The sequence below is a fragment of the Prosthecobacter sp. genome (genome assembly GCF_020439865.1).
Lineage (GTDB): Bacteria > Verrucomicrobiota > Verrucomicrobiia > Verrucomicrobiales > Verrucomicrobiaceae > Prosthecobacter.
Genome location: NZ_JAGRPF010000060.1, coordinates 1 through 40,833 on the forward strand (window position 1 = coordinate 1; position 40,833 = coordinate 40,833).

The 40,833-nt window shown below is 60.5% G+C and carries 40 protein-coding genes and 1 pseudogene; 30 read left to right on the forward strand and 11 right to left on the reverse strand.

Annotation, left to right across the window (positions count from 1 at the left end):
- Together KDL09_RS05860 and KDL09_RS05865 are read right to left on the reverse strand one after the other, a co-directional pair.
- A pseudogene (locus KDL09_RS05860) lies at positions 1–506 on the reverse strand (4-hydroxy-3-methylbut-2-enyl diphosphate reductase); the annotation flags it as partial.
- 20 nt (positions 507–526) lie between these two features.
- Positions 527–1,150, reverse strand: coding sequence for a L,D-transpeptidase (locus KDL09_RS05865; protein WP_294382632.1), 624 nt, complete (start codon positions 1,148–1,150; stop codon positions 527–529).
- A gap of 113 nt (positions 1,151–1,263) precedes the next feature.
- On the opposite strand from KDL09_RS05865, the gene KDL09_RS05870 reads away from it, so the two are divergent.
- The 13 genes from KDL09_RS05870 to KDL09_RS05930 all read left to right on the forward strand — a co-directional run bounded on the left by KDL09_RS05870 (position 1,264) and on the right by KDL09_RS05930 (position 15,491).
- Complete coding sequence (locus tag KDL09_RS05870) at positions 1,264–2,961, forward strand: GspE/PulE family protein (protein WP_294382635.1); 1,698 nt, start codon at positions 1,264–1,266, stop codon at positions 2,959–2,961.
- 37 nt (positions 2,962–2,998) lie between these two features.
- Positions 2,999–4,228, forward strand: a complete 1,230-nt coding sequence (locus KDL09_RS05875) for a type II secretion system F family protein (RefSeq protein WP_294382637.1) — start codon at positions 2,999–3,001, stop codon at positions 4,226–4,228.
- Positions 4,229–4,293: 65 nt separating this feature from the next.
- Entirely contained in the window at positions 4,294–4,746 is a 453-nt protein-coding gene (gene gspG / locus KDL09_RS05880; protein ID WP_294382640.1) for a type II secretion system major pseudopilin GspG, read from the forward strand.
- A gap of 3 nt (positions 4,747–4,749) precedes the next feature.
- The gene (locus tag KDL09_RS05885) at positions 4,750–5,463 is read left to right on the forward strand and encodes a prepilin-type N-terminal cleavage/methylation domain-containing protein (RefSeq protein WP_294382643.1); all 714 of its coding nucleotides are present in this window, start codon (positions 4,750–4,752) and stop codon (positions 5,461–5,463) included.
- Complete coding sequence (locus KDL09_RS05890; protein WP_294382646.1) at positions 5,460–5,861, forward strand: hypothetical protein; 402 nt, start codon at positions 5,460–5,462, stop codon at positions 5,859–5,861. Before KDL09_RS05885 ends, KDL09_RS05890 begins: the two co-directional genes overlap by 4 nt.
- Positions 5,836–6,816 carry a type II secretion system protein gene (locus KDL09_RS05895; RefSeq protein WP_294382648.1) on the forward strand — a complete coding sequence of 327 codons (981 nt, stop codon included), beginning with the start codon at positions 5,836–5,838 and terminating at the stop codon, positions 6,814–6,816. Before KDL09_RS05890 ends, KDL09_RS05895 begins: the two co-directional genes overlap by 26 nt.
- A gap of 89 nt (positions 6,817–6,905) precedes the next feature.
- Entirely contained in the window at positions 6,906–7,763 is an 858-nt protein-coding gene (locus KDL09_RS05900; protein WP_294382651.1) for a type II secretion system protein GspK, read from the forward strand.
- Positions 7,764–7,874: 111 nt separating this feature from the next.
- Positions 7,875–9,092 (forward strand): hypothetical protein, encoded by a 1,218-nt coding sequence (locus KDL09_RS05905; RefSeq protein WP_294382653.1) that lies wholly within the window; start codon positions 7,875–7,877, stop codon positions 9,090–9,092.
- A gap of 18 nt (positions 9,093–9,110) precedes the next feature.
- Positions 9,111–9,674: a GspMb/PilO family protein gene (locus KDL09_RS05910; protein WP_294382657.1), complete on the forward strand. Its 564-nt coding sequence runs from the start codon at positions 9,111–9,113 to the stop codon at positions 9,672–9,674.
- A gap of 2 nt (positions 9,675–9,676) precedes the next feature.
- Positions 9,677–10,450: a hypothetical protein gene (locus tag KDL09_RS05915; protein ID WP_294382660.1), complete on the forward strand. Its 774-nt coding sequence runs from the start codon at positions 9,677–9,679 to the stop codon at positions 10,448–10,450.
- A 47-nt stretch (positions 10,451–10,497) separates the two neighbouring features.
- Entirely contained in the window at positions 10,498–13,128 is a 2,631-nt protein-coding gene (locus KDL09_RS05920) for a secretin N-terminal domain-containing protein (protein ID WP_294382663.1), read from the forward strand.
- Positions 13,129–13,218: 90 nt separating this feature from the next.
- The gene (locus KDL09_RS05925; protein ID WP_294382664.1) at positions 13,219–14,286 is read left to right on the forward strand and encodes an enolase C-terminal domain-like protein; all 1,068 of its coding nucleotides are present in this window, start codon (positions 13,219–13,221) and stop codon (positions 14,284–14,286) included.
- Positions 14,283–15,491, forward strand: a complete 1,209-nt coding sequence (locus KDL09_RS05930; RefSeq protein WP_294382669.1) for a M20/M25/M40 family metallo-hydrolase — start codon at positions 14,283–14,285, stop codon at positions 15,489–15,491. The genes KDL09_RS05925 and KDL09_RS05930 overlap by 4 nt, the downstream gene beginning before the upstream one ends.
- 31 nt (positions 15,492–15,522) lie before the next feature.
- Here the strand turns inward: KDL09_RS05930 and KDL09_RS05935 are convergent, their stop codons facing one another.
- Positions 15,523–16,506 carry an SMP-30/gluconolactonase/LRE family protein gene (locus KDL09_RS05935; protein WP_294382671.1) on the reverse strand — a complete coding sequence of 328 codons (984 nt, stop codon included), beginning with the start codon at positions 16,504–16,506 and terminating at the stop codon, positions 15,523–15,525.
- Between the two features lie 152 nt (positions 16,507–16,658).
- On the opposite strand from KDL09_RS05935, the gene KDL09_RS05940 reads away from it, so the two are divergent.
- The gene (locus KDL09_RS05940) at positions 16,659–17,150 is read left to right on the forward strand and encodes an FKBP-type peptidyl-prolyl cis-trans isomerase (RefSeq protein ID WP_294382674.1); all 492 of its coding nucleotides are present in this window, start codon (positions 16,659–16,661) and stop codon (positions 17,148–17,150) included.
- Positions 17,151–17,153: 3 nt separating this feature from the next.
- On the opposite strand, the gene KDL09_RS05945 is transcribed toward KDL09_RS05940, so the two are convergent.
- The 5 genes from KDL09_RS05945 to KDL09_RS05965 all read right to left on the reverse strand — a co-directional run bounded on the left by KDL09_RS05945 (position 17,154) and on the right by KDL09_RS05965 (position 24,476).
- Entirely contained in the window at positions 17,154–18,458 is a 1,305-nt protein-coding gene (locus KDL09_RS05945; RefSeq protein ID WP_294382677.1) for a PQQ-binding-like beta-propeller repeat protein, read from the reverse strand.
- A gap of 91 nt (positions 18,459–18,549) precedes the next feature.
- Positions 18,550–20,229 carry a ribulokinase gene (locus KDL09_RS05950; protein WP_294382680.1) on the reverse strand — a complete coding sequence of 560 codons (1,680 nt, stop codon included), beginning with the start codon at positions 20,227–20,229 and terminating at the stop codon, positions 18,550–18,552.
- Positions 20,230–20,374: 145 nt separating this feature from the next.
- A complete protein-coding gene (locus KDL09_RS05955) occupies positions 20,375–21,943 on the reverse strand; it encodes an excinuclease ABC subunit UvrC (RefSeq protein WP_294382682.1) in 1,569 nt (522 codons plus the stop codon).
- A 50-nt stretch (positions 21,944–21,993) separates the two neighbouring features.
- On the reverse strand, positions 21,994–23,946 hold the full coding sequence (locus KDL09_RS05960; protein WP_294382685.1) for an adenylate/guanylate cyclase domain-containing protein: 1,953 nt from the start codon (positions 23,944–23,946) through the stop codon (positions 21,994–21,996).
- A 56-nt stretch (positions 23,947–24,002) separates the two neighbouring features.
- Positions 24,003–24,476 (reverse strand): hypothetical protein, encoded by a 474-nt coding sequence (locus tag KDL09_RS05965; RefSeq protein WP_294382689.1) that lies wholly within the window; start codon positions 24,474–24,476, stop codon positions 24,003–24,005.
- Between the two features lie 127 nt (positions 24,477–24,603).
- Between KDL09_RS05965 and KDL09_RS05970 the strand changes: the two genes are divergently transcribed.
- From KDL09_RS05970 to KDL09_RS05995, 6 genes are all read left to right on the forward strand, one after another.
- Positions 24,604–25,218: a superoxide dismutase gene (locus KDL09_RS05970; protein WP_294382690.1), complete on the forward strand. Its 615-nt coding sequence runs from the start codon at positions 24,604–24,606 to the stop codon at positions 25,216–25,218.
- 78 nt (positions 25,219–25,296) lie between these two features.
- Positions 25,297–25,614: a hypothetical protein gene (locus KDL09_RS05975; protein WP_294382692.1), complete on the forward strand. Its 318-nt coding sequence runs from the start codon at positions 25,297–25,299 to the stop codon at positions 25,612–25,614.
- A gap of 140 nt (positions 25,615–25,754) precedes the next feature.
- Positions 25,755–26,660: a thiamine-phosphate kinase gene (locus tag KDL09_RS05980; protein ID WP_294382694.1), complete on the forward strand. Its 906-nt coding sequence runs from the start codon at positions 25,755–25,757 to the stop codon at positions 26,658–26,660.
- Positions 26,657–27,076, forward strand: coding sequence for a tRNA (adenosine(37)-N6)-threonylcarbamoyltransferase complex ATPase subunit type 1 TsaE (gene tsaE / locus KDL09_RS05985; RefSeq protein ID WP_294382695.1), 420 nt, complete (start codon positions 26,657–26,659; stop codon positions 27,074–27,076). Before KDL09_RS05980 ends, tsaE begins: the two co-directional genes overlap by 4 nt.
- Positions 27,073–27,720, forward strand: a complete 648-nt coding sequence (gene tsaB, locus KDL09_RS05990; RefSeq protein WP_294382697.1) for a tRNA (adenosine(37)-N6)-threonylcarbamoyltransferase complex dimerization subunit type 1 TsaB — start codon at positions 27,073–27,075, stop codon at positions 27,718–27,720. Before tsaE ends, tsaB begins: the two co-directional genes overlap by 4 nt.
- 4 nt (positions 27,721–27,724) lie before the next feature.
- Positions 27,725–28,573: an SMP-30/gluconolactonase/LRE family protein gene (locus KDL09_RS05995; RefSeq protein WP_294382700.1), complete on the forward strand. Its 849-nt coding sequence runs from the start codon at positions 27,725–27,727 to the stop codon at positions 28,571–28,573.
- On the opposite strand, the gene KDL09_RS06000 is transcribed toward KDL09_RS05995, so the two are convergent.
- Positions 28,574–29,581: a phosphodiester glycosidase family protein gene (locus tag KDL09_RS06000; protein ID WP_294382702.1), complete on the reverse strand. Its 1,008-nt coding sequence runs from the start codon at positions 29,579–29,581 to the stop codon at positions 28,574–28,576.
- A gap of 100 nt (positions 29,582–29,681) precedes the next feature.
- Between KDL09_RS06000 and KDL09_RS06005 the strand changes: the two genes are divergently transcribed.
- The 7 genes from KDL09_RS06005 to KDL09_RS06035 all read left to right on the forward strand — a co-directional run bounded on the left by KDL09_RS06005 (position 29,682) and on the right by KDL09_RS06035 (position 36,562).
- Positions 29,682–30,974, forward strand: coding sequence for an acetylxylan esterase (locus KDL09_RS06005; protein WP_294382704.1), 1,293 nt, complete (start codon positions 29,682–29,684; stop codon positions 30,972–30,974).
- 488 nt (positions 30,975–31,462) lie between these two features.
- Positions 31,463–31,624 (forward strand): hypothetical protein, encoded by a 162-nt coding sequence (locus tag KDL09_RS06010; protein WP_294382706.1) that lies wholly within the window; start codon positions 31,463–31,465, stop codon positions 31,622–31,624.
- Between the two features lie 51 nt (positions 31,625–31,675).
- Positions 31,676–31,921 (forward strand): hypothetical protein, encoded by a 246-nt coding sequence (locus KDL09_RS06015; protein ID WP_294382708.1) that lies wholly within the window; start codon positions 31,676–31,678, stop codon positions 31,919–31,921.
- A gap of 145 nt (positions 31,922–32,066) precedes the next feature.
- Positions 32,067–32,309 (forward strand): hypothetical protein, encoded by a 243-nt coding sequence (locus KDL09_RS06020; RefSeq protein ID WP_294382709.1) that lies wholly within the window; start codon positions 32,067–32,069, stop codon positions 32,307–32,309.
- 227 nt (positions 32,310–32,536) lie between these two features.
- Positions 32,537–33,280 (forward strand): hypothetical protein, encoded by a 744-nt coding sequence (locus KDL09_RS06025; protein WP_294382711.1) that lies wholly within the window; start codon positions 32,537–32,539, stop codon positions 33,278–33,280.
- Between the two features lie 10 nt (positions 33,281–33,290).
- On the forward strand, positions 33,291–35,147 hold the full coding sequence (locus KDL09_RS06030) for a serine/threonine-protein kinase (RefSeq protein WP_294382714.1): 1,857 nt from the start codon (positions 33,291–33,293) through the stop codon (positions 35,145–35,147).
- A 389-nt stretch (positions 35,148–35,536) separates the two neighbouring features.
- Entirely contained in the window at positions 35,537–36,562 is a 1,026-nt protein-coding gene (locus KDL09_RS06035) for an HNH endonuclease (protein ID WP_294382716.1), read from the forward strand.
- A 327-nt stretch (positions 36,563–36,889) separates the two neighbouring features.
- Here KDL09_RS06035 and KDL09_RS06040 read toward each other — a convergent pair whose 3' ends face one another.
- Positions 36,890–37,561, reverse strand: a complete 672-nt coding sequence (locus KDL09_RS06040) for a vWA domain-containing protein (RefSeq protein ID WP_294382719.1) — start codon at positions 37,559–37,561, stop codon at positions 36,890–36,892.
- Positions 37,562–37,692: 131 nt separating this feature from the next.
- Here KDL09_RS06040 and KDL09_RS06045 point away from each other — a divergent pair, with 131 nt between their 5' ends.
- Positions 37,693–38,658: a WYL domain-containing protein gene (locus KDL09_RS06045; protein ID WP_294382721.1), complete on the forward strand. Its 966-nt coding sequence runs from the start codon at positions 37,693–37,695 to the stop codon at positions 38,656–38,658.
- 9 nt (positions 38,659–38,667) lie between these two features.
- On the opposite strand, the gene KDL09_RS06050 is transcribed toward KDL09_RS06045, so the two are convergent.
- Positions 38,668–39,585, reverse strand: coding sequence for a LysR family transcriptional regulator (locus KDL09_RS06050; protein ID WP_294382723.1), 918 nt, complete (start codon positions 39,583–39,585; stop codon positions 38,668–38,670).
- Positions 39,586–39,656: 71 nt separating this feature from the next.
- Here KDL09_RS06050 and KDL09_RS06055 point away from each other — a divergent pair, with 71 nt between their 5' ends.
- Together KDL09_RS06055 and KDL09_RS06060 are read left to right on the forward strand one after the other, a co-directional pair.
- Positions 39,657–40,586 carry a metallophosphoesterase gene (locus tag KDL09_RS06055; protein ID WP_294382725.1) on the forward strand — a complete coding sequence of 310 codons (930 nt, stop codon included), beginning with the start codon at positions 39,657–39,659 and terminating at the stop codon, positions 40,584–40,586.
- 3 nt (positions 40,587–40,589) lie between these two features.
- A partial coding sequence (locus tag KDL09_RS06060; RefSeq protein WP_294382727.1) for a hypothetical protein occupies positions 40,590–40,833 on the forward strand: 244 nt, incomplete at its 3' end.

Consider the following 40,833-nt stretch of genomic DNA (forward strand, 5'->3'; position numbering starts at 1 on the left):
CCGGTTTTGGCATACTGCCGAACGCGCTTCCACACGCTCATGACGTCCCCGCATGTTGTATCGACCACCATGCAGCCACGTTCTCCGATGAGCTTCATCAAGCGTGTCTCGGCACCGAAAGCCGGCACAATGACCACATCCTCATTCGTCATCGTGGCGACCATGGCCTCGTGATCCACGTTCGGAATGCTGACCACGCCCATCTCCGTGAGCTGACGGTTCACCTCCTGATTGTGGATGATCTCTCCCAACAGGAACACACGGCGGTCCGCAAACACTTTGCGAGCCGCGTAGGCGAGATCGATCGCGCGCTCCACGCCATAGCAGAAGCCAAAATCGCGGGCGAGCCGGATCGTGGTCCCGCCGATGGTGATCACGCTGCCTTTGGCGCGGATCTGCTCAACGATGTGGCTCCGATAATGCGTCTCCACCTCAGCCTGCACACGCTCCATGACCTCCGGTGTGCGAACGTTCACACGACGGGCGGCTTGAGCGGGAGCAGACATGAGTGCGGAGATAAAACGGCTCAGTAGTACATTTTGCCCTTGGCGGCGTCTTCGAAGACCTTGTTGCTCAGCATGTAGGAGTCTGGCGGGTCGGCGAGGCTGCTGTCATCAAGCACGGGAAGAGTCTTGCCAATCGTGGCGTCTTCAGGCTGGGACTCGGCGATGTTGAGCGGAGTTCCGGTGCGGACCATGCTGAAGATTTTCTGAGCCGACTTGATCGGCAGACGAACACAGCCGTGGGTACACGGATAGGGCTTCACCCAGCCCCAGTGCATGCCATAAGCGGACTGGAACTCCATCCAGAAGGTCATCGGATAACCGGCTCCCGGGGAGCTGACGCGGCGGCGGTTCGCCACCTTGCTGTAGATGGTGAAGTTGCCCTTGGGGGTCGGGGTGCTCGCAGTACCGACGGAACATGGCGTGGCAAGCAACACTTCGTTTCCTTCCATCACATAGACGCGCTGGGCACCGGTGCTCATTTTCACCCGCACATTCGCCGGATTCTTCACCGCCTTGGCGGGCGGATCGAAATGGACCGAGTAGTTGCCTTTCTTGACGGCGGCGCAGTTGCTCATGGCGAGAGCGAGACCGGCGAAGGCGAGGGCCTTGAGGGATTGGCGGAGGATGTGAGGGGTGGTGTTCATGCAGGCTGCGATGTAGCACACGTTTCCAGTGGCTCCACAGATTTTCTTTCTCCAGCAAGGTCTTGCGGTGCGAGCGAAACTTTGTCCTCCTGTCCGCGTTCTATCGCACCCACATGCCTTCCCCTTCCCTGATCGACGTCCTCGTCCGCACTGCTGCCAGCGCTGGATGCGCCGAACCCACCCGCCTGCGTCACGCGCTCGAACTCGCCGCAGACAAGCATCAGCCGCTCATGGATGCCGTGGTGGACAGCACGATGGTGGATGAAGACGCCTTTTTCGCCCAGCTCGCCACCGGTCTCGGCCTTCCATACGCTGAAAACGGTGTCGGCGAAGCAGCAGAAGGTCTGCACAGCCGCTTCCCCGCCAAGCTGGCACTCAGACACCGCATTTGCCCGGCTCAGGTTGCGAACAACGAGGTGACGATCCTCACCTACAACCCCTTTGACCTCAGCGCCCGTCAGGCGGTCGGTCAGGAACTGCGCAAGCGTGTCCACTGGCAGATCGCACCGCGGCACCGCATTCTTGAAGCCTTGCATCAAGGCTACGGCGTGGGCGCTGAGAATTTCGAAGAACTGCTCGAAGGCCGCGAAAGCGGTGATGATCACGACGATCTCAAACAGGAGACGACTGTGCTCGACGAAGCCGACGAAGAGGCCACGGTGATGAACTTCGTAAATCAGGTGTTCCGCGAGGCGCTCAAGGAACGCGCCACGGACATTCACGTGGAGCCGCTGGAGCGCGACCTGCGCATCCGTTACCGCGTGGACGGCAAGCTTCTCGAAGTGCCTGTCCCACCCAATATGCGTTTGCTGCAGGCCTCGCTCATTTCGCGACTCAAGATCATGGCGCATCTCGATATCGCCGAGCGTCGCATGCCGCAGGACGGCCGCATCAACCTCGAACTCGACGGCGAGCCCATCGACGTTCGTGTGGCGACAATCCCGAGCGTGAACGGTGAATCCGTGGCGCTGCGCCTGCTGACGCGCAAAAAGTTCGACCTCATGGCTCTCGGGCTCGACGACAAGACCGAAGCCACCATTCGCAAACTGCTCGCGGCTCCGAACGGCATCATTCTCGTCACCGGCCCCACCGGTTCCGGTAAATCGTCCACGCTTTACACTTTCCTCAAGGAACTGAACACGAAGGAGCGCCGCATCGTCACCATCGAGGATCCGGTGGAAAACAAGCTCGACGGCATCATTCAGATCGCGGTGAAGCCGGAAATCGATCTCACCTTCGCCGCCGGACTGCGCAGCATTCTGCGCGGTGACCCGAATGTCATCATGGTGGGGGAAATGCGCGACCAGGAAACGGTCGAGATCGCCATTCGCGGTGCGTTGACGGGCCACTTGGTGTTTTCGACGCTCCACACGAACGACGCCGTCGGCGGCATCTCACGCCTCCTCGACATGGGCATCGAGCCGTTCATGATTTCTTCTTCGGTGCGCGCCTTCCAGGCCCAGCGACTTGTCCGCACCCTGTGTGGCATTTGCAAACAGCCTGCCCATCATGAAGACAGCCACTTGCGCACCATCGGATTCCCCTTGGAGTGGAAAGGCAAGCTGTTCAAGCCCGGCGGCTGCCGCTCCTGCCGCAACACCGGATTTACCGGTCGTCTGGCCATCATGGAGATCTGTCTCATGTCCGAAGCGCTGCAGGACAAGATCAACAACCGAGCCAACAGCATCGAGCTCAAAGCCCAGGCGCTCAAGGACGGCATGGTCCCCATGCGGCAGTACGGCTTCCGCAAGGCCGCGGAAGGTGTGACAACCATCGAGGAAGTCATGACCGTGACAGCCGCCAGCGAGTAAGATTGAAACCCAAATTCGCTGAGTTTAATAGAGCGCCATGCCCGCCTTTGCCTACACCGCACTCACCTCCACCGGACAGACTGTCACCGGTTCCGTCACGGTGGGCTCACGGGCCGAGGCATTCCGAAAAATCGAAGCGCAGTCGCTGACGCCGGTCAAAGTCACCCAGGAGGAGAAGTCGGATGCAGCCAAGACGAAAGCGGCGGCGGACGAAGGGCCGGTGAAGTTGAAGCGGGCACAGCTCATCCTATTCACCGAAGAACTCGCCGACCTGCTCGATGGCGGGCTACAGATTGACCAGGCTTTCCGAGTGATGCAGGAACGGCAGGAAGCGGACGCGCTGCGCCGCATCGCGAGCACGATGCGCAATGAACTGCGTGAAGGCTCCACCGTAGCCAAGGCGCTCAGGAAGGCATCGCCGAGCTTCGACGATCTTTACTGCAATCTGGCCGCCGCCGGTGAAGTCAGTGGTTCCCTGCCAAGCATCCTGCGCCGCCTTGCCAACAACCTTGCCGTGATGGCCGATCTGCAGGCCAAGGTGACTCAGGCGATGATCTATCCGGCCTTCCTGATCGGAGCGTGTGTCGTCCTCATGATCGTGTTCATGACGTTCATGGTGCCGCAGATCATGGATCTGATGGGCAAAAACGGCCAGAAGCTCCCGGCCGCCACGCAACTGCTCATCAGTTTCAATCATTTCATGGGCCAATGGTGGTGGGCGATCGGCGCCGCCATCACGGCCGCCGTGCTCACCTTCCGCGGCTACATCTCCAGCCCCGCAGGCCGCATGTGGTGGGATGAGACCAAGCTCAAACTCCCGCTGTTCGGAGCAATCATGAGCATGAGATTTTACGCTCAGTTCGCACACTCGCTCGGCAACCTGATCACGAACGGCGTGCCGCTGCTCAACAGCATCCGCCTCGTATCCAAAATCTCCGCCAACGTCTTCATCCAGTCCCTGCTCGCCAAGGTCACCGCGCTGGTGTCAGAAGGCGCGCCCCTTTCCAACGCCCTGCGCAAAGTCGGCAGCTTCCCTCTCCTGCTGGCCGACATGATCGCCGTGGGCGAGCAGACCGGCCAGCTCGGCAAATCGATGGAAAAATGCGCCGTTCGTTACGACAAGGAGCTCGACAAACGTATCAAACGCATGACGGCAATGATCACCCCGATCATTCTCGTCGTCATGGCCATCATGGTCGGCACCGTAGCTTACTCTATCGTCGCCGCAATCGCCCAAAGCGTCACCGGCATCCGAGGTGGCGGTTAAAGGCACGAAACCATCCCTATTTCCTCCTGTTCATCCCTTCAGAAATCCTGTTCAATTCCCCAGTCATGAAAATCCGTCCATCGAACACCCAGACCCGCCAAGCCGCCGCCTTCACGCTCATCGAAATCGTGATCACGCTGACCATCATCGCCATCCTGGCCTCCGGCTCGATCTACCTGCTCAAAGGCCAGATCGACTCCGCCAAAGACACCCGCGTGGACAGCGACCTTCAGGCCATCGGGCTCGCCCTGCAGTCCTATGAGTCCCGCGCCCTGCGCATGCCCACGACCGAACAGGGTCTGCATGCTCTGGTGGAAAAACCGACCATCGAGCCGATCCCTGAGAACTACCGCGCCTTCATGGAGGAAATGCCCAAGGATCCGTGGGGTCAGGAATACAAGTACCGTTTCCCCGCCCAGAAATCGAAGAAGCCGTATGACGTCTGGACCGTCGGAGCAGACGGACAGGACGGCACTGAAGATGACATCGGCAACTGGAAGAAGACGGCGGCCAAGTGATTCATGAAACTCAAATGTCTGAGCACGAAGAACAGCCATGACGCAGATGATCCCCTCATCACCCGTCATTCGCCGATTTCCTCCCGTGTCTCTGCATCTCGAGGATTCACACTGGTCGAAATCATCATCGCTCTGACCATCGTCGCTGTTCTAGCGGCGGCGACGGTCCCCATGCTGAAGGGCTTCCGCGAAGAACGTCTGGCGCGTGAGCCGGTCACAGCGCTGGTCAATCTCGCGCGTGAAGCGCGCCTGCGTGCAATGACCGAGAAACGCCCGTATCAGGTGGTGTTTCACAGCGGTGGATTCACGGCCTCACGTTATTTCAATCCATATCTCCAGCTTGCCGAACTGCAGGAGTTCATGGAGGCAGGGCAGAATCATCCCGAAGAGCAGGCCACCTTCGACAAGAACGATCTCGACAACGGCGGCAGCGTGACCAAAACCACCGAACTGCCTCTGGCCCCTCCAGCGCCGAAGTATGACGAGTACTGGTCGGAGAAGTACGAAATGCCGGCGGACATGAAGTACGCAATCCAATTCTGGTATGACACGGAGCCAACCTATCTGGAAGGCGACATCGTCAGACTGTGGGTTTTTCAACCAAGCGGCATCTGCCAGCCGCTCAAGGTCCATGTTGAAAGAGAGTCCGCCACCTTCGATGTGGAGTTCGCGGCACTCACGGCGGACATCGTGAAGGAGAGTGTTGATCTGCGATGAAAACCAGCACCACAGGCCGCCGCAAGGGCTACATCCTGTTCGAACTGGTGATCGCGTTGACGATTTTCGCCCTCGCAGTTCTTGGCCTGGCCAAGTCGTTGAACCAGGCGCTGGAAACGGCCAATCTCCTGAAGCGGGATCAGATCATCCGAATAGGGATGCGCAATTTTTTGGAGGAGATCCGACGCAAGCCGCTCACCGAAATGAGCACCTCGCAGATGGACACAACCTACGGGGTCACCTACACCAGCAGCACCGAGCCGGTGACGCTCAGAACGACCAGCGGCGGCACCCTCAGCGACATCTACAACCTCACCATCAAGGCGACCTCCTCTTTTGATGGTGTTCCGCAGGAAGACACACTGAACGTCTATGTGTACAAACCCGCCCAGAAATAGAGCGAGCTCCGCGTTCACTCTGATCGAGGTTGTGATCGGGATCACGATTCTCTCGATGATCACCGCGACCCTGTTTGCGATCATCCGGGGCTCGGTCCGAGGTGCTGCAGAGATCGAGCACCTCCAACGGGAGAGCGACTCCGTGAACCGCTTTATTGAGCTGAGCCGGCGCACGTTCACCACTCTGCCCAGCACCGCCACGCTGACGCTCAAGCTCGTGCAAAACACAGAGCCAATCATCCAGGAACTAATGATCACCGGAGCCCCCGACTGCTTCCCCTTTGGCATGAACCCCATCAGCCTCAAGGACACAACATTGCGAATGCGGCCGCATCCGGATGGCCTGACCGACACGAATGGAATGCCGCTAAACTATCTGTCACTCTCGCGGGAAGACCTGATCCCAAAAACGGATGACCGTCAGACCGGCATCCGCGAGGCCACCACAGGCCTGTATGCCCCGGACGAAGAGGGCCGCTATTGGATGCCGCTGCTGCCAGATGTGGTGTCCCTGAGATGGCGCTTTTACGTCGAGAAGGAAGAGACGTGGTATGAAGAATGGAGCAAATCGGAATGGCCGGACCTGATCGAGGCGCAGCTCGTGCTCAAAGATCGTACTCTGCCGATCCGCATGGTTTACACTGTGCCGGTGATCACGATCACCGCTGGCAGAACCCCCGCCCCATCAACAAGCAGCAGCAGCAGCACCAGCCAGACGTCCAGCACCGGCACTGGTGTAGGAGGTGGTGGACGTGGCGGCCCTGGAGGTGGCGGCCCTGGAGGTGGTGGTCCCGGAGGTGGTGGTCCCGGAGGTGGTGGTCCCGGAGGCGGCCGTGGTGGCAGTGACGCTTCCGGTGGCCGTGGTGGCCCAGGTGGAGGAGGTCCGCCAGGAGGCGGTGGACCTCAGGGTGGCGGTGGCGCCCCTGTTTCAGGCGGAGGAGGTGGTGGACGATGAAAACGCAACTGTCATTCGCCGGCAGGAATCATCCCGGTGCTCGTGAGAAGGGTTCAGCTTTGATGCTGATGATCTGGGCCATCCTTCTCATGTCCGTGACCGTCATGGGAGTGGTGGAATACATCACCTTCAGTGCCGAAGAGTCCAAACTGGCCGCCTATCAGTTCCGTGCGCTACATTTGGCGGAAAGCGGAATCGCCGTCGGCCTGCATCCGAGCACCCGGCGCGGCGACCTCGTGCTGAAACAAAAGATCGGCCCGGACAGCGGTTTTGATGTCGTGATCAATTACGAAGGTGCACGCATTCCGATCAACTACGCCACCGACGAACGGCTGCGAGAGGCGATATACAATCTGTTCATCTACTGGCAGCTCAATGCCGAGGATGCCGGCATCGCCGCGGATTCACTGGCCGACTGGGTGGACAATGACAACAACCAGCGTGCCAACGGGGCGGAGGCCGAGTACTACAAGAACCTCGGCATTTATGATGCCCCGCGGAATCAGGGCTTTGCCCGCGTCGATGAAATGCTGCTGGTGCGGGGCATGGATGCCGTGGACCGCAGGAAACCCGACTGGCGCGAATACTTCAGCATCTACGGTGAAGGCCAGATCGACCTGCGAACTGTGTTCAAGGACGTGCTGCTGGCCGTCACGGGTGCGTCAGAGAACGATGTCACACGCTTCATCAGCGAGCGTGACGGAGCCGACGGCATCCCGGGAACCGAAGACGACCGCCGTATCCGGGACGATGAAGCCTACCAGATTCTCGGCCTCAGCGGCGACCACCTGGCGGCGATCCGAGGCATCGTCAACGATGATGACACCACCCTGCGCCGCATCACCAGCATTGGCTGGGTCGGTGACAAGCGCTCGAAAATCATCCTCGTCGTACGCCGCAATCAGGAGACCGGATCCGTGACCTATCTCGGCAGGATGGAGGAATGAGGAAAACGAAGGAGAAACAGCTCGACAACGGGCCTACAGCCTCCATTCCACTTTCGACTGTTCCGCTGCAACTTTTCGTTCCTGCGTGAGTTTATCACACCCCGCCAAACAATGTCTTTATCTGCCGCCACACTGCTTCTCCCCGCCCCTGATGCCGCCTGGCGTGTGTGGAAGCCGCGATCGAGCACCAGCGCGGAGGCGGTGGACAGCCCCTCACAGGCCTCCCATCTCTCCAAACCGCTCGTCATCGGCCTGCCTGCCGCCGCCTGCCGCACCATCGGCCTGCTGCTGCCCCAGGCGGACAACGAACTGCTGGAGCAGATCATCGTCACCCAACTCGAACGCCGCGGATTCAAACTGGAGCAGGATTCGGCTGGCAAGAACTACCGGTGGCACCTGCTGGGCCACCTCGGCGGACAGTCCATCATCAGCGTCGATCTCCTCGCCGATCCATTTCCTGAAACACTCGCCGCCGCACACGCCAGCGATTACACCGCCGCCCTGCGACTTGCACAGCTCCCGGCAGGTCACATCGTGATCATCGAGGAACAGGGAGATCTCGTTCTGGCCGCGAATCATCATGGGAAGTTATACCACAGCCACATCTTCGCACAGACGCCCGCCACCGAAGAGACTCTCGCTCTGGAGATCACCCTCGCGCGCCTGTCTCTGGAATCCGAACTGGGAACGGAAAGCATCACCGGTGTGGCGCTTGTCGGTGCCAATTTCGACCACAATCTGACTTCACGCCTCAGCTCCGTTGTGGATCTCCCGGTCCGTATCGTGGCCGATCTGCCTCCCAACACCGCGCTCGACACACGCACCTGGGGCAAAATGCTGCCTGCCGGCATTCGCGCCGCGCAGACCGCCAGCGTGCGACGCGGCAAGCTGACCCGCGCCCTTGTGCTGGGGAGCATGCTCTATCTGTCGCTCGCATTTCTTGCGTTCGCGTATTTGAGCTATCAGGAAAAACGTGCGGCAAAACTCGCGGAGGACGTTGAAGCCACGAGCGAACCCGCCGCCGCCGTGCGCAAGGCCAACGAACGCTGGAAAGCGCTGGCACCGGCCATTGAACCCAAGCGTTATCCGCTCTTCCTCCTCGCAGAAATCAATCGCATCATGCCCGGCAGCGGCATCGTGATTCGTGATTTTGAAGTCAAAGGCAACGAGATCGACATCAAGGGTGAAGCTCGCGATGCCCAGCTCGCCTTCCAGTTCATCGAAGATTTCAAAAAGAATCGCGTCCTCAGCCGCTACGAATGGACCAACCCTCGCCCTGAAGTCAAAGGCACCACCGCCACCTTCCGCGCCCAAGGCAAGCTTCCCTGATTTTCATCCTCGCCTCTCATGCCTCTCGCTCTGACCCAACGTGAAAAAAAGCTGCTGACCGCCTGCATCGGCGCGCTGCTGCTGATGGCCACGTTCATCATGCTCAAGCAGTTTCTTGACCGTCGCACCGCCGTGCTGGCGAAGATCTCTGCGTTGGAAAACGAGAAACGCGAAAATGAAGGCTACCTCGCGGACCGAGAATTCTGGGAAAAACGCGCTGAGTGGTTGAACCAGAACATGCCCTCGACCGAGAGCTTGGGAACGGCACAGGCACAGCTGCTGGAGGAAATCCAAAATGTCGCGCTGGACTACCAGCTGCAGGTGCAGAAACAGCAGCTTTTACCGGACTCGGCCGACGCCAAGGCCAACGCCGCCGTTTACCGGGAAGTCGCCGTGGAAGTGCGTCTCCGAGGCGATCAAAGCACGCTTCTCGGCTGGCTGGCCACCCTGCAGTCCCCCGAACTGTTTCAAGCCATCAAGCAGTTGGAGCTAGAAATCGATGCCCGGGCAAAGGAAAAGACCCCTCAGGTGCTCTGCAACCTCGTCCTCGCACGGTGGTTCAAGCCTGAAACCGGACTTTGACCATGAAATCGATTTCTCTGCTTCTCTTCCTTATCGCTGTCGCTTCGACAGCGAAATTGGCGTCGGCGCAGGAGTCCGCCGATGCCCTTCCTCCGTTGACCACGGCGGACCTCGTTCCCCTGCCCTCAGACGGTTTTGATCCTACGCTGCCTGAGGTTCCCGCCACCTCACCAACAGCCGCTGCGGGACCGGTCGATCCCGACCTTCCTCAGCCGTTTGATCCGGCCACTCTCACTGCCGTTGTCGAAAACTCACCTTTCACCCGCATCGTCAGCATCTCAGATTCGCTGGTGCTCACCGGCATGGCCTATGTTGATGGCAAGCCGGTCGTCACGATCTACGACAAGACCAACAAGCAGTCCCTCGTGGTCTCAGACGAACCCAACCTCAAAGGCTGGAAGCTCGTCAGCGCGCAACCGGCGGACAAGATCGACTTTGCGCAGGCCAAAATCGCCATTGGGGGAGAAAGTTTCAGCATTCGCCACAGCACCTTGGGCAAAGATGATCTGAAGAAGGACAAGAGCGAACGCCGTGACGGCCCTCCAGGTCCTCCCCCTGGCGGTGGCGAACGGTTCAGCCGCAGCAACCGGGGTCCGAGCGAAGAAGATCGCAAAAAATATGAATCCTTGTCCGACAAAGCCCGGGAGAAGTTTCGCGATGCCCTACGTGAAAAGTTCAGCGATGAAAAGTTCCGCAACGCGCCCGAAGAGGATCGCCGCAACGCCGTCCGTGCCATCTTCGACAAAATCGAGAAGCAGGACAAAGGCGGAAAATAAAACGCCTTCTGACTCGCCGACCAGCTAATCACGCACCCCAGTTTTACATGCATTGCCGTTTCCTCGCTCACACCTTCACCTTCATTGCATTCACCACCCTCGCATGTGGTCAAGCCGCATCTGATACAGCGCCAGCAGCAACACCAACAGCTCCTGCGGCACCGCCGACGTCACAACCTGCCGCCAATGGCAATGCTCCCGCTGCGCCCCAGGATGGCACCCGCCCTCCTGGAGCGTTCGGTCCAGGGGGGGGAGGCTTTCCCGGCGGTGGATTTCCAGGGGGTGGACGAGGCGGATTCGGAACGCGACGCGGCGGCTTTGGCGGTGGTGAAGGTGGCGCCCCCGGCGCAACTCCGGGTGAAGGTGAGACCTTCACCATCACGGGCGATCAGGTGATGATGCAGTTCGCCACCAATCCCGTGGCTGACATCCTCGCAATTTACGAAAAGCTCACCGGGCTGACGCTCATCAAGGACACAAGCATCTTCGAAGGTGCTCAAATCAGTCTCGTCACGCCCAAACCCGTGGCCAAGGAGGAGGCCATCAAGCTCATCGAAGCCTCTCTCCTCACCAATGGCTACGCCATCGTCACCGAACCCGGTGGCAGCAGCGCCAAAATCCTCCCGGCGCGCAGTCAAAGCGCCAACGCCGTACAGTTCTCCCACGGCGTCAAGTTCTACACCAGCCCGAAGGACATCCCAGACAACGAAAGCATCGTGTCCTACTTCATGAAGTTGGACAACCTCTCGCCCGAGGATGCCGCACAGATGCTCTCCGGCCATGTCGGTCTCGGTGCCTACGGACGCATCACCGCCGTCACCACGCCGCCTGGCCTGCTCATCACCGAAAGCGCCACAGTCGTCAAACAACTCATCAATATCCGCGATGCGGTCGACGTGGGTGACACCGGCTCCTCACTCGTCACAAAGTTTATTCCCATCCAATTCGGAGATTCCGCCACTATCGCTCAGATCATCCAGGCCACCCTCACAGCACAGGCGCAGGAGAAGGAAAAGAAAGGCATCAACACGATCCGTGGCAGCGCCAGCGACGGCCGTGGTGACAACAACAATAACAACAATCAGCAGCAGCGTCCGCAGATCGTCTACTCCGGAAGTCAGCAACAGCAGCAGAACAACCAGATGGCCCAACCCAGCGCCCAGGTGGTTGCAGACACGCGTTTGAATCAGATCCTGGTCGTTTCTTCTCCGGCGGACTACGCCTACATCGCCAGTCTCATTGCCGAATTCGACAAGCCCCTGGAGGTGGCCGAACCCTTCGAGCGAAAGCTCATGTATGCCGCAGCCCTCGATGTGCTCAGTGCCGTCGTCGATCTCCTGCAGGAAGTGAACTCAGGTACCACTCAGCTTCCGGGCGGCGGCACCATCCAGCAGCAGCGCCAGCAGGCGCTCGCCACCAACAGCAGCCAGCTCCTCGGTGGCAGAACCACCACAGGCACTCGTGGCGGCACCGTCGGCAGTACTGCCGCAGTAGGTGCCTCGGACGACGCCACAGGAACAACCTCAGGCATCGGCTCCCGTGCCGATGTCATCTCCGGGCCAACCGAGAACAACGCCCCCGTCTCCGTGCTCGTTGGCAAAACCCGCGTCGTGGCTGATCCCATGTCGAACTCCATTCTCGTCATGGGCCGCAAGGAGGACATCGACAAGACTAACAGTCTGCTCGACAAGCTCGACCGCAAGCCTGCCCAGGTGTACCTCGCCACCGTGATCGGCGAGATCACGCTCACCGACGGCATGACCTCGGGCATTGACTATGTTTCCGCTTTGAGTCGTGCAGGTGATGGCACCAACTTCAGCGCCAGCGGCTTCACCAACCGCACCGATACGCTCGCCCTCGGTGCCAGCGGAGCCCCCCCGGGCGCGGGCCGGGCGATTGGCGATCTACGCAACAATCTCATCACCACCCCCTTCGGCCCCACCAGCGGTCTGAACCTCTATGGTGCGATCGGTGACAGCCTCGAGGTCTTTGTCTCCGCCCTGGAGACCAACAACAACTTCAAAGTGCTTTCCCGCCCCTCCATCTTCGCTCTCAACAACAAGAAAGCCGTAATCACTTCGGGTCGCCAGATTCCCGTCCCCTCGCAGCAGACAACCTTTGCCAACAACAACGCCGCCCAAGGCAACACCACGACCACCATCGAATACCGGGACGTCGTGCTGAAGCTTGAGATCGTTCCGCTCATCAACGCCGATGGCGAAGTCACGCTGACTGTGTCTCAAGTGAATGACACAGTGGTCGGCACCCAGCTGGTGCAGCCCAATCTCGTCCCCATCATCGGCACCGAACAGCTCGTCACATCGGTCACCATTCCTGACCGCAACACCATCGTCCTGGGCGGACTGATCTCTGAGACTTTCGACAACAAACGCACAGGGCTGCCCGTCCTCGGCAGAATTCCCGGGCTCGGCAAACTCTTCCGAACTGACAACAACACCACAACCCGCAAGGAGCTGATCGTCTTCATCCAGCCGCAGGTCGTCACGGGGAATCCGGAACTTCGAGCAACCTCGTTGAGTGAAGACATTCGCACCAAGGTTGGCGCTGAGGCTGCCAACCGGTTTCCCCAAGTGCCCCAGCTTCCCGCCGCGACACCCGTGGCACCGGAACCGAAGAAGAATTTCTTCCAGCGCATGTTCAGCCGCAAACCCAAATAGCTGTCGCGCAGCGGTGCTCCACGTCGCCACCCTGCATGCCTCATGGAAGTCGCCTTGACCTGTGTCGCGGTTGATCGTTGACTGCGTCGCGTGCACGCCTCCCTCAAAACCCTTCACCTTCGCGAGCCTTTCCGCATTGCTCATGGCACCTCATCGACACGCCAGGTGCTCCGCATCTCGCACGGAGGGCATGTGAGCGAGGCGCCTTTCGTTCCCTATTACAGCGAAGACCCGCAGCAAACACTTGAGTTGCTCAATCAAACCATCCTCCCCGACGCACTCGGCGGAATGGCGGAATTCGCCGTTAACATCCTTCGTCACGATCTCGTCAGTGCGGTCATGCCTCGCCTGGCCTGCGCCGCCTCGCGCATCGGCACGCTCGCGCTCAATCTGCTGCATCACGACATCGTCGGTCATCGCGAGGGCCTTCCGCTGTCTGCGCATGCGCACGCACGACTCGGATCGCCAGCATCCGCCACCGCACCGCCCGGCTGCCACTCGCTCGGCATCCCGCAAAATCTCGATGTCTTCGCTGACAAGGTCTCCGCGCTCGGACAGCGTTTCCGCGTGCTCAAACTCAAACTCGGCTCCGGGGATCTCGGACTCGACGTCGCCACCGTCTCCGTCGCACGCATGGCCGCACCGGATGCGAAATTGATCATCGACGTCAACGGCGGCTGGGACATGGCAGAAGCCCCGCTGATGATCGAAAAGCTCGCCGATTACGCACCCGCTCTCATCGAGCAGCCCATCCATCACCGGCTGGGCGTCGAAGGCTGGGAGGAGTTGCGCAGCCTGCTACCAGGTCGTGCCGTGCCAATCTTTGCCGATGAAAGCGCTCAAACCGCCGAAGACCTTCCTGCGCTCGCCCCATTTGTCGACGGCGTGAACGTCAAACTGCTCAAGTGTGGCAGTTTCGACGGCGCTCTCGCCATGATCGAAGCCGCGCGACGCCACGGATTGCAACTCATGCTGGGCTGCATGATTGAAACCAGCCTCGGGGTCACCGCCGCCGCCCACCTCGCGCCATGGGTGGACTGGATCGACCTCGACGGCCATCTGCACATCACCAACGACGACTTCTCCGGCATCGAATACGACGACACAGGTTCACTTGTCATGCCCGACCGTCCCGGCATAGGCGCCATTCCACGATGACCCCTTCCATCCTGCAATCCTCGGCCGAATCACATCTGCCTGCCGCTCTCGAGCTGACGCGTCGCCTCGTTGAGATCAACAGCTTCACGGCAAACGCAGCGGGCGTCGATGCGGTAGCAAGGCTGACCGCCGAAGCCTTCGCACCCCTCGGTTTCACCCCGGCATTCGTGCCCTGTGCCATCGCCGGCACGGGGCATCATCTTCTTCTCACTCATCGTGGTCAGAGCGGCGATCCCATCGTCCTGGTCTCTCACTCAGACACCGTCTTCCCGCCTGAAGAGGAACTGCGCAATGACTTCAAATGGGATGAGCGCCCAGACGAAGGACGCATCTACGGTCCAGGCACCGTCGACATCAAGGGTGGTACTGCGTTGATCTGGCTCATGCTGCAGATTCTCCGTGACTGCGCTCCCAAAGCCTTCGAGCGTGCCCACTGGCTCTTCGCCGCCAATGCAGCCGAAGAAGTCATCGGCGACGACTTCGCCCGCGCCGTCATCCAGACCTGCGGAGGAAAAGCACGCGCGGTGTTGGTGTTTGAAGGCGGCCCCGTCGATGAACGCGGCTGGCACATCGTCACCTCGCGCAAAGGCCGCAGCACCTGGCAGCTCACCGCTGAGGGCAAGGCCGCGCATGCAGGCAGCAAGCATCACGAAGGCGTCAACGCCATCGATGCTCTCGTCCGCGTGCTGCCGGACGTCGCCGCGCTCACCAACGCCGCCGAAGAACGCACGGTGAACATCGGCATGATTCACGGCGGCACCGTCGTCAATCGTGTGCCGCATGAAGCCTCTGCCGAGTGGGAATGCCGCGCCACCGATCCCGCTGCGCTGCAGCGCGCTGATGACTTTTTCGCCAGTCTAAACGGCACCGCCGCGAATGGCGCCAAACTCAGCGCCGAATGCATCGGACGCACGGACGCATGGCCCGGCACTGTCGAATCCGAGGCGCTCTTCCACCTCTGGCACGAAGCCGCGGCAGAGATGAACCTCACCGCAGTGTCCGTCGCACGCGGCGGCTTGAGTGATGCCAACCATCTCTGGCAACTCGCCCCCACGCTCGACGGTCTCGGCCCCCACGGTGGCAATGCCCACTGTTCCGAGCGCACCGCCGACGGCTCCAAGCTGCCCGAATATGTCGAGCCCGCCACCTTCGTGCCGAAAGCAGTGATGAATGCCCTCGCCCTCACGAAGCTTCTCAGAGAATAGCGAGCCTCCTGCTACGACAGGCTCTTTGGAGTCAAAGCCCCTTCGCCAGCGTCTTCACACGCAACAGGAACATGTCCGCCGTGATGTAGAGTGTGCTGCGATCCTCGCCGCCCCACGCGCAGTTCGCTGTCGCCTGCCCGGTGAGTATGGTGCCGAGATGCTTGCCGTCCTTGCTGACGATCAGCACCCCGCCAGGGCCGGTCGTGTAGATGTTGCCGTTGGTGTCCACCTTCATTCCATCGCAGCCGCCTTTGCGATCCGCAGTCTTGAGCGACTGCGCATTGAAAAAGACGCGACCGTTTTTCGCGGTGCCATCGCCTTGCAGGTCATAGGCCATCACGCGCGTGTTCTCCTTGTCCGACACCGCCACGTAGAGCGTCTTCTGATCCGGACTCAGCGCGATTCCGTTTGGCCACTGAACATCAGACACCACCAGCGTCACCACATTCAGTGCAGCAGGATTCACCGCATACACACCATGGATCGCCAGCTCCGGCTTGCCGCCCTTCAAACCATAAGGCGGATCAGTGAAGAAGATCGTGCCGTTCTTCGCGATCACGAGATCGTTCGGGCTGTTGAAGCGCTTGCCTTCATAGCTCCAGGCCAGCGGCGTAAAGCTGCCGTCCTTCTCCAGCCGCGCGATGCGGCGTTCACCATGCTGGCAGAGCACCAAGTTGCCGTTCGCATCCACCGCGAGACCGTTGGAGCCCTGTCCGTCCGGATCACTCAGACTGCCGCTCGGCTTCAGCACCACCTTCGCCGCCGTGTCGCCTTCCTTCCATCCAAAGACCGTGTTCTCCGGCACATCCGAAAACACGATGCCTCCATCACGCCACACCGGCCCTTCCGACCAGTTGAAGCCGGACGCCAGCACCTCGATCTTCGCGTCCGGTGCAATCAACGCGTCCAGAGCAGAATCGAGCCGCTCAATCGAACCGTGAAATTCAGGAACCGGTTCCACTGCGAACGCGGCGAGGGACGTAAAGAGAAGCAGGGCTGAAGCACGCGAGATCATGAGATGAGTTGGTTGATGAAGCGCACAGTAAACGAACAAGGCGTGCGATGTTTCGAGGTAAATCCGCCCCAGTCGGTGGCGACCTGACATGCCGGCTTGACCGCAGAGAGCAAGTCGAGACACTGGACCGTCCCAGCCAACCATCCAACTCCATGATCAAGCCCGCCAAAATCATCCTTCCATCCCTGTTCCTCCTTGGTTGCAGCCAGCCGCCGAAACCTGCCCCCAAAAAAATGCCGGCGTCTCCGGCACCAACGGTCGCTGCGGCGCCGAGTCCAGCCACCGTGGGCAGCGGCATGCACACCACCGCATCAGGTCTGCAGTATGAAGTCTTGCAGCGCGGCACTGGCACAGTCTCGCCGACAGCCACCGACACCGTCACCGTCCATTATCACGGCACCTTGCTCAGCGGCACGGTTTTTGACAGCTCGGTGGAGCGTGGTTCACCGGCCACCTTCCCTCTGAACGGCGTGATCCCAGGCTGGACGGAAGGCGTGCAGTTGATGAAGGTCGGCGACAAGTTCAAGTTCGTGATCCCCCACTACCTCGCCTACGGCGGAAGCAGCCCCAGCCCCAAAATCCCGCCCTTCAGCACGTTGGTGTTTGAGATTGAGCTCCTCGCAATCAACGGATCCACCAACTAAGGCTCATCGCGCCGCGGTGGTCTTCGCGCTGCGTTTGCCAAGGCAGATGAGGCTCCTGTCGCCGCGAATGAATATCTGACCTTCGCTGAGCGCGGGAGAGGCGAAGACCTTCTCACCGAGTTCGCTTTCTGCGAGGGCCTGATACGTTTTGCCCGGCTTCACCGTGCGGAGCGTGCCTGCGTCGTTGACGAAATACACGTGACCTTCGGCGCTGGTGAGGCTGGCGTGGTGCTCGCGCATGCGCTCCTCCCACAGAATGTCACCGGTCTTCGCGTCGAAGCAGTGGCCGATGCCGGAGTCGGACACGATGAGAAAATAGCCGCCCTCGACGATGGGCGACGGCACATAGCTCACGCCCTTGTTCGTGCGCCAGACGATGTGCGTGTCGGTGACATTGCCGCTGCCGTCGGGTTTGATGGCGAGGAGATGATGCTCGGGAAAGCCGCCAGTCATGTAAAGCAGGCCGGTCTGCTCGCTAAAAACGAGCGACGCGACGAACTGCTCGGTCGGACCGTCGATCATCCACAGCAGCTTGCCGGTGCGTGGATCGTAGCTGGTAACGCACATCGTGCCGCTGAGCACCATCTGCGTGCGACCGCCGATGTCGCGAATGAGCGGCACGCAGTAGCTGCGAGTGTGGTTCGGCCGCTCGATGCGCCACAGTTCCTTGCCGTCCGTTCTGGCGAGAGCCACGATGTAGCCGTCTCCGTCGTGGTCGCAGTTCACGATGACCTTGTCTTCGAACACAACGGGGCTGGAGCAGAAACCGTGCTTGCTGGAAAAAAGCCCCGGCCGCACCTGCCAGATCTGTTTGCCGCTGAAATCATGCGCGGAAATCACCACGGTCCCCTTCGGCACTTCACCTTTGCCGATCACACGGCCCGCATTGGCTGCGCGCGTGGCGTCGGTCTCGGTATTGTCGAGGAAAGCGGTGAACACGCGCTCGCCGTCTGTCGCCGGTGTGCTGGACGCCTGACTGTTGAGGCGGTGGATGCTCTCGATGGGCGCTTTGACCACGTCCGACTGCCAGAGGACTTTGCCGGTTCCCCGATCCAGGCAGAGCAGCACGCGCTGCTCCGTCTCCGCGATCGCGGAAACGAGGAAGATTCGGTCACCCCACACAATCGGAGACGCATGGCCGCTGCCGGGCAGTTCGGCCTTCCAGGTGACATTGCCTTCGGCGGAAATCGGAAATCCCGTGTCCAGCGAGGTGCCGTCCAAACGCGGCCCGCGCCACTGGGGCCAGTTTTCGGCGAGGAGAAGCGAAGGGCTGAGAGCCAAGAGCAAAGAAAGCGTGCGCGAGATCATGGAGTGAAGCCAAACGTTTGGAAACAAGACGAGCTTGCGAGAGTGATCGCTGCCCCCTCCTGATCAAAGGTCTTTTGAGGGCAGAAGCGTCTCAGCTCTGTTTCGCTCGAATGTCCAGCAACTGCTTCATCACGTGATTGATCTTTCCGCTCCACTCGGCCGTGCCGAAAGCATCGTGCAGAGTGCGATACAGCGCATAGAGCTCGCGATAGACGGCTACGTTCTCTGGGATCGGGTGATACACCTTTTCGCGAATGGCGGTGACTTTGGATTGCAGTTCCTGCCAGGTGCCGGCTCCGGCGGCGACGGCACCGAAGATGGCGGCACCGAGGGCGCAGGTCTGCTCGCTCTGGCTGACTTTCATCGGCTTGCCGATGATGTCGGCGTAGATCTGCATGAGCGTGGCATTCTTGATGGAGAGACCGCCGGTGTTGACCACTTCCTCGACCTTAACGCCGTATTCCTCGACACGCTTGATGATGGTGAGAGCGCCGAAGGCGGTGGCCTCGATGTAGGCGCGGTAGATTTCATGCGCCTCAGTGTGCAGCGTCTGGCCCAGCAGCAGACCGGTGAGACGCACATCGACGAGGATGGTGCGGTTGCCATTGTTCCAATCGAGTGCGAGCAGTCCCGTCGCGCCGGGTTTCTGTCCTTCCATGGCCTTTTCCATGTTCACAAACTTCTCGCCGACGGTCTTGCCGTAGCTGTCTGGCACAAGGTGATTCACCAACCAGAGAAACAGATCGCCCACGGCGCTTTGTCCGGCCTCGATGCCATAGTAGCCGGGCAGCACGCTGCCGTTCACGATGCCGCACACACCGGGCACATCCGCCAGTGGCTTGCTGGTGGGTGAAATCATGAGGTCACAGGTGCTGGTGCCGAGAATCTTTACCAATGTGCCTTCCTTGATGCCCGCGCCGACCGCACCGGTGTGCGCATCGAACGCGCCGACACAAATCGCGGTGCCTTCCTTGAGCCCGAGACGATTCGCCCATTCAGTGCAGAGACCGCCGGCTTTCGTGTCGGCTGTATGAGCCTCGGAGTAAAGACGGTCGCGAAGATCAGCGAGTTTCGGGTCGAGCTTGGCGAGGAATTCTTTGTCCGGCAGCCCGCCCCACTCCGCGCTGAACATTGCCTTGTGTCCACCGGCGCAAACGGAACGCTTCAGCGTGAGCGGATCGGTGTTGCCGGAGAGCACGGCGGGAATCCAGTCGCAATGCTCAACGAAACTGAACGCGGCATCGAAGACCTTCGCGTCCACGCGGCTGAGGCGGAGGATTTTGCTCCAGAACCACTCGCTCGAGTAAATGCCGCCGCATTTGGCCATGATGTTCGGCCGCATCTCACCACCGAGCTTTGTGATCTCCGCCGCCTCGGCATGACCAGTGTGATCCTTCCACAGCCAGACCATCGCGTTGAGGTTGTCTTTAAACTCCGGCAGCAATCCCAGCGGCGTGCCGTCTTTGTTCACCGGAATCGGCGTGCTGCCCGTGGTGTCGATGCCGATGCCGACGACCTGCGATGGATCAAAGCCCGCGACATTCGTCTTCGCCTGCTCCAAGGCGCCGCGTGTGACGCTTTCCAAGCCGTCGAGGTAGTCCTGCGGATTCTGTCGTGCCACATGCGGATCCTTGGGATCGAGCAGGATGCCCATCTCGCCGCTCGGATAGTTGAACACGGTCGATCCGACCTCCGCGCCGTTGTCGAGGTCGATGAGAAGGGAGCGGCAGGAGTTGGTGCCGTAGTCGATGCCGAGGGAGTAACGCTTCATGGTTGGTTGTAAATGGAACGGAAGGGTCAATGGTTAGCAATAACCTACCGCAGAGCGAGCCAAAACCGGACAGGCTTTGTGATCTCCACATGACTGTCTTTGACGCCCCTCGGCCACAAAGGAAGCCGTCGGATTACGCGTCGACTTACCGGCTCGCCAGAAACTCCTGCACCTGCTGCGCCAGGACCTTGCTGATGCCGGGCACGGCGGCAATCTGTTCCACAGTGGCTTTGCGCAAACGGGTGACGGAACCGAAGGCCTTCAAAAGCGCAGCTTTGCGTGTCTTGCTGATGCCGGGACAGTCGTCCAGGATGCTTTCAGCCACACGCCGTCCGAGCAGAAGCTGGTGGTAACCGTTCGCCCAGCGATGCGCCTCGTCGCGGATTCGCTGCAGGAGTTTCAATGCGCCGCGTTCATGCGGGATGATGACGGGATGACTTTCTCCCGGCCGATAGACTTCTTCATGCTCCTTCGCGAGACCGATGATCGGCAGATTATGCAGTCCGAGCTTCTGCAGTTCATTCACAGCCACTCCGAGCTGCCCCTTGCCACCGTCGACGATGACCAGATCAGGCAGCGTGACGAACTTGGGATGAGCGGCGAGACGTTCGAGTGCCTCACCCGGCACCTCCTGGGAAAATTCGGCGACATCTTTCGCCAGCTTCCGGCCCTCCAGAAGGATGCGCGAGAAGCGTCGCCGAATCACCTCCGCCATGCTGACGAAGTCATTCTGACCGCTCACCGATTTGATCCGGTAGCGGCGGTAGTTGGAATTGTCCGGCACGCCGTTTTTGAAACGCACCATGCTGGCCACGCAATGCGCCGTTCCTATGTTGGCGATGTCGAAGCACTCCATGACGAGCGGTGCGCGCTCCAGATGGAGCAACTCTTGAAGCTCCTGCACATCCGCCATCGGATTGATCGTGCGGATGGCCCGGGCCCGTGCGCCACGTTCAAACGTGCGTGAGGGAATGAGCGTCTTTTTGAAATCTTCGATCATGTCCCGCAGCTCGGCGGCTTTTTCAAAATCGAGCCTCGCGGCGGCATGCTGCATCTCGTTCTCCAGCGCGGTCACGAGGTCTTTGTTGCGGCCTTCGAGGAATTCGCAGGCCTGCTCGACACGTTTCTTGTAGTCCTCCTGCGAGATGCGGGCGATGCACGGCGCCGAGCAGTTTTTGATGATGTCGTTGGAGCAGTGCTTGTAGTCTGTCTCTCCGGGCTTCAGCGGACGGCAGACACGAAGGCCGAACTTCTTGTTGAGCCAGTTGATCGTCGTTCGCAACGCCGTGCCGTGCGGAAAGGGGCCGAAGTAGCGCGCGCCGTCCTCCTTCTTGAGCCGCGTGAGCGAGAGTTTTGGCATCGCATCGCCGAAATGCACACGCACTAGGAAGTAGCGCTTGTCATCGCGAAAGCTGACGTTGTAGCGCGGGCGGAATTCCTTGATGAGCCGGCCTTCAAGAACCAGTGCTTCGGTATCATTCCGCACATGCTGCAGATCAAAATCCCAGATGCTGGCGATCAGCGCCCGCGTCTTGCGATCCGCCAGCTTCGAGCGCGCCGGAGTAAAGTAGTTCGCCAGACGTTTGCGCAGGTCACGCGCCTTGCCGACATAGATCACCTGGTTCAAACGATCGCGCATGACGTACACGCCGGGCGTGTGCGGCACGTCGCGCAGTTTGGCAAGCAGGTCGGGTTTCTGGCGGGCGTTGGACATCCTCTGGCATACGTGGCTCAGCGGCTGCGGCGGTGCAAATGCATCTCACATCAGGCGGACAGCACACGCCAGGGATACACCGCCTCGGAAATGCCCTTGAGCTGCATCGGCGGCATCGGCTGCGCCTGAACAAACGACTTCGCGTCATTATAGGTCTCCTCGTCCATCACGATCTCACCCGCTTGTGCAACGCTGCACAGACGTGAGGCGAGGTTCACACGGTGGCCGAGCACGGTGTAGCTCAGACGCTGATCTGAGCCCATGCATCCGGCCACCACCGAACCCGTGGCGAGACCGATGCCCACCTCCATCGAATGCTTGCTCACCTGATTCAGTTCGCGCCGGACCCGGAGCATGCTCAGCGCACACTGCACCGCGCGCGCCGCGTCCTCGCCGGTGCTCACCGGTGCGCCAAAGAGCACCATGATCAAATCTCCCACGAATTTATCCACGATGCCACCGTGCTGGTAGGCCACGTCGGTGAGCGCGGTCATGTGTTCGTTCAGAAGATCGATGACCTCCGCCGGCTCCATGTTCTCAGTGATCGCGGTGAATCCGCGGATGTCGCAGAACAGCATCGTCACATGACGGATCTCTCCGCCGAGGCTGCTGCTCTGCTCGATCAATTGCTGCGCCACCGTCCTGTCGGCCACGGCGTTCAGCACGCTGCGGTACTTCTCCTGCAAAGCGAGACCGTTGGCCATCTCATTGAAGGAGGCGGCCAGCCTGCCCAGTTCATCCTGACGATGGACAGGGACACGCACGTCGAAGTTGCCCTGCTCGATCTGATGCGTGCCGCTCACGATCTCGCTGATGGGCCCGGACAGCCCGTGCGAGATGTACAAGACCGCCACCAGTGCGATCAGCAGCGCCACGAGGCCAAGACCACCCACATCACGACGCAACTCGGCCAGCTCACGATCCATCGCCGCCAGCGGGTACAGGTTCACCTGCGCCGCGAGCGGAAAGGGAGACCCAGGATTCAACACGCGGTAGTAGATCTGATGACGCTCGCCATGGATCATCACCGTCATGCCGCGCTGGGTCTTGTGCGAGTGATGGATGGATTCGGCGATGTGGGCGGCCACGATGTCGCGCTCCTCCTCGGGAATGGTCGTGCTGACCAGCGCCTCCTCCACCCAGATGCCGCTCATGATTTCGCCCAGATCGGAGTGCTTCGTCTGCTCGTAGAGCGCACGCTCGGCGAGCACCTGCAGCGGCAGGCCGAAGAGAAAGGCGCCGAGGAATTTGCCGGACTTCGGATCACGCAACGGCGTGATGAAAACCTCACGCACCTGCTCATTGCGGCTCTCCTCGCCGAAGTCCACCCGCAGATAACCAATCTCCTGCTCCTTGAGAATGTCCTCGAGCTTGCGGTCTCCGAGCCACTGCAACTGACCTGACTTGCGTCGGAACTCGGCGCTGACGGAATTTGCCTTCGACGGCGACAGCAGGATGTCGCGTCCGCCCGGCCCTTTTTTGGGAGCGCTCAGAAAGTTCCCCTTAGGGTCGATGACGGAGATGTAGGGCATCTGTGAAGGCGGCAGGCGTATTCCAGGACGTGCCGCATCAGGACGGTCCTTGTCTTTGTCCTTGCCGTCTTTAATGAGCGCGCGTTGCCCAATCCCCGGTTGCATGCGCAACGCACTGTTTCCCATACGCGTTGCACCTACCGACAGTTGGCTCTGTTGGCGCTCGTCTGCCAGATCTTCGAGCAGCGGCCGCAGGATCTGGCCGGCGGCGGCAAAGTCCTGCTTGGCGACGGCCTCCAGGACATCGGGTTGCTCGGCAAACTTTTTCAAAATGGCCGAATAGGCCTTGGTGCGTTTCTCCTTGGCCACCGTGAACGCGCCGATCTGAGCTTCAAACTGCTCCTCAAACAGCTTTCGGTAGGACTCCGTGAACTTCCACTCCGCCAGCACCAGCGTCGCAATCGTGATCCCCGCCACCACCGGAAAAACGGTGAAGATGAGCTTGGCGCGGAAACTGGAGAACCACTTCATGAGGCGATGTCACGAGCGTGACGCGAAACAAACCCCGCGTCGAGCCTGAAGGTTTCTCAGCGCACGCGTTTCATCGTATACGTGCCGTGGTCCATGGAGCAGCGATAGTTCGCCTTGAACTCATCGCCCTTGATCGTGCCCTCGTAATGGTAGAGTCCGCCGGCCCAATCGGGCATCTTGTGTTCTCCTTTGAAGACAAAGGTGCCGTCCTTTTGTTTTTGCACGTTATGACTCGCCTTGTAGCTGCCGCTGAGAATCGACTTCCAGGTGGCGTGGTAGAAAAACTGCATGGGCTTGGCGCCTTTCACCGCCCCCTGAACCGGAAGGTAGGAATCAAAATCGCCGACAACACACCTGAGGTTGCCATGATGTCCGGTCTCATCACTGAGCCAGGTTCCCTTCCATTTGCCATCCACTCCTGAGGTGACCGGCGCGTTCTTCCACGCGGAGCGGAATGCGAAGCCGCACGAGGGCAGCAGAGTCATCAAAATCAGGCCGAAACCGAGGCGGAGAAGAAAAGCACGTTTCATGAGATTGGGTGCGCAAAGGAACGTCCATGCGCACCGGGCTATTTCGTGATTCCCTGCGCAACCTTCTTCTTGCCCGCGCTCGTATCCGCTCTACCTACCCGGTAACTTCAACCCCATCCCAAACACCATGGCCCACACCCTCCCCCCTCTGCCTTATCCCACGAATGCCCTCGAGCCCCACATCGACCAGCAGACGATGGAGATCCACCACGGCAGGCACCACAACGCCTACGTGACCAATTTGAACAACGCCCTCGCCGGCAACGCGGAACTCGAAGGCAAGTCCATTGAAGACCTCTGCAAAAACATCGGCAGCGTGCCGGAAGCCATCCGCGGTGCGGTGCGCAACAACGGCGGCGGTCACTTCAACCACACCCTGTTCTGGAACATCATGGGCCCGAACGCCGGCGGCGCTCCTTCCGGCGCGCTCGGTGACGCCATCAACGCCGCCTTCGGCAGCTTCGACGCCTTCAAAGAAACCTTCGCCAAGGCAGGTGCGACCCGCTTCGGCTCCGGCTGGGCCTGGCTCGTGGTGAAGGACGGCAAACTGGCTGTCACCTCCACTCCGAACCAGGACAACCCGCTCATGGACGGTTCCGGCACGCCGATCCTCGGCTGCGACGTCTGGGAGCACGCCTACTATCTCAAGTATCAGAACAAGCGCCCCGATTACATCGCCGCCTGGTGGAACACCGTGAACTGGACCGCCGTGGCCGCGAATTACACTGCCGCCCTCGGCTGATCCCGCTTCAGACGGTTCTCGTCTATCACAAAGCGCGGAACGGCCAGCCCGTCCCGCGCTTTGTCGCTTTAAAACACCATGGCACTCGTCCTCCATAAACTCCGCAGCGGCCTGATCTATTCGCAGGCCTTCGCGGACTATCTGGAGTCGAAGCACAACATCGAGCACTTCGGTCATCCGGGCGAGGTTTTGCATCTCGACTATGTGCGCTGCAGCCAGGGCGACCTCGCCGGGCAGGAATGGTGGCAGATTCTGTGGATCAGCGGCCTGCAGGCCCCGACCGAGCACCGCCATCAAATCGGCGATGTGGAGGTCTACATCCCCAAACAGGCCATGCGCGGACTGAAGAACCGCCTGCTTCACTGTGACGGGCAGAATGTGGTGGTGAAGAAATGACGAAATCAGAATTTCGAATGACGAATGAAGCCCGAATGTTCGAAATCAGAATCCAAATGATCAATCCCGCGTCACGGGGTTCGTCATTCCGGCTTCGACATTGATTCGTCATTCATCATTCTGATTTCGTCATTCCAACCATGCCCACTCTCGCCGACATCGGAGAAGACAAGCTCATTCGCAGACTCATGCGCGGCGTGAAACTCGACCGTGATGTCATCGCGGGCGCGGGTGATGACTGCGCCGTCGTCCGCAGCACGAAAAACGAGCACACGCTGCTCAAGACCGATGCGCTCGTGCAGGACGTGCACTTCACGCTCGACACGCCGCCGAAGCTCATCGGGCGCAAGGCCATCGCACGTGTCGTCAGCGACTTCGCCGCCATGGGCGGCACACCGCGGCATGCCATGATCACCCTCGTGGCTCCACCAAACATGGAGGTCGAGTTCCTGAGCGAGATCTATCGCGGCATGAAGGCCATCGCGAAGAAGTATGGCATCAATCTCGTCGGCGGAGAAACCTCGCGCGGACTGGTGCTCATGCTCTCCGTCTCCATGACCGGCACCGTGCCGTCGAAACGCTGGCTCTCACGCAGCGAGGGCAAAGCGGGCGACGTGCTCCTTGTCACCGGTCATCTTGGCGGCTCGATCAGAGGCAAGCATCTCAAGTTTGAACCGCGTCTCGAAGAAGGCCGCTGGCTCTCCGAAAATGCCCACCCGCACGCCATCATGGACATCAGCGACGGTCTCGCCAAGGACCTGCCACGTCTCGCGCTCGCCAGCGGCACGCACTTTCAAGTGAACGTGGCTTCCCTGCCCTGCAATCCCGGTTGCACCTTCGATCAGGCCTGGGGCGATGGCGAAGACTACGAACTCCTGCTCGCCGTGAATCCACGAACATTGCCTTCCTTGATGCGGAAGTGGAATGAAGCCTTCCCCAAACTCCCGCTCACCGTCATTGGCAAACTCGTGCCTCCCGGCGAAGGTCGCCCGCCGGATTTCGAAAGCACCGGGTGGGATCATTTCGCGCTCAGTTCTGACGCATGATCACGCTTCGCACCGCCGATGACGCCCACGTCTGGGGCATGCAGCTCGCACCGACACTTGTGGCGGGCGATGTCATCGCGCTGGTTGGCAATCTCGGTGCGGGCAAGACGCAGATCACGCGCGGGATCGTCGCAGGCATGGAATCGACGTCCGATGTGACGAGTCCCACCTTCACGCTGGTTCACGAATACCTCGACGGCCGTTTGCCGGTCTTCCATTTCGATTTCTACCGCATGGAAAACGCCGCCGAGGTCATCGGCATCGGCTGGGACGAGTTCCTCACCGAACCCGGCGTCATCGTCGTCGAGTGGGCCGACATGTTTCCTGATCTGATGCCGCCAAACACCCGCTGGTATCACATCGAAGCCTTGCCGGATGGCTCGCGCCGTGTCACGGAAGGGCCGCCCGCTCAATGACACAGACTCTTCTCGCCCTCGATCTCTCCACCGCCCACGGCAGCATCGCCGTCGTGCGTGGGGACGACGTGCTGTTCCGGTCTTCGTTTCAGTCCGAGCGCTCGCACAACGCGCAGGTCTTTGCGCCGCTGCGTGAAGCACTCGCGGCTGCGGGCGATGAGCTCACTGGCATCGTCATCGGCAACGGCCCCGGCTCCTACACCGGAGTGCGCATCGCCATCGCTGCGGCGCAGGGCATCGCGCTGTCGCGAAAGGTTGGGTGCATCGGCTGGTCTTCGCTCACCGCGCCCGATGTCGAGGCGCCGGCCAGTTACTCGATCGTCGGTGATGCACGCCGCCAGAGCTTCTACCTCGCCCGCGTGCAGGAGGGCCGCCTGCTGCCCGATCTTGAAATCGTTTCCGCCGATGTGGCACGCGAGCGCACCGCGAACGGCGACACCTGGCTGACCTTTGACCCGAAGCCGCCGCTGGCGCTTTCTCAAGTCATTGCCGCCAGACCAGATGCGGCAAAGCTGGCGAAGGCGGTGCAAACGTTGAGCGCCGACGAGCTTGCCGAACTCGCCGCCCGACCTCTCATTCCGCACTATCTCGCCGAGGCCTTCATCACGATGCCGAAGCGTCCTGTCATCACCTCCCAACCCTGACACCATGAAACCCGAACCCATTTCCCATCATGTTTCCGAATGGGGCGAAGGCCCGATCTGGCACGGCGACCGCCTGCTCTATGTCGACATCGAAGCGCACAAGATCATCGCTTTCACGCCCACCAGCGGAGAAGAAAAGATCTGGGATGTCGGGCAGCGCGTCGGCACCGTGGTGCCGCGTGCGAGCGGCGGACTGGTGTGGGCGGGCGACCACGGCTTCTATTTTCTCGATGAGGCCACCGGCGTCAGCACGCCGATCGCCGATCCCGAACCGGATCTGCCGGACAATCGTTTCAACGACGGCAAATGCGATCCCGCCGGACGTCTCTGGGCCGGCACCATCAACTTGAAGAAACAGGCCGAGGCCGCGCTCTACTGCCTGAACACCGATCTTCTCGTGAAGAAAAAGTTCGCCCCCGTCACGAACTCCAACGGCATCATCTGGAGCCGCGACACGCGCACGATGTATTACATCGACACCCCCAGCAAAAAGCTGCGCGCCTTTGACTTCGACAACGACCACGGCGTCATCAGCAACGAGCGCGTCGTGTGGGACACCAGCGCGGATGCCTCCGTGCCTGACGGCATGACCATCGACAGCGAGGACCGTCTCTGGGTGGCCTTCTGCCACGGCGCGAAGGTCGTGTGCTTCGATCCCAAAACGCAGAAGGTCGAGATGCAGATCGACTTTCCCTGCATCGAAACCACCGCCTGCGCCTTCGGCGGACCGGATCTGCGCGATCTCTACATCACCACCGGGAAGAAACCCGGACTCGATGAAGCCGAGGCCGGCCGTCTCTTCGTCTGTCGTCCCGGCGCGCAGGGCGTGCCCGCGTTCGTCTTCGGCGGATGATCAGCCCCCGTCGCCGCTGAGGATCACCGGCGCCTTGCGCCGCACACCGATGTAAACAGGTGAGCGCTGGCGTTCGAGCCACCGGTGGGTGAACGGAAGCTGGTTGTTGAAGGCGTGGAAATGCCACGGGCCGTCGTCGGTGCGGATGGAATACTGCAGCGCGCGTCCGCCGTCCAGCAGCGTGGCGTGCTGCACGTCGAGCTTGCGCGCGATCTCGGTCACCTCGCTCACGTTCATCACTCCGCCGTCTCCGGAGAGGACAAAGACGATCATGCCGTCCTTGCGCATGCCGCCCAGCGCGCGGTAGCTGATCTTCGATCCGTCGAAGAACTCGTCCGGCTTGAGGTCCACATAGGAAAAGGTGGTGTGGTTCTTCATCACCGAGGGATAGACCTGGCAGCCCTCCTGGATCAGGCCGGGCACCTCGTTCAGCAGCGACTTCGGCCCGAACCACGGGCGGCCGTCCTTCACGAAGAAGCAGCCGCTCCATTCGCCGAACGGCACATTCACCTGCCGGCCCTCGTGATACACCCAGCCCATCGGCCGCCCTTTCGGATCGCGGAAGTTTCCGGTGATGCAGAACCACAGGTTCTCCTCGGACATCCGCTCGCTCGAGGTCGTGAGCTCAAACTTCGGCCGGTAGGTCGTCATGAAATCAAAGCGCTCGGGTGACAGCGTCACCACCTGCACCTCCGCGCCGAAGACGCGCTGCGCCATGTCGGCGAGCGCACCGCCCTCCCGGCGCACCCTGAGCGTGGACCACACCATCCCCGTCTCACGATGGCGCTCGATCAGCGCCGCCTCGAGATCCCCCACCGTCAGCGCCACGGCGGGTTTCCAGTCGCCGCGTTTGGTGCGGATCTGCAGCGGGTTTTTGGAATCCCGCACGCTGACGGCCACCAGGTTGCTGTTCAGATTGAAGAAGAACTCACCGGCACACCACACCACCAGCAGGCCGAGGAGGGCCAGCAGCAGCAGTTTTTTCAAACATCCGCGTTTTCCGGGCATGAGACCGCCAGCATGAAGCACATGACATGCCGATCAAGAACGATGTCACCACAGCGAGTTGAAGATTGATTCGCACGGAGCCCTGCCCAAGCATCCCTGCATGATGATGAAACCGCTCTCCGCCCTCTTTCTCCTCGCCGCTCTCAGCCTGCAGGCCCAGACACCGGCTCCCTCTCTCACACTCAAGGCGGTCACCGATCACGCCGACGCTTTGTATCATGTCGGTGACACGGCCACCTTCACCATCGAGGCCATGCAGGACGGCAAACCGCTCGCCGAAGGCAAGGTCGTCTGCGTGCTCTCCAAAGACGGCGTGCAGCCGCAGCCGCCGCAGACCTTGAACGTGAAGGACGGCAAGGCCACGCTCGTCGGCAAGCTCGATGAGCCCGGCTTTCTGCAACTGCGCGTGACGAGCGGCAAGGCCTCCGCCATGGCCGCCGCAGGTTACGATCCGCTCGAACTCAAGCCCAGCATGCCCGTGCCGGAGGACTTCGACGCTTTCTGGAATGCGCAGAAGGCCGAACTCGCGAAGGTGCCGATGAAATCCACCCTCACTCCCGTGACGAGTCCTTCCAAAGCGGTCGAAGCCTTTGATGTGCAGATCGACTGCGTCGGCAAACCGGTGAGCGGTTACTTCGGCCGCTTCAAAGGCGCGAAACCCAAATCTCTTCCCGCCATCCTTCACGTACACGGCGCCGGCGTGCGCAGTTCCAATCTCGGCAGCGTTTCATGGGCGGCCAACGAAGGCGGCATGCTCTCGCTCGACATCAACGCCCACGGCCTGCCCAATGGAAAACCCAAGGAGTTCTACGATGCCCTTGCCGCCGGTGAACTGAAGGACTACCGCACGGCGGGCAACAAGGATCGCGAGACGGTCTATTTCAAAGGCATGTTCCTGCGCCTGCTCCGCGCCCTCGACTTCCTCACCGCGCAGCCCGAGTGGGATGGCAAAACGCTCATCGTCTATGGTGCCAGCCAGGGCGGCTTCCAGGCCTTCGCCGCCGGCGGACTCGACGAACGCGTCACCTTCTTCTGCGCCGGAGTCCCTGCAGGCTGTGATCACACCGGCAGTCAGGCCAACCGCATCGCCGGCTGGCCGAAGCTCGTCCCGCTCGATGCCGAAGGAAAGGCGGACCCCGCCGCGCTTCAGGCCTCGCGCTATTTTGACAACGTCAATTTCGCCACCCGCGCCCAATGCCGCGGCGCCGTCGTCACCGTCGGCTTCATCGACACCACCTGCCCGCCCACCAGCGTCTATGCCGCCTACAACGCCCTCACCCTTCCCAAGGCCATCCACACCGACGTCCTCACCGGTCACACCAGCACTCCCGCCGCCAGCAAGTTCATGCAGGAGGCCGCCTTCAAGCATGTGCGTGAAATGAAAAAGCCGTGAGGCTCCCATGAAGCCGAAGGGCAACACTCCCGCGTTGTCTTCCATGGTAGGGACGCACTTCTGGAAAGGGGCGCGGGCACTCTTGCCCGCTGCTTGGAAGATGCGGGTAGGAACGCGCTTCATCCTTCGCAGTCTTGCTACGGAGAATGGACACGGCGCGCCCCATTTTTTTCATCGGCTCCCGCGCTCCTGCGTTGCCCACTTCGGCAAGGCGGAACCGAAGCGAAGATAGCCCGCCGCAGGCTGCCCGCAGGGATGGCGCAGCCAGGCAACCTTGCCCTCCCGCCTTTGAGCGGCCCCTACGAGAATCGAACTCGTGTCGTGTGCGAGTTTGTCAGCTCTCTTCCGCCCACGTGAAGACCCCGTTGGGGAGCGGGTGAAAAATATTTTCAGAGCTCACGCAGAGTTGGGACGCGGACCGGTAATCCATCAGCAGAGAGGCAAACCTGCCGATCGATTCAAACAAACAACAAACACATCCGCATCCCATGAAAACGAAACTCACCCTGTCCCTCCTGCTCCTCATCACCTGCGCGTCCTTCACCCAGGCGCGGGCCGACCAGTCCTTCACCGACCGCGTGAAACAGGTGCTCACGGAACGCCCGCACTCCGTGCGCACTCCCACCGCCGTGGCCGCCGTCCGCGGTTAACCACCCACCTCCAAAAACCCTCATCTCCATCCTTCAACCCACCCCACCCTTATGAAAACGACCTTTCTTCATCTCTGCCTCCTCACCGCCGCCTTTGCCGGCGCCCATGCCGACACGCTGGACCGTCTGCCCACCTGCCCGCCGGAATTTCCAAAGTTCCCCAAACCGATCCGTCCCTGCCTGCCGCTGCCGCCCACCGCGGATCCCTGGGACCAGTTTGCGGTCACCGGAACGGACGACGGCTGCGTGAAGCTGCCAGGCAAGCCCATCCGCACCTCCACCACCCGCCCCGTCTGAACGAAGCACCAGAAACAGCGGCCTACGGAACACACGGAACACACGAAAAGGCGTCCGGCTCCTGATCCGATCCTTTTTGAGCCTCTTTCGTATTTTTCGGCCAACTCAAAAACGAAGAACCAAGAACCAAGAACCCACACTCGTCATGAAAACATCCCTCCATCTCATGCTGCTGCTCCTCGCCGCCGTGCAGGCACCGCTCTCCGCGGCGGACTCGAATGACAAGCTCGACGCGGCGAAGAAACTCGTCGAGCGCATCCGCGAGGCGGATCCGCCCCGCGAATCCGGCAGCACCCGCACGCCGGAACAGGCGATCAAGGAATACAAGGAGTCGGGCTCGGCCAACGCAGGCTATCACCTGAAGTTCAACCCCGTTCCCCCTCCGTGATGCCCTGTCCAAGGAACGAACAGGAAAACCGAAGGCAGCGGACAAACCATCCGCTGCCTTCGCTCGTTGGTGCGTCCCTACCGTGGATGGGAGGGCAGACCGCCGTGTCTGCCGAAGTCGGCAACGCAGGAGCGTTGCCCTCCCGTGGAATGACGGGACCTGGAAGGTCCCGCTCCTTGGCCACCCGGCAGGCTTGCCGTTTTCACTTTGCCCGGTAGCGTGCGCGCATGAGCACCGAGGGCGAGATGTTTCCACCAACACGATGGTCACAACTGGACCGCCTCAAAGCGGGCGATGAAACGGAGAAGCGCGAAGTTTTGGGCACGCTCTACCAGCTCTACCGCAGGCCGGTGATGGCCTTCCTGACACGCCGCGGCTTCGGCCACGAGAAGGCGGAGGACATGGTGCAGAATTTCTTCCTCTACTCGATGCAGCATCATCTGTTTGAAAAGGCGGACACGGAACGCGGCCGCTTCCGCGGGCTGATGCTCTCCGCGCTGCAGCATTACGCCGCCAACGCGCACCGGCATGACCAGGCGCAGCAACGCAGGCCTGCGGGCGGATTCGTCGCAGCGGACGAGGTGATGGCCGAAGGCGGCAACAGCGCCATCCTGGGCGTGGACCGTCACACACCGGAGGACGCCTTCACGCAGTCATGGGCGCGGACGCTGCTCGCGCGCGTGGTGGACACGCTGGAGCAGGAATGCCGGAGCACCGGCAAGCAGACGCACTTCGAGATCTTTAAACGCTTCATGCTGCTGCCCATCCTCGACGGCGTGCCCGCGCCTTCGCAGCGCGACATGGCGGGCGAGTTTGGACTCACGGAAAAGGAAGTGGCCAACCGCCTCGTCACCGCACGCCGCGCCTACCAGAGACTGTTGCGCGAGGAGATCGCCCAATACGCGGCGGACAGCACGGAGGTGGACGCGGAGATCCGTGATCTGTTTGCCACACTCAGCAGGCCTGCCTGAAACTCCCGCCATGTCCTCCCCTCCGCCGGATCCCAACTCGCGCCGCCTGCGTGATCTGCTGTCGGCGCTGAGGCGCGGATTGATCGATGCCGGTGAAGCGAAGTCGGTCCTCAGCTCGGGCGGCTCGGTGCTCGACCGTCTGCAAAAAGGACACGCGCTCGAAGCCGGCGGACTCGCCGACCTGCTGGGGATCGACAGCGGACCGCTGAGCGAGCCGGAGCTGCATCAGCAAATCGACCGTGAGTGCGACTTTCTCGATACCGTGCCCTTCCAGCCCGGCGAGCGCATCGGCGGGCGCTACGAAGTGCTCAAGATTCTCCATGGCGGCTTCGGTCTCGTTTATCTCTGCCGCAGTCTCGGTCCGGAGATCTATCGGCGCGGAGATTCGCTCGCCGCCTTGAAGAGTCCCCTGCCCCAGCACGTGACCAATCCGGAACTGTGCGAGCTGTTTGTCGCGGAGGCGATGAACTCCGTCGCGCTCAGTCCGCATCCGAATCTCGTGCTCGCCTACGGCGTGGAGACGTACAACCGCATCCCCTTTCTGGTGATGGAACACATCACCGGAGGACGGACGCTCGCGGCGGAAATCATCCACGGTCTCACCGACTGGCGCACCACGCTGCGCCACGGACTCGACATGGCGCGCGGACTGGCGCATGCGGCGAAGGAAGCGCAGCTCGTGCATGCGGATCTGAAACCCGCGAATGTTTTGATCACCGCCGACGGCACCGCGAAGGTGAGCGACTTCGGCCTCTCGGTCACCGGTGGCAATGCGGATGATGTGATCGCGGGCACGGACGGATTCATGGCGCCGGAGATGCTCGCACGCCGTTCCGGCCGTAGCACGGCGGCGGACGTGTATGCCTTCGGCGTCACCCTGCTCTGCTCCGCCATCGGTTGTTTCCCCGACACGCCGCGCCCTGCCGATTTCTGCACCGCCGAGCACATGCCCGAACCTCTCGCGGCGCTGCTGCGCCAATGCCTTGCCACCGATCCCAAGGCAAGGCCCGCGAGCTTCCAGGAAATCGCCGGCCGTTTGGAAAAGCTGTTTCCCACCCTGCTCGGCACCGCGCCACCGCAGGCGCCGGCTCCCGACTCGCCGCTGCAGGCCGATGCCAAAGTGAACGCCGCGCAGACCTGGCTGAATCTCGGTCAGCCCCTCAAGGCAGGTGCCGAGATCGAGCGGGCGCTGAAGCTGAATCCCGGGAACTGGAAGGCGCATCAGATTCAAAGCTGCATCCACATGGAGAGGAGGAACTTCGACGCCGCCTTCCGCAGTGCTTTGAAAGCGCAGCAGCTTGCTCCGGATGATCCGATCCCCGCCTCCGCCCTCGCGCAGGCGGCCTTCGGCCTCGGCGATCGCGACGAAGCCATGAAGTGGACCGAACGGGCGCTGCGGCTCGCCTTCCACACCAACCGCATGGGCGAGCTCGACAACGCCTCCGTGCTGATCGTCGAACTCTTTCCCTCCGACGAAGCCCGCGACCTGATCGATGCCATCCTTGCCGCACAACCGGACGCGGCCGTCACCTGGAACAACCGCGCCATCCTCATGCGGCGCATGAAGCGCCCTGACGAGGCTCTGAAGAGCGCCGATCGTGCCATCTCCCTCAACGCCGCATATGCCAAGGCCTGGGTGAACCGCGCCAACGCACTCATCGAACTGCACCGGTTCGACGAAGCAGAGACCTCCGCCTCACAGGCGCTCGATCTCGATCCCTGCCTGCCCGGCGCCTACTGCGCCAAAGCAACAGCATTGGCACAAACCGGCCGCCTGCCCGAAGCCCGTCAGGTCATCCGCAACGCCATCTCGATCCTCCCCGCTGACCCGCTCATCCAACGCGCCGCGCAGGTGTTTTCACGGTGAGCGCGAACATCATCGGTCCGATGAAGTGCAGCCCATCAGGACCGCTTTTGTTGCCGCCAGTCGCGGCTTTGTGCACCGATCTGAATGTCGTCCAATGAACCCTTGAACCAACCAACACGGATCTTCGGACTGGCGAGAGCGTCATCAGAATTCCCATTCTTGACGATGCCCTCGCAAATTGTCGAAACGAGATCGCCACGCAGTCTTCTCCACGAATCGAAGCACTCGTCACAAGCTGAAGAGACTCGATGACCTCTCACCTTCCTCACGCTTAGATCAACTCACCCATTTAGTCGACCACTTCACCTACTTGGCAGGGTCTAACCGTTACGGGCAGTTCCTGGCGTGTCTTCGTACCGAATGAAGACTTATCACAAGGACGCAATCTCGTGGGAGACGTCACATTTCATCCGCCCCTCTCAACCGGCTTCGGCTTGCCTTATGTTCTGCTGCATCAACTATGCCACATGCGGCGAGCACCAAGGAATGACATCAACGAAGCCGTTGAGGCGCTGTATCACCTCCACGTAAGCGTCGTGGGTTCAGCGAGTGGGAGACATGAGCGTCCGCATAAACCGATCCTGCTTCTGGCAGTGATGGATCTGATTGCACAGGGCAAGGTTACTCCGGACCATGTTTCGTGGGGTCAGGAACTGCGGAGCCGATTCTCTGTTTATTTCGAACTTGTTCGTGGATCGAATGATCAGTGCACTCCGGAGAATCCCTTTTTGTATTTGCGTCAGGAAAAGTGGTGGACCCCGTTTCAACAGGACACCAAAGGCGCTGCACCATTGGAGGCCACACCGACCGTGGGTCAGGCCAATGCCAATATCGTCTTTGCCAAGATCGTTGCGCCCGTCGCCAACTGGCTCATCACTCCTGCAGACCGGTTGTGCCTGCGTGAAGCGCTCGTCGCACGCTACTTCCCCCATGCCCGCGAAGCAGTGAGCCGACTCTTCCTGGAGGGTTCTGTTCAAGAAACGCCGGGCGCGCCTGAACCGGACGCCGATGACACTTACGCGCACCCGGGGCGCTCTGCCGGATTCCGCCGCAAAATCCTCGAGATTTACGATTGCCAATGTGCTGCCTGTGGCCTCCGCATCAAACTACCGCAGATTAAGGATCTCACCTTTGTTGATGCCGCACATCTCATTCCTTTTGAATTGGGGCACAACGACCATCCGAGCAACGGCATCGCTCTATGCAAAAACCATCACTGGGCCATGGACCGCTTCCTCATCGCACCGTCGCCAGATGGGCACTGGCAGGTCTCAGCAACACTCGTAGCGCGGCGTTCTCCCGGTGAAAAAGAGCTTTTGGAGTTGAAGAATGAACGTGTGCTCAAGCCCAGCGAGCCAGCCTTCCAACCCTCTGAGGAAGCACTGTTGTGGCGATGCAAAAGGCTAGCCGCTTGAGTTTTCAATCCTCGGGGACACCGGGCACGAAAGTGGAATGCATTCGCTTCTTCGTGGGCGATGAAGAAGAATCCGAATGGGAGCAAAACCGCATCGGAAATTAAATGGAATGGCCTGATTGCTGGCGAATCTGGCAGATGAAACCTCCGAGGCCGGATGCCACGAGCACGAGTGCAATCGCCAGAAAGCCAGTCAACAGTGCCACGACACATCCAAAGAGATTGAAGACGGACATGATGACCAACGGAGCTGGCCTCATGGCTGCCCTGATTGGTGCATGCCGCGTGGCAAAGCGGAGCAGACGATGATGCCAGGGGCGACGACGGTTCATGGCTTCTGCTCCTCCTCCCTGATGATGTCATCCATGGACATGGCTTCATCCACCGTAGCCTGAGCGTCCATGGCGCCGATGCTCTTCAGGCGCATCGCGCGGACCTTGCGGGCCATGGCGCTGCCGGTGGACTTCACGCCCTTTTCATTGAAGCTGACATTGCCGCTGAAACTGGCGCTGATGCGCATGTGGCCGGCGGTGGCGATGGCGTCCTGATTGGCGGCAAGAAAGAGAAACTCCCAGCCCTTTTCATCGCGGTAGAGGCGGATGAGGTCGCTGATATGCTTGATGCTGTATTCCCGAGATGCATTCTCTTCGCCATCAGTGAAGATCGCGAGGATGACCTTGCCGGGTTTCTCGGCGTCAGGAAGACCGCTGAGGCGACGATCGGTCTCCTTGATGGTGCGGCCGATGGCATCGAGCAGGGCGGTGCTGCCACGTGGCGTGTAAGTGGCGGCAGTGAGCTGTGGCACGTCCTGGATCGGACGGGCGGAGACAGGAACTTCGTAGGCGTCATCAAACTGCACGAGCGTCAGGCGGGCGTCGCCGGGGACGTCGAGCTGGGATTTGACGAAGTCATTGAAGGCGGCGACGGCGGGTTCCTGCATGGGTTGCATGGAGCCGGAGCGGTCGAGGATGTAGGCAATTTCGGTGAGGTGTGGATTCATGATCACCGTGAATTATCCACAGGGGGTCGGACATTCGCAGGGTGACAGTCAAAGTTTATGGATTAAATCCCCTTTGAGTGTCCAAAGCGTCCCCTTCCCCATCTCTACGGTCAGGCGTCAGCCGTCCGGCCATGTGGCGTGTGCTGGAGATCCACAAGATCATCCGTGCAGGTCGTCATCCGAACTGTTCGACGCTGGCGAAAGAAATCGAGGTGACACCGAAGACCATCCAGCGGGACATCAGCTTCATGCGCGACCAGCTCGAACTGCCGCTGGAATACCATCCGATCAAGCGCGGCTACTATTACACTCAGGAGGTCAACGAGTTCCCCATGCTGCATTTGTCGCGGGCTCACCTTGTGGCGCTGTTTTTGGCACGTCATGCTCTGGAACCTCTGCGAGGCACCCGGCTGGAGCGAATGCTGGCGGACAGTTTCAGCAAGATCGCCGGAGCTTGTCCAGGCGAGGTCTCCATTGAATGGCACGAACTCGATGATGCCTTTTCGGTGAAGGCTTCGGGAGTGCTGCCTGCGGACGTGACATTGTTCGGCGATTTGCTGGATGCCATTCGAGGGACGCGGGAGGTGAGCTTTGACTATCACAAGCTCTCAGCCTCCAAGCCCGAACGTCGCTCGGTTCGTCCGCATCACATTGGTCAGATCGAACACGGCTGGTATCTGATCGCCTTTGATCCCGGTCGAGATGCCATGCGCACCTTTGCGTTGCAGCGCATTTCAAACCTCGAGATCCACAAAGCAAAATTCACGCGCCAAGCCGGGTTCAATGCCCGCGATCATCTGGGCGGTGGCTTCGGTGTCTGGAGCTATTCGGGCGAGCAGAGAAGCAAACACGAAGTGCACATAAGATTTGAAGGCTATGCGGCAAGAATCGTGACCGAACGCCAGTGGCATCCGACCCAGGCCATACGGAAGCTCAAGGCGGACGGCAGTGTGATCGAGTTCCAGGCGGACCTATCAGGACTCGAAGAAATCACCCGCTGGGTCTTGAGCTGGGGCAGCAAGGCAAAGGTGCTGGGACCACCGGAGTTGAAGAAACGCGTAGAGGATGAGTTGGCGAAGATGACGGCCAAGCCATGATGTGGGACATCACTTGTGCAGCGCAGCAGCGATCTGCCCAATCACATCCGGTTCCACCCCTCTCCGGCGCATCTGACGTTCGTTCCAATGCAGCACCAGATGGCGTCCATACTTTTTCAAGGGCGCAAAGGCGCGGATGATGACCTGGTTGGAATCAAGGCCATGAATACCCACCGAAGGCAGCACTCCGGCGCATGTGCCTTGCTCGATAAGCTGACGGGCCTGCAACATGGAGTTGCACTCAATGAGCGGGCGAAAGTCCACCCCGGCATCGGCCATCGCCTGACGGATCGTGAGATCGAGCTGTCCTCCATCTTTGCCGGCTGTGAACGGCAGCGCCTTCCACACCTTCGGGTCATCAACTGCATGGGGAGGAACGCCTCGCTTTAGCAGGCACTTGGGCACACAGAGGTGGAAGGTGATCTGACACACTGAGATACGTTTAGCCTCTCTGAACAAGGCGTCTTCGCGCACGATGGCAAAGTCCACCCTGCCCTCTCCCACCGCCTCAACCAGCGATCGACTGCGGAGTGTATCAAGACGAACCGTGGACTGATCAAGCGCATCTCGTATGCCCTTCAACGCCGGCAACACCAGCCAGTCGATGATGCTTGCTCCAGCGCCAACTGTGAACGTCTTTTTCACCTCGGTCTGCTCATTGCGGAAGTCGTCCAGATCCTGCAACTGCTGACGAATGAGGTTTGCCAGGCGTTCCCCTGCGGAGGTAAGGGCCAGTGTTTTGCCACGACGCAGGGTCAGTTCAGCGCCAAAGAAAGTTTCCAACTCACTGATCTGCCGGCTGATCTGGCTCTGCCTGTTCACGTCGCCCGGAGCAGCCTTGGCAATGGAGCGGGCATCGGCAAAGGCAAGAAAGCTGTGGAGCCGGTCCAACGACAGCCCGCTGCGTGAGAAGAGATTTTCAAACATGATTAAACAGTCATGGATACTGCATTTTGCACGGTAAACAATACAACACCTGACATTACCATGGGTGTGTCATGAAAACACAACCCTACGACCTGATCGGCGACATTCACGGACAGCACGCCAAACTCACCGACCTGCTGGCCAAACTCGGCTACGAACCTCTGGGAGAGGGCTTCCGCCATCCCGGGGGGCGAAAAGTGATCTTTCTGGGCGACTACATCGACCGTGGTCCCAAAGTTCGCGAGGTGCTTGTTACTGTGCGCAGCATGGTCGAGAGCGGAGATGCCTTGGCCATCATGGGCAATCATGAATACAATGCCGTCTGCTGGCACACTCCCAATGGCAGGGGTGGCTGGCTTCGTCCGCGTCGCCTGGATCGTGACAGCGGTTTGAAAGTCACTTTGAAACAGTTCGCCGGACGAGAGGATGAGTGGAGCGAGTGGCTGGAATGGATGCGGCGGCTCCCGATGTTTCTGGATCTGGGAGAGTTGAGGGCGGTTCACGCCTGCTGGGATGCCAAGCGCATCAAACGACTAGAGGGCGAAAGCATCGCTAATGACAGCTTCCTGCATGCCAGCGCTGAACGCGGAACGTCGATTCATCGCGCCGTGGACCATGTGTTGAAGGGACCTGAGATGAAGATGCCCGAGGGCTGTCACTACCACGATAAAGACGGCGTGGCTCGTAAAGCCGTGCGGGTTCGCTGGTGGGACATCCCAGAAACGGGCCGGATCAGTGATCTGGCCATGCCCGAACCCTTCGATGCGCCTGGTGATGCGGACGAGGATGAACTGCGACGGGTGCCTGACTACGGTGTTCACGAACCACCCGTGTTCTTCGGCCATTACTGGATGCCAGCCAGCCGTGAGAAAGCACCGTTGCGTCACAACCTCGCCTGCCTTGATTTCAGTGCGGCAAGAGAAGGCCCCATGGTTTCTTACCGGTGGGATGGAGAGCGCCTGCTCGATCCTGGCAAGTTCGTCGTGGGAAACCTCAACTGACTCATGAAACTTGAACTGTCAGCCTTCCTGAATGCCGCCCGTCATTGCGCCATGCAGATGATGACGAATGCCACCTACATGAAGGATCACCTTCATGAGGTGACGTTGCCTGGAGAAGTCGTCCCAAAAATCGAAGTTGCCTTTGAGTCACTGATTGGAACCAAACATGATGTCATGAGCGCAGTCCTCGAACTTGCTGACATTATGGAGGAACGGGACCCTTGTGACATTCCCAGTGAACGAACCC

Excerpts from the sequence above, each read along its gene's own strand:
- KDL09_RS06045 (WP_294382721.1), top strand. The coding sequence starts at position 37,693 with ATGTGGCGTGTGCTGGAGATCCACAAGATCATCCGTGCAGGTCGTCAT.
- KDL09_RS06005 (WP_294382704.1), top strand. The coding sequence starts at position 29,682 with ATGATGATGAAACCGCTCTCCGCCCTCTTTCTCCTCGCCGCTCTCAGC.
- KDL09_RS05875 (WP_294382637.1), top strand. The coding sequence starts at position 2,999 with ATGCCCGCCTTTGCCTACACCGCACTCACCTCCACCGGACAGACTGTC.
- KDL09_RS05965 (WP_294382689.1), bottom strand. The coding sequence starts at position 24,476 with ATGAAACGTGCTTTTCTTCTCCGCCTCGGTTTCGGCCTGATTTTGATG.
- KDL09_RS05905 (WP_294382653.1), top strand. The coding sequence starts at position 7,875 with ATGTCTTTATCTGCCGCCACACTGCTTCTCCCCGCCCCTGATGCCGCC.
- gspG (WP_294382640.1), top strand. The coding sequence starts at position 4,294 with ATGAAAATCCGTCCATCGAACACCCAGACCCGCCAAGCCGCCGCCTTC.
- KDL09_RS05915 (WP_294382660.1), top strand. The coding sequence starts at position 9,677 with ATGAAATCGATTTCTCTGCTTCTCTTCCTTATCGCTGTCGCTTCGACA.
- KDL09_RS05950 (WP_294382680.1), bottom strand. The coding sequence starts at position 20,229 with ATGAAGCGTTACTCCCTCGGCATCGACTACGGCACCAACTCCTGCCGC.
- KDL09_RS06015 (WP_294382708.1), top strand. The coding sequence starts at position 31,676 with ATGAAAACGACCTTTCTTCATCTCTGCCTCCTCACCGCCGCCTTTGCC.
- KDL09_RS05960 (WP_294382685.1), bottom strand. The coding sequence starts at position 23,946 with ATGAAGTGGTTCTCCAGTTTCCGCGCCAAGCTCATCTTCACCGTTTTT.
- KDL09_RS05930 (WP_294382669.1), top strand. The coding sequence starts at position 14,283 with ATGACCCCTTCCATCCTGCAATCCTCGGCCGAATCACATCTGCCTGCC.
- KDL09_RS05885 (WP_294382643.1), top strand. The coding sequence starts at position 4,750 with ATGAAACTCAAATGTCTGAGCACGAAGAACAGCCATGACGCAGATGAT.
- KDL09_RS06055 (WP_294382725.1), top strand. The coding sequence starts at position 39,657 with ATGAAAACACAACCCTACGACCTGATCGGCGACATTCACGGACAGCAC.
- KDL09_RS05910 (WP_294382657.1), top strand. The coding sequence starts at position 9,111 with ATGCCTCTCGCTCTGACCCAACGTGAAAAAAAGCTGCTGACCGCCTGC.
- KDL09_RS05870 (WP_294382635.1), top strand. The coding sequence starts at position 1,264 with ATGCCTTCCCCTTCCCTGATCGACGTCCTCGTCCGCACTGCTGCCAGC.
- KDL09_RS06010 (WP_294382706.1), top strand. The coding sequence starts at position 31,463 with ATGAAAACGAAACTCACCCTGTCCCTCCTGCTCCTCATCACCTGCGCG.
- KDL09_RS06025 (WP_294382711.1), top strand. The coding sequence starts at position 32,537 with ATGAGCACCGAGGGCGAGATGTTTCCACCAACACGATGGTCACAACTG.
- KDL09_RS05945 (WP_294382677.1), bottom strand. The coding sequence starts at position 18,458 with ATGATCTCGCGCACGCTTTCTTTGCTCTTGGCTCTCAGCCCTTCGCTT.
- KDL09_RS05940 (WP_294382674.1), top strand. The coding sequence starts at position 16,659 with ATGATCAAGCCCGCCAAAATCATCCTTCCATCCCTGTTCCTCCTTGGT.
- tsaE (WP_294382695.1), top strand. The coding sequence starts at position 26,657 with ATGATCACGCTTCGCACCGCCGATGACGCCCACGTCTGGGGCATGCAG.
- KDL09_RS06000 (WP_294382702.1), bottom strand. The coding sequence starts at position 29,581 with ATGCCCGGAAAACGCGGATGTTTGAAAAAACTGCTGCTGCTGGCCCTC.
- KDL09_RS05955 (WP_294382682.1), bottom strand. The coding sequence starts at position 21,943 with ATGTCCAACGCCCGCCAGAAACCCGACCTGCTTGCCAAACTGCGCGAC.
- KDL09_RS05920 (WP_294382663.1), top strand. The coding sequence starts at position 10,498 with ATGCATTGCCGTTTCCTCGCTCACACCTTCACCTTCATTGCATTCACC.
- KDL09_RS06030 (WP_294382714.1), top strand. The coding sequence starts at position 33,291 with ATGTCCTCCCCTCCGCCGGATCCCAACTCGCGCCGCCTGCGTGATCTG.
- KDL09_RS05890 (WP_294382646.1), top strand. The coding sequence starts at position 5,460 with ATGAAAACCAGCACCACAGGCCGCCGCAAGGGCTACATCCTGTTCGAA.
- KDL09_RS06050 (WP_294382723.1), bottom strand. The coding sequence starts at position 39,585 with ATGTTTGAAAATCTCTTCTCACGCAGCGGGCTGTCGTTGGACCGGCTC.
- KDL09_RS05865 (WP_294382632.1), bottom strand. The coding sequence starts at position 1,150 with ATGAACACCACCCCTCACATCCTCCGCCAATCCCTCAAGGCCCTCGCC.
- tsaB (WP_294382697.1), top strand. The coding sequence starts at position 27,073 with ATGACACAGACTCTTCTCGCCCTCGATCTCTCCACCGCCCACGGCAGC.
- KDL09_RS05970 (WP_294382690.1), top strand. The coding sequence starts at position 24,604 with ATGGCCCACACCCTCCCCCCTCTGCCTTATCCCACGAATGCCCTCGAG.
- KDL09_RS05895 (WP_294382648.1), top strand. The coding sequence starts at position 5,836 with ATGTGTACAAACCCGCCCAGAAATAGAGCGAGCTCCGCGTTCACTCTG.
- KDL09_RS05995 (WP_294382700.1), top strand. The coding sequence starts at position 27,725 with ATGAAACCCGAACCCATTTCCCATCATGTTTCCGAATGGGGCGAAGGC.
- KDL09_RS06020 (WP_294382709.1), top strand. The coding sequence starts at position 32,067 with ATGAAAACATCCCTCCATCTCATGCTGCTGCTCCTCGCCGCCGTGCAG.
- KDL09_RS05980 (WP_294382694.1), top strand. The coding sequence starts at position 25,755 with ATGCCCACTCTCGCCGACATCGGAGAAGACAAGCTCATTCGCAGACTC.
- KDL09_RS05935 (WP_294382671.1), bottom strand. The coding sequence starts at position 16,506 with ATGATCTCGCGTGCTTCAGCCCTGCTTCTCTTTACGTCCCTCGCCGCG.
- KDL09_RS05975 (WP_294382692.1), top strand. The coding sequence starts at position 25,297 with ATGGCACTCGTCCTCCATAAACTCCGCAGCGGCCTGATCTATTCGCAG.
- KDL09_RS05900 (WP_294382651.1), top strand. The coding sequence starts at position 6,906 with ATGTCCGTGACCGTCATGGGAGTGGTGGAATACATCACCTTCAGTGCC.
- KDL09_RS06040 (WP_294382719.1), bottom strand. The coding sequence starts at position 37,561 with ATGAATCCACACCTCACCGAAATTGCCTACATCCTCGACCGCTCCGGC.